The organism is Streptomyces sp. NPDC005485, from assembly GCF_040606085.1.
Taxonomy (GTDB): Bacteria; Actinomycetota; Actinomycetes; order Streptomycetales; family Streptomycetaceae; genus Streptomyces.
This window is the reverse complement of the sequence record NZ_JBEXDZ010000060.1, coordinates 1-50,343: the sequence shown is the minus strand read 5'-3', so window position 1 is coordinate 50,343 and position 50,343 is coordinate 1. Positions and strand designations below refer to the sequence as shown.

General features: G+C 70.9%; 47 protein-coding genes and 1 riboswitch. Of the genes, 24 read left to right on the top strand and 23 right to left on the bottom strand.

Annotated features, from left to right (window positions below):
* Positions 1-50: 50 nt before the first annotated feature.
* The 3 genes from ABZS97_RS21365 to ABZS97_RS21355 all read right to left on the bottom strand — a co-directional run bounded on the left by ABZS97_RS21365 (position 51) and on the right by ABZS97_RS21355 (position 3,275).
* Positions 51-857, bottom strand: coding sequence for a pectate lyase (locus ABZS97_RS21365; RefSeq protein ID WP_356139862.1), 807 nt, complete (start codon positions 855-857; stop codon positions 51-53).
* A gap of 31 nt (positions 858-888) precedes the next feature.
* Complete coding sequence (locus tag ABZS97_RS21360) at positions 889-1,881, bottom strand: pectate lyase (RefSeq protein WP_356139861.1); 993 nt, start codon at positions 1,879-1,881, stop codon at positions 889-891.
* 347 nt (positions 1,882-2,228) lie between these two features.
* The gene (locus tag ABZS97_RS21355; protein ID WP_356139860.1) at positions 2,229-3,275 is read right to left on the bottom strand and encodes a LacI family DNA-binding transcriptional regulator; all 1,047 of its coding nucleotides are present in this window, start codon (positions 3,273-3,275) and stop codon (positions 2,229-2,231) included.
* A 110-nt stretch (positions 3,276-3,385) separates the two neighbouring features.
* On the opposite strand from ABZS97_RS21355, the gene ABZS97_RS21350 reads away from it, so the two are divergent.
* From ABZS97_RS21350 to ABZS97_RS21340, 3 genes are all read left to right on the top strand, one after another.
* Entirely contained in the window at positions 3,386-4,564 is a 1,179-nt protein-coding gene (locus ABZS97_RS21350; RefSeq protein WP_356139859.1) for a phytanoyl-CoA dioxygenase family protein, read from the top strand.
* 14 nt (positions 4,565-4,578) lie between these two features.
* Entirely contained in the window at positions 4,579-5,349 is a 771-nt protein-coding gene (locus ABZS97_RS21345) for an SDR family oxidoreductase (protein WP_356139858.1), read from the top strand.
* A 74-nt stretch (positions 5,350-5,423) separates the two neighbouring features.
* Entirely contained in the window at positions 5,424-6,428 is a 1,005-nt protein-coding gene (locus tag ABZS97_RS21340; RefSeq protein WP_356139857.1) for a Gfo/Idh/MocA family oxidoreductase, read from the top strand.
* Positions 6,429-6,506: 78 nt separating this feature from the next.
* Here the strand turns inward: ABZS97_RS21340 and ABZS97_RS21335 are convergent, their stop codons facing one another.
* Both ABZS97_RS21335 and ABZS97_RS21330 read right to left on the bottom strand, forming a co-directional pair.
* Entirely contained in the window at positions 6,507-6,908 is a 402-nt protein-coding gene (locus ABZS97_RS21335; RefSeq protein ID WP_356139856.1) for a PPOX class F420-dependent oxidoreductase, read from the bottom strand.
* 68 nt (positions 6,909-6,976) lie between these two features.
* On the bottom strand, positions 6,977-7,618 hold the full coding sequence (locus ABZS97_RS21330) for an HAD family acid phosphatase (RefSeq protein WP_356139855.1): 642 nt from the start codon (positions 7,616-7,618) through the stop codon (positions 6,977-6,979).
* 285 nt (positions 7,619-7,903) lie between these two features.
* Between ABZS97_RS21330 and ABZS97_RS21325 the strand changes: the two genes are divergently transcribed.
* Positions 7,904-9,265, top strand: a complete 1,362-nt coding sequence (locus ABZS97_RS21325) for an NAD(P)/FAD-dependent oxidoreductase (protein WP_356139854.1) — start codon at positions 7,904-7,906, stop codon at positions 9,263-9,265.
* Between the two features lie 2 nt (positions 9,266-9,267).
* On the opposite strand, the gene ABZS97_RS21320 is transcribed toward ABZS97_RS21325, so the two are convergent.
* A complete protein-coding gene (locus ABZS97_RS21320) occupies positions 9,268-10,026 on the bottom strand; it encodes a type 1 glutamine amidotransferase domain-containing protein (protein ID WP_356139853.1) in 759 nt (252 codons plus the stop codon).
* Positions 10,027-10,294: 268 nt separating this feature from the next.
* Between ABZS97_RS21320 and ABZS97_RS21315 the strand changes: the two genes are divergently transcribed.
* On the top strand, positions 10,295-11,125 hold the full coding sequence (locus ABZS97_RS21315; protein WP_356139852.1) for an SAM-dependent methyltransferase: 831 nt from the start codon (positions 10,295-10,297) through the stop codon (positions 11,123-11,125).
* 130 nt (positions 11,126-11,255) lie between these two features.
* Positions 11,256-12,635 (top strand): S1 family peptidase, encoded by a 1,380-nt coding sequence (locus ABZS97_RS21310; protein ID WP_356139851.1) that lies wholly within the window; start codon positions 11,256-11,258, stop codon positions 12,633-12,635.
* Positions 12,636-12,751: 116 nt separating this feature from the next.
* On the opposite strand, the gene ABZS97_RS21305 is transcribed toward ABZS97_RS21310, so the two are convergent.
* The gene (locus ABZS97_RS21305) at positions 12,752-12,937 is read right to left on the bottom strand and encodes a hypothetical protein (RefSeq protein ID WP_356139850.1); all 186 of its coding nucleotides are present in this window, start codon (positions 12,935-12,937) and stop codon (positions 12,752-12,754) included.
* A gap of 103 nt (positions 12,938-13,040) precedes the next feature.
* Positions 13,041-14,201 carry an ROK family transcriptional regulator gene (locus ABZS97_RS21300; RefSeq protein ID WP_356139849.1) on the bottom strand — a complete coding sequence of 387 codons (1,161 nt, stop codon included), beginning with the start codon at positions 14,199-14,201 and terminating at the stop codon, positions 13,041-13,043.
* A gap of 183 nt (positions 14,202-14,384) precedes the next feature.
* Between ABZS97_RS21300 and ABZS97_RS21295 the strand changes: the two genes are divergently transcribed.
* The 4 genes from ABZS97_RS21295 to ABZS97_RS21280 are packed head-to-tail and all read left to right on the top strand — an operon-like array spanning position 14,385 to position 18,868.
* The gene (locus tag ABZS97_RS21295) at positions 14,385-15,350 is read left to right on the top strand and encodes a sugar ABC transporter permease (protein WP_356139848.1); all 966 of its coding nucleotides are present in this window, start codon (positions 14,385-14,387) and stop codon (positions 15,348-15,350) included.
* 15 nt (positions 15,351-15,365) lie between these two features.
* Positions 15,366-16,292, top strand: coding sequence for a carbohydrate ABC transporter permease (locus ABZS97_RS21290; RefSeq protein ID WP_356139847.1), 927 nt, complete (start codon positions 15,366-15,368; stop codon positions 16,290-16,292).
* Between the two features lie 9 nt (positions 16,293-16,301).
* Positions 16,302-17,651, top strand: a complete 1,350-nt coding sequence (locus ABZS97_RS21285) for a sugar ABC transporter substrate-binding protein (protein ID WP_356139846.1) — start codon at positions 16,302-16,304, stop codon at positions 17,649-17,651.
* A gap of 14 nt (positions 17,652-17,665) precedes the next feature.
* Positions 17,666-18,868, top strand: a complete 1,203-nt coding sequence (locus ABZS97_RS21280; protein ID WP_356139845.1) for a Gfo/Idh/MocA family oxidoreductase — start codon at positions 17,666-17,668, stop codon at positions 18,866-18,868.
* 42 nt (positions 18,869-18,910) lie between these two features.
* Here the strand turns inward: ABZS97_RS21280 and ABZS97_RS21275 are convergent, their stop codons facing one another.
* Positions 18,911-19,573 (bottom strand): response regulator transcription factor, encoded by a 663-nt coding sequence (locus tag ABZS97_RS21275; RefSeq protein ID WP_356139844.1) that lies wholly within the window; start codon positions 19,571-19,573, stop codon positions 18,911-18,913.
* Positions 19,574-19,586: 13 nt separating this feature from the next.
* Complete coding sequence (locus ABZS97_RS21270; RefSeq protein WP_356139865.1) at positions 19,587-20,825, bottom strand: sensor histidine kinase; 1,239 nt, start codon at positions 20,823-20,825, stop codon at positions 19,587-19,589.
* Positions 20,826-21,139: 314 nt separating this feature from the next.
* Between ABZS97_RS21270 and ABZS97_RS21265 the strand changes: the two genes are divergently transcribed.
* Positions 21,140-21,943 carry a class I SAM-dependent methyltransferase gene (locus tag ABZS97_RS21265; protein WP_356139843.1) on the top strand — a complete coding sequence of 268 codons (804 nt, stop codon included), beginning with the start codon at positions 21,140-21,142 and terminating at the stop codon, positions 21,941-21,943.
* Positions 21,944-21,946: 3 nt separating this feature from the next.
* Here ABZS97_RS21265 and ABZS97_RS21260 read toward each other — a convergent pair whose 3' ends face one another.
* From ABZS97_RS21260 to ABZS97_RS21250, 3 genes are all read right to left on the bottom strand, one after another.
* Positions 21,947-22,642 (bottom strand): L,D-transpeptidase, encoded by a 696-nt coding sequence (locus ABZS97_RS21260; RefSeq protein WP_356139842.1) that lies wholly within the window; start codon positions 22,640-22,642, stop codon positions 21,947-21,949.
* Positions 22,643-22,863: 221 nt separating this feature from the next.
* Positions 22,864-23,103, bottom strand: coding sequence for a DUF5302 domain-containing protein (locus tag ABZS97_RS21255; RefSeq protein ID WP_356139841.1), 240 nt, complete (start codon positions 23,101-23,103; stop codon positions 22,864-22,866).
* A gap of 126 nt (positions 23,104-23,229) precedes the next feature.
* Entirely contained in the window at positions 23,230-24,600 is a 1,371-nt protein-coding gene (locus tag ABZS97_RS21250; protein ID WP_356139840.1) for a PLP-dependent aminotransferase family protein, read from the bottom strand.
* A 61-nt stretch (positions 24,601-24,661) separates the two neighbouring features.
* Here ABZS97_RS21250 and ABZS97_RS21245 point away from each other — a divergent pair, with 61 nt between their 5' ends.
* A complete protein-coding gene (locus tag ABZS97_RS21245) occupies positions 24,662-26,059 on the top strand; it encodes a pyridoxal-dependent decarboxylase (RefSeq protein WP_356139839.1) in 1,398 nt (465 codons plus the stop codon).
* 23 nt (positions 26,060-26,082) lie between these two features.
* Here the strand turns inward: ABZS97_RS21245 and ABZS97_RS21240 are convergent, their stop codons facing one another.
* A complete protein-coding gene (locus tag ABZS97_RS21240; protein ID WP_356139838.1) occupies positions 26,083-27,339 on the bottom strand; it encodes an MFS transporter in 1,257 nt (418 codons plus the stop codon).
* Between the two features lie 86 nt (positions 27,340-27,425).
* Complete coding sequence (locus tag ABZS97_RS21235) at positions 27,426-28,226, bottom strand: SDR family NAD(P)-dependent oxidoreductase (RefSeq protein WP_356139864.1); 801 nt, start codon at positions 28,224-28,226, stop codon at positions 27,426-27,428.
* Positions 28,227-28,285: 59 nt separating this feature from the next.
* Here ABZS97_RS21235 and ABZS97_RS21230 point away from each other — a divergent pair, with 59 nt between their 5' ends.
* Positions 28,286-28,846 (top strand): hypothetical protein, encoded by a 561-nt coding sequence (locus ABZS97_RS21230; protein ID WP_356139837.1) that lies wholly within the window; start codon positions 28,286-28,288, stop codon positions 28,844-28,846.
* Here ABZS97_RS21230 and ABZS97_RS21225 read toward each other — a convergent pair.
* Positions 28,837-29,751 (bottom strand): SDR family oxidoreductase, encoded by a 915-nt coding sequence (locus ABZS97_RS21225; protein ID WP_356139836.1) that lies wholly within the window; start codon positions 29,749-29,751, stop codon positions 28,837-28,839. The genes ABZS97_RS21230 and ABZS97_RS21225 overlap by 10 nt on opposite strands.
* A 200-nt stretch (positions 29,752-29,951) precedes the next feature.
* Here ABZS97_RS21225 and ABZS97_RS21220 point away from each other — a divergent pair, with 200 nt between their 5' ends.
* Together ABZS97_RS21220 and ABZS97_RS21215 are read left to right on the top strand one after the other, a co-directional pair.
* A complete protein-coding gene (locus ABZS97_RS21220) occupies positions 29,952-30,359 on the top strand; it encodes a YciI family protein (RefSeq protein WP_356139835.1) in 408 nt (135 codons plus the stop codon).
* 8 nt (positions 30,360-30,367) lie between these two features.
* The gene (locus tag ABZS97_RS21215) at positions 30,368-31,528 is read left to right on the top strand and encodes a DUF6596 domain-containing protein (RefSeq protein WP_356139863.1); all 1,161 of its coding nucleotides are present in this window, start codon (positions 30,368-30,370) and stop codon (positions 31,526-31,528) included.
* Between the two features lie 28 nt (positions 31,529-31,556).
* Here the strand turns inward: ABZS97_RS21215 and ABZS97_RS21210 are convergent, their stop codons facing one another.
* From ABZS97_RS21210 to ABZS97_RS21200, 3 genes are all read right to left on the bottom strand, one after another.
* Positions 31,557-32,186 (bottom strand): MBL fold metallo-hydrolase, encoded by a 630-nt coding sequence (locus ABZS97_RS21210; protein WP_356139834.1) that lies wholly within the window; start codon positions 32,184-32,186, stop codon positions 31,557-31,559.
* Positions 32,186-33,271 carry an S-(hydroxymethyl)mycothiol dehydrogenase gene (locus tag ABZS97_RS21205; RefSeq protein WP_356139833.1) on the bottom strand — a complete coding sequence of 362 codons (1,086 nt, stop codon included), beginning with the start codon at positions 33,269-33,271 and terminating at the stop codon, positions 32,186-32,188. The genes ABZS97_RS21210 and ABZS97_RS21205 overlap by 1 nt, the downstream gene beginning before the upstream one ends.
* 246 nt (positions 33,272-33,517) lie before the next feature.
* Positions 33,518-34,111: a transketolase gene (locus ABZS97_RS21200; RefSeq protein ID WP_356139832.1), complete on the bottom strand. Its 594-nt coding sequence runs from the start codon at positions 34,109-34,111 to the stop codon at positions 33,518-33,520.
* A gap of 254 nt (positions 34,112-34,365) precedes the next feature.
* Between ABZS97_RS21200 and ABZS97_RS21195 the strand changes: the two genes are divergently transcribed.
* The 4 genes from ABZS97_RS21195 to ABZS97_RS21180 all read left to right on the top strand — a co-directional run bounded on the left by ABZS97_RS21195 (position 34,366) and on the right by ABZS97_RS21180 (position 39,816).
* Positions 34,366-35,148, top strand: a complete 783-nt coding sequence (locus ABZS97_RS21195; RefSeq protein ID WP_356139831.1) for an isopentenyl transferase family protein — start codon at positions 34,366-34,368, stop codon at positions 35,146-35,148.
* The gene (locus ABZS97_RS21190) at positions 35,145-36,494 is read left to right on the top strand and encodes an FAD-binding protein (RefSeq protein ID WP_356139830.1); all 1,350 of its coding nucleotides are present in this window, start codon (positions 35,145-35,147) and stop codon (positions 36,492-36,494) included. The genes ABZS97_RS21195 and ABZS97_RS21190 overlap by 4 nt, the downstream gene beginning before the upstream one ends.
* A complete protein-coding gene (locus ABZS97_RS21185; protein WP_356139829.1) occupies positions 36,485-37,993 on the top strand; it encodes a TIGR00730 family Rossman fold protein in 1,509 nt (502 codons plus the stop codon). Before ABZS97_RS21190 ends, ABZS97_RS21185 begins: the two co-directional genes overlap by 10 nt.
* Positions 37,994-38,061: 68 nt before the next feature.
* The gene (locus ABZS97_RS21180; RefSeq protein WP_356139828.1) at positions 38,062-39,816 is read left to right on the top strand and encodes an ABC transporter ATP-binding protein; all 1,755 of its coding nucleotides are present in this window, start codon (positions 38,062-38,064) and stop codon (positions 39,814-39,816) included.
* A 158-nt stretch (positions 39,817-39,974) separates the two neighbouring features.
* On the opposite strand, the gene ABZS97_RS21175 is transcribed toward ABZS97_RS21180, so the two are convergent.
* Complete coding sequence (locus ABZS97_RS21175) at positions 39,975-40,268, bottom strand: hypothetical protein (protein WP_356139827.1); 294 nt, start codon at positions 40,266-40,268, stop codon at positions 39,975-39,977.
* Between the two features lie 171 nt (positions 40,269-40,439).
* Here ABZS97_RS21175 and ABZS97_RS21170 point away from each other — a divergent pair, with 171 nt between their 5' ends.
* Positions 40,440-40,805: a nuclear transport factor 2 family protein gene (locus ABZS97_RS21170; protein WP_356139826.1), complete on the top strand. Its 366-nt coding sequence runs from the start codon at positions 40,440-40,442 to the stop codon at positions 40,803-40,805.
* Between the two features lie 276 nt (positions 40,806-41,081).
* On the opposite strand, the gene ABZS97_RS21165 is transcribed toward ABZS97_RS21170, so the two are convergent.
* Entirely contained in the window at positions 41,082-41,678 is a 597-nt protein-coding gene (locus tag ABZS97_RS21165) for a hypothetical protein (RefSeq protein ID WP_356139825.1), read from the bottom strand.
* A 57-nt stretch (positions 41,679-41,735) separates the two neighbouring features.
* Positions 41,736-43,121: a hypothetical protein gene (locus tag ABZS97_RS21160; RefSeq protein ID WP_356139824.1), complete on the bottom strand. Its 1,386-nt coding sequence runs from the start codon at positions 43,119-43,121 to the stop codon at positions 41,736-41,738.
* A gap of 97 nt (positions 43,122-43,218) precedes the next feature.
* A riboswitch (ZMP/ZTP riboswitch) is annotated at positions 43,219-43,305 on the top strand.
* A 23-nt stretch (positions 43,306-43,328) separates the two neighbouring features.
* On the opposite strand from ABZS97_RS21160, the gene ABZS97_RS21155 reads away from it, so the two are divergent.
* From ABZS97_RS21155 to ABZS97_RS21145, 3 genes are all read left to right on the top strand, one after another.
* Positions 43,329-44,177, top strand: coding sequence for a bifunctional 5,10-methylenetetrahydrofolate dehydrogenase/5,10-methenyltetrahydrofolate cyclohydrolase (locus ABZS97_RS21155; RefSeq protein ID WP_356139823.1), 849 nt, complete (start codon positions 43,329-43,331; stop codon positions 44,175-44,177).
* A 206-nt stretch (positions 44,178-44,383) separates the two neighbouring features.
* Positions 44,384-46,786 carry an excinuclease ABC subunit UvrA gene (locus tag ABZS97_RS21150; RefSeq protein ID WP_356139822.1) on the top strand — a complete coding sequence of 801 codons (2,403 nt, stop codon included), beginning with the start codon at positions 44,384-44,386 and terminating at the stop codon, positions 46,784-46,786.
* A 106-nt stretch (positions 46,787-46,892) separates the two neighbouring features.
* The gene (locus ABZS97_RS21145; protein ID WP_356139821.1) at positions 46,893-48,140 is read left to right on the top strand and encodes a glycosyltransferase; all 1,248 of its coding nucleotides are present in this window, start codon (positions 46,893-46,895) and stop codon (positions 48,138-48,140) included.
* A 6-nt stretch (positions 48,141-48,146) separates the two neighbouring features.
* Here the strand turns inward: ABZS97_RS21145 and ABZS97_RS21140 are convergent, their stop codons facing one another.
* Positions 48,147-48,812, bottom strand: a complete 666-nt coding sequence (locus ABZS97_RS21140) for a helix-turn-helix domain-containing protein (RefSeq protein ID WP_356139820.1) — start codon at positions 48,810-48,812, stop codon at positions 48,147-48,149.
* A gap of 211 nt (positions 48,813-49,023) precedes the next feature.
* On the opposite strand from ABZS97_RS21140, the gene ABZS97_RS21135 reads away from it, so the two are divergent.
* The gene (locus ABZS97_RS21135; RefSeq protein ID WP_356139819.1) at positions 49,024-50,283 is read left to right on the top strand and encodes a YncE family protein; all 1,260 of its coding nucleotides are present in this window, start codon (positions 49,024-49,026) and stop codon (positions 50,281-50,283) included.
* The last annotated feature ends 60 nt before the right edge of the window (positions 50,284-50,343 follow it).

Sequence of the window (50,343 nt, the reverse complement as noted above, 5' to 3'; positions counted from 1 at the left end):
GCGAACCGGCGTGCAGGGCCGGTTCGCCCAGTCACCAAGGGGAAGGACCGTCAGCCGTAGGTGATGTCGGAGGCCGCGTACTTGCAGTAAGTACCGTCGGCGTCCTTGCCGTTGGTGGTCGGCTCCTTGCCCGTGTTGTTCCCGATGTACTTCTGGCAGGGGATGATCTTCTTGCTGGTGTCCCCGAGGATCCTGATGGATTTCAGGGTCGCGCTGTCGCCGTAGTTGGTGTTGATGCCGACGAGCTTGCTGCCCTTGTAGGTCGCCTCGATGGTGTTGAGATTGATCTTCCGCTTGTACTGCGTCCTGCAGTTGCCGCACGAGCGGACGAAGGTACCGAAGTTCTTCACCGCGAAGTTCGACACGTTGAGCGTTCCGGCCCCGTTGAACTGGAACACCTTGTCGCTGGCTTCCTTCGCGCCGCCGCCGGAGACGGTGTAGACGTTGGACGACGACGAGCCGAGGAACGTCGCCGCGTCCTCGCCGACGTCCTCCCACCAGACGTTCTGCAGCGTGCAGCTGCCCAGACAGTGGATGCCGTCCGCGGCGGGCGCGCCGATGATGACGTTCTTCAGGACCGTGCCGGGGGCCAGTTCCAGGATCGGCCCCTGGTCCTCGTCCTGGCTGTCGCTGCCGAGGTCACCGCTGCCGTAGAGGCGCTTCATCCCGTAGTCCTTGGTGCCGGAGACCGGGATGGTGGAGGAGACCGCCTGACTGCCGTTGGGGGTGGGCCAGGTCGCGGCGCTCGCCGGAGTCAGAGCGCCTTCTGTCATGATCATGACAGTCGAGAGCCCGAGTGCGGCCAGGGCTCCGGTGAGCGCGCGCCTTCGCGGGCGCGGACGTACTGGTGAAGTCATGTCCCGATGCCTTCTTCCAGAGGGGGGGTGGTCAGAGCTTTCCGGCGCCCGCGCCGGACGTCACCGAGGCGACGACGGACGAGGCGGGCTCGGCGGTGTAGCTGTAGGGCGGGCTGGTGAACGTGCCCACCCGGGAGATCTCGGTGGCGGCTCCACCGAGGTCGTTGCCGCGGAGATTGGCGTAGCCGTCCACATCGCTGTCGCGGTTCGTGGTGACGGCGACCGTCGTGGAGCGGAACACGTTGTTCTCGACGAGCATCTGAGCGCCCATGCGCGGGTGCACCGCGGTCTCGGCCCCGACGACGTAGTTGTCGTAGAAGTGCCCCGTGCCGAACCGCAGGCTGGGGATGCGGGAGTTGACGTTGTTGAACCAGTTGTGGTGGTACGTCACCCGCAGATGCCCGGTGTCCTCGCTCGCGTTGTTGTCGCTGTGGCCGACGAGCGAGCCCTTGAAGTGGTCCTTGAAGGTGTTCCAGGACACCGTGACGTAGTCGGAGCCGTGATTGATGTCGAGCAGACCGTCGTAGTAGTCCTTGTCGTGGTTGCGGTCGGCCGAGAAGGCGTTGTGGTCGATCCACACCTTCGTCGACGCCTGGACGGTGATGCCGTCGGCCGGCGCGACCGGCTTGCTGATGTTCAGGTTGCGGACGACGACGTTGGTGACCTTCTTTAGACGCAGCCCGCCGCCGGTGAACCCGGACGACGAACCGACGCCCAAAACTGTGGTGTTGGAGCCGATGTCGACCTGACCGCTCAGCGAGATCAGGCCGTTGACCTTGACGACCTTCGCCGTGTTGCCGGTGACCGCGGTCTTGAACGCGGCCAGCGTGCTGACCGTGACGGAGGACGCGCCGCCCCCGCCGGTGGTCCCGGCGCCGAAGCCGATCGGCGCGGTCTCGGCGGCTCCCGCGCTCTGCGGGAGGACGAGGGCCGTGCCGACAGCCAGGGCCCCGGCCGCGGCTGTCGCCAGGAACAGCCGGCGGGAGCGCTTCCGTGGGGGGAGGTGTGGGGGGAGAGTACGCATGCGGGTGTGTCCCTTCGGGGGGAATCCGTGGGTCATATTCGCGAACGACGTACGCCATGTTGAACTTCGCGCAACATGCAGCGACACCCAAGAACGGGGTGCGACGAGACTGGGGTGTGCACTCCCCAGGTGGTGCGGCTCCGAGATCTCATATCTCGTACATGCGATGACGTACATGAGTCACGCTGCTGAACGGGAACGTAAGGGGCAAGCGCTTTCTAGTCAACGCTTCGCGCAGAACACATCCGGCCAACTCCCGTACCGGACGGCTCCGATGGCCCCGCCACCTGCGCCGCCGACGCCACAGCGCCGCATCCGGCAAACGGCAAACGGCAAGGGGATCTCCGTCAGCCGGTGAAAGGCATCGCCGTCGCCCCGGGCGGCATGTTGTACGGAGTGACCACCTGGATCGCCGAGGGGAGGAAGGGCCCTTCGTCGGGCAGCGCGTGGTGGGCCCGCATGATCGTCTGACAGGCCCGGCGCATGTCCTGCCGCAGGTCGTGGTGGAGCACGGCGGACAGCCGCCCCTCCCCCAGCAGCCGGAGGTTGTCATGGTCCAGGTCGTGCGCGACGAAGACGTGGAGGTCGCGGCCGAGCGCGTCGAAGGCCTCGACGGTCGCCGCGTTGCCACCGCCGATGGAGTAGACCGCGTTGATCTCCGGGTCCTGTTCGAGGGCGGCCAGGACGAGTTCGCGCTGGGTGGCGTCCAGGCCGTCGCTGCCGGTGACCTCGACCAGGCGCCGCGCGGGCGCCGCCTCGCGCAGGGCGCCGCGAAAGCCCATCTCCCGCTCCTCCTCACCGCGGAAGAAGCCGCGGCTGACCGTGGTGAGCACGCTGCCGGGACGGTCGCCGAGCCACTGCCGCACCAGGTAGGCCGCGGTGGCGCCGGCCGCCCGGTTGTCGATGCCCACGTAGGCGAGCCGCGCGCTGCCCGGCAGATCGGTGACCAGGGTGACGACCGGGATACCCATGGCAACCAGCCGCCCGACCGCCGCGGTGACCTCGGGCAGGTCGGGCGCCTTGAGGATCACTCCCTGGGTGCCGCGCCTGGCGATCTTTTCCAGGGCCCTGATGAGCTCCGCGACGGGTCCGGTCTGCCGGAAGTGGAAGCGTGAGCGCACGACGGCGGGGTGCAGGGACGGCAGTTCCGCCTCCAGGGCGTCGCGCACCGCTGCGGAGAACCGGTCCGGTGTCTGCATCACGATGTCGACCATGAACGTACGGCCCCCGATGCGCACCTGAGTGCGCTGACGGTCGAGATCGTCGATGGCCTGGCGCACCTCGCGGACGGTGCTCTCCCTTACGCCGCCCCGCCCGTTGAGGACCCGGTCGACGGTGGCCTGGCTCAGGCCGGCCTGACGGGCGATCTCCCTGATCGGATACGGGTGTGCCATGGCTGCGTCCTGGACTTCGTTGAGGGGTTTTTGATGGACTTGCGTGCATTGAATGAGGGGCTCGAGGTCATGAGACTGGCACATGACCGAGTCTTTCGAAAGGATTCCTGATGTCTGCGAACGCCCCGGGAGCGCGGACCTGGCTGACTGACGCGGACTGCCGTCTCGACGACTTCCGCGCGCTGGTCGAGCAGCGCACCGAGCCGCACGCCTATCCCGCCGCCCAGGCGGTCGAGCAGAACGTCCTGCTCTACGACAGTGACCGGATCCGCGAGTCCGTCGTCACCGCGTCCGGCCGCCGGGCGGTCCAGGACGAGTTCGTGCGCGCTCTGCTGGACGGGCCGGGCATCGTGGTCCTCAAACGGGCGTTCGCGCAACCCGCGGTCGTGGACCGGGCCACCGAGGTCTTCGAGGCGCTGATCGAGGAGGAGCGGGCGACGGGCGGGGCCCGCGGCGACCACTTCGCCAAGCCGGGGGACAACGACCGGGTGTGGGGAGCTCTCGACAAACTGGCCGTCCGCGCGCCCGACGTGTTCGCCGACTACTACGCGAACGACATGACGGCGCTGCCGGCCGAGGCCTGGCTCGGACCCGGCTACCAGGTGACCTCGCAGGTCAACGTCGTCAACCCGGCAGGAGCGGCGCAGCGCCCGCACCGCGACTACCACCTCGGCTTCCTCTCCCAGGAACAGGCGGCGGCATATCCGGCCCATGTGCACCGGCTCTCCCCCGTCCTGACGCTCCAGGGCGCGGTGGCGCACTGCGACATGCCCGTCGAGTCCGGCCCGACGCTGTACCTGCCGCACTCGCAGAAGTACGAGCCCGGCTATCTCGCCTGGCGGCGCCCCGAGTTCATCGAGTACTTCGCGGACCGTCACGTGCAGCTCCCGCTGGACAAGGGCGACGCCGTCTTCTTCAACCCGGCGCTCTTCCACGCGGCCGGTCACAACCGCTCGGCTGGCATCCGACGCATGGCGAACCTCCTGCAGATCTCCTCCGCCTTCGGCCGGGCGATGGAGAGTGCCGACCGGGAGGCGACGGCGAACGCGCTCTTCCCGGTCCTGCTGCGCCGCAAGGACGAGGGCGCCGACGAGGGGTGGCTGCGCCGGGTGATCGCGGCCTGCGCCGAGGGCTATCCCTTCCCGACCGACCTGGATCTCGACCCGCCGGTCGGCGGACTCGCGCCGCCGTCCCAGGCGGACACCGTATTGCAGGCCGTCGCCGAGGGCTGGACCCCGCAGCGGCTGCGTCAGGAACTCAGAGCCGGCGCCGCGCGCCGCACGAACTGAAGGAGCCAACACCCATGGGACTCCAGGGACTTCTGCGGGACAAGGTCGTGCTCGTGAACGGCGGCAGTCAGGGCGTCGGCGCGGGCATCGTGCGGGCGGCCGTACGTGAGGGCGCGACCGTCGCCTTCACGGGGCGCCGCGCCGAGGTCGCCGAGCCGCTGACGGCGCGGACCGGCGCTCTCTTCGTGCGGGCCGATCTTTCCGATCCCACGCAGGCCCAGGGCGCCGTCGAGCAGGTCGTGGCCGCTCATGGGCGGGTCGACTGCCTGGTCAACGCGGCGGGTCTGACCTCGCGCGGTTCGCTCCTCGACACCACGCCGGAGCTGTTCGACGCGCACATCGCGATCAATCTGCGGGCGCCCTTCTTCGCGATGCAGGCGGCGGTCCGCCATCTGGTGGACCGCGGAGCGCCGGGCACGATCGTCAACGTCATCACGTCCTCCGAGCACGGCGGGCAGCCCTTCCTCGCGCCGTACGTCGCCGCCAAGGCCGGACTCGCGGGCCTCACCCGCAACGCCGCGCACGCCCACCGCTGGGACCGGATCCGCATCAACGGCCTGAACATCGGCTGGACCGAGACGGAGGGCGAGGACGCCATCCAGCGCGCGTTCCACGGCGCGGGCGACGACTGGCGGGAGAAGGCGGCGAAGACCCTGCCGATGGGGAAGCTCGGGCAGGTCGACGAGATCGCCGACTTCGTCGTACTCCTGCTCTCCGACCGCAGCGGCGTGGTGACCGGCTCGGTCATCGACTGGGACCAGAACGTCGTCGGCGGACTCGACTGACCCGCGCCAGCGGGCGTACAAGATCCACTCCCCCACACACCCTCCCTCCCCTGGGCTCGAAGGAGCAACTTCTCATGCGTATCGGCATCCTGGGACTCGGCCGGATCGGCGCCTTCCACGCCTCGACCCTCGCCGGGCTCGACGCGGTGGACTCGCTGGTGGTCACGGATCCGGTGGCGGCGGCCGCCGCTTCGGCGGCCGAGCGGTTCGGGGCGAAGGCGGTCGACTCCCCCGAGGCGCTGTTCGCCTCCGGGGTGGACGGCATCGTGATCGCCGCGGCCACCGACGCGCACCCGTCACTGATCCTCGCCGCCGTGCGGGCGGGGGTGCCCGTCTTCTGCGAGAAGCCGGTGGCGCGGACCGTCGAGGAGAGCCTCGATGTGCTGCGCGCTGTCGCGGACAGCGGGGTCGAGGTGCAGATCGGCTACAACCGTCGCTTCGACGCCGGATGTGTGGCCGCGCGCAAGGCGGTGGTGAGCGGTGAGCTCGGTCCGCTGCACACCGTCCGCTCGACGACCCTGGACCCGGCGCCGCCGCCGGCCGCCTACATCGCCGTGTCGGGCGGCATCTTCCGGGACTGCAGCGTGCACGACTTCGACATCGTGCGCTGGGTCACCGGCCGGGAGGTCACCGAGGTGTACGCGGCGGGCGGCAACCGCGGCGCCGAGTTCATCGCGGCCGCGGGCGACGTCGACACGGCGTCGGCGGTGCTGACGCTCGACGACGGTACGCTCGCCGTCATCTCCAACACCCGCCACAACGCGCGCGGTTACGACGTACGCCTGGAACTGCACGGTATGAAGGACAGCATCGCCGTGGGCCTGGAGGACCGGCTGCCGCTGCGCTCCGTGGAGCCGGGCGTCACCTTCCCCGCCGGCACGCCCCACACCTTCTTCATGGACCGCTTCGCCGACGCCTACCGCGCCGAGCTCACCGCGTTCACCGAGGTGGTCGCCGGCCGCTCCGCCTCGCCGTGCACGGTGGCCGACGCCGTCGAGGCGAGCTGGATCGCGGAGGCCTGCACCCTGTCGCTGGCGGAACACCGTCCGGTCCGGCTGGAGGACGTCCGCAAGGGGTGAAACCCACCGTCGCCTCGACAGCCGAGCGCCCCAACGCCCTGTTCGTTCACAGGCGTTGGGGCGTTCGCGTGTGCGTTCTCAGTCGGCCTGCGAGATGTCGGCCGACGAGATGCGGATGCCCACCGTGCCGCTCTCCCCTCGCCGCAGACGGCTGCCGAGAAGGGTGAGGCGGCCGAGGAGACCGTACTTGCGGGCGAGGAGCCGGCGGTACTCGGCGGTCTCGGCCGGGCCGAGGATCTCGGCCCGGGCCGGCACCGGGTCACCGGTGGGGTTGCCGCGCAGGTCGCAGGGGCCCACGAGGACGTCGGACCGGTTGCGGATCCGCTTCACCTTCCAGGAGTCCGCGGCGGACCAGACACCCAGAGCCGCGCCGTCCCGGACCACCCACACCGGCGTGGCGACGCCCGTGCCGTTCTTGCGGTAGCTGGTGATCAGCAGGTACTTGCCCGACCCGAGCGTGTCCAGCGAGGTCTCGTTCATGGCCGGAGTCTAAGCGCCCGGGCTCGTAGGCCCGGGCGCTCGGTCAGGTACAGCGGGGAGCAGCGGGGTCAGGACAACTGGCCGTCGTAGTCGGGCAGCTTGAAGGTGCGCTCGGCGTGGCCGCCGACCAGGTCGGACCCGTTGTTGCCGATGTTGGCGATGATCGTGTAGCCGAGGGACTCGATCTTCGCCCGCTCGCCGGTCTTGTAGGCGCTGACCTCGTCGAACAGGTCGGGCAGGTCACGGGCGTACAGGCCGGAGACGGGGTAGCCGACGGTCTTCAGGTTCCACTTCGTCTCGGCGGCGATGATGCCCGGCCGTGCGGTGACGAAGAAGATGGCGACGCCCCGGGAGGCCGCGTACTTGGCGAGCGCGAGGGACGGCTTGAGGGCCGGGGTGGGGAGTTGGTACCAGGGGTGGAAGTCGGTCTCCAGCGTGGTGTTGTCGATGTCGAAGACGAGGGCGAGCTTCTGTCCGGACGCCTGCGCGGTGCGCTGCGCGACGTAGGGCGTGGCCTGGTCGATGACGGCCTGGACGTCGCCCTGCCAGGTGGCGTAGTCGACGTCGGCGCTCTGCGTCGCCGTCGCGCTCGCCGCGATCTCGGCCGGGGCCGCCACGGCGGCCCCCGCTGCGCTGACCGTTCCTCCGATCCCCAGCGCCACGACCGCCGAGACCGCGCCGATACGGCGCCCCACACCACGTCCTGTCATTACCGTCCCCTTCTCAGGCCTGCTCAGGTCTTCGCAGGTCTTCGCAACGTCTTCGCACGGCGAAGCGGCGAGGTGTTTTTCGAACGCCCCCCGCGCACGTCATGTTCACGCCCAAGGATGTACGGAAGGCGGCGCAAAAGTTACCCCTCGGTAGTGACTTTCTGCCGCTGATCGTCGGCCGCGACGAGATCGCGACGCGGGGTGGCATGCGTGGGCGTCCCGTGTGAGCCTTGGCACGCGGAAGGCGGGCCGCGGTACCGGCACAAAAGAGGAGAGGCGGCTGCAATGGGTGCACCGAACATCGTGATCGTGGGCGGCGGATTCGCCGGGGTCGAGACCGCGCGGGGGCTGGAGCGCTCGCTCTCCCCCGGCGAGGCCCGGGTCACCCTGGTCAGTCCGACGGGTTATCAGCTCTATCTGCCGCTGCTTCCGCATGTCGCCTCCGGCGTGGTCACCCCGCAGTCCGTGGCGCCCTCGTTGCGCCGGATCCTGCGCCGCACGGAGTTGCTGCCGGGTGGCGTGGTGGGCGTGGATCCACAGTCCAAGATCTGTGTCGTACGCAAGATCACCGGCGACCTCGTCGACCTGCCCTACGACCACCTGGTGCTCACCCCGGGCAGTGTGACCCGCACCTTCGACATCCCCGGTCTGCAGGACGAGGCACGGGGGATGAAGACACTGGCGCAGGCGGTGTATCTGCGCGACCACGTGATCGCGCAGCTCGACCTGGCCGCGGCCACCTCGGACGAGGAGGAGCGGGCGGCGCGACTGCAGTTCGTGGTGGTCGGCGGCGGCTACGCGGGCGCCGAGACCGTGGCCTGTCTGCAGCGCCTCACCACCGCGGCGGCCAAGCGCTACCACCCCCGGATCGATCCGTCCCTCGTCAAGTGGCACCTGGTCGACGTCGCCCCCAAGCTGTTGCCGGAGCTCGGCGACAAGCTGGGCGCGACCGCGCTGCAGATGCTCAGCAAGCGCGGGGTGGAGATCTCCCTCGGCACGTCCGTCGCCTCCGTCACCGAGGACAAGGTCACCCTCACCGACGGCCGCGTGCTGCCCTCGCGGACGCTGGTGTGGACGGCCGGTGTCGCGGCGAGCCCGCTCGTCGACTCGCTGGGCGCCGAGACCGTGCGCGGCCGCATCGTCGCCGAGCCCGACTTCAAAGTGCCGGGCCTGGACGGGGTGTTCGCGTTGGGCGACGCGGCCGCCGTGCCCGACCTCGTCAAGGGCGACGGCTCGTACTGCGTGCCGACCGCCCAGCATGCCGCCCGGCAGGGACGGCACGCGGCGAAGAACCTGACGGCGCTGCTGCGCGGGCAGTCCACGACGCCGTACAAGCACAAGGACCTCGGCCTGGTCGTCGACCTCGGCGGCCACGACGCGGTGTCCAAGCCGCTCGGCATCGGTCTCAAGGGCCTGCCCGCGCAGGTCGTGGCCCGCGGATACCACCTGTACGCGCTGCGCACCGGGGCGGCCCGGTTCCGTACCGGTGCCAACTGGTTCCTCAACGCGGTCGCCGGCAACGACTTCGTGCGCACCGGCTTCCTCGCCGACCGGCAGGGAACCCTGCGGGACTTCGAGAACACCGATGCGTATCTGTCGCCGAAGGAGGTCGCGGCCCGCACCCGCGCCGAAGACGGGGCGAGCTGACCTCAGCCCGCGGCGGGGCTCCCCAGCAGGGCGAGATAGCGGCGGGCGAAGAGGTAGGCGTCCCCGGGCCAGCGTGCCGAGAGGTAGTGGCCGTCCTCGACGACGAAGGCGTGCGTGTCGTCGGAGGCGGTCCCGCGCCGGGTCAGGGTGCGCGGGCCCCGGTCGAACTGGGCGTCCGGGGCGCCGAGGACTGACCTGACCTCGTCCTCGACGTAGGCGGGGTAGGTGCGGTAGTAGCGGCCCAGACGCCAGGCCGTGGTCAGGTAGGCCGTGCGTTCCATGTACTTGGGCAGGCAGGTGGTGCGCCGGTCGGCCAGCACGCTGCGGCCCGTCGCCTGGTCATGGGAGCGGGCGAGGACGAGGACGCCGTGGCAGATGGCGCCGACGGGCCGCCCAAGTGCCCAGAAGCGGGCGACCTGTTGCTGCAGGGCCGCCGAGCCGAGGTACTGGCGCATGCCCGGTGCGTGGCCGCCCGGCAGCAGCAGTCCGTCGAACTCCTCGACCTTCACGTCCGCCCAGGAGACGGTGGCGGCGAACTCCGGTGAGGCCGTGAGCTCCTGGTAGAACCGCCGGGGTTCCTCCTCGGCGCCGAGTTGCCCGAAGAGCACGCCCGTCAGCAGGCGCGGATCCGCCGCCGGCCTGCTGCCCGCCCGCTCGGTGGCGAGGACGACCTCGTGGCCCGCGTCGGTGAGAAGCCGCCAGGGCACGGCCACTTCGGTGACGTCGAAATCGCGGTCGGGGACCGGCATCAGCACTCGCATGGGCACATGATGGCAGGCGGGCCGGCACGGGGTGCCGTTCGTGGCCACAGGCAAGGGCGGGCCGTGACGGCCGGCCCGGATGAGCCGGGCGTCCCGGCCGCAAGAACTCCGGCTGGGCGAGGCGTCCTTCGTCCGGAGCGACGACCGCGGCGGGATCCTCCGCGACAGGGCAATCACTCCCCCAGGGGCGCAAGCAGCAACTCGGCCGTCTAGATTGCCGGTTGACACCGTATTTCAGGACCTCATCGCAACTCCAGGAGCTGAGCCCGTGACCGAGAACCCGGCAGCCGCGGAACACCCCTCCGAGTCGGTACGCAGCCGCATCGTCACCACGCAGCCGCACACGGCCCGGATATGGAACTACTGGCTCGGCGGCAAGGACAACTACGAGGTCGACCGGGCGGCCGGGGACCAGATCCGCCAACTGCACCCGGGCATCGGCGACTACGCGCAGGCGGACCGGATGTTCCTGGGCCGGGCCGTGCAGCACCTGGTCGCCGACCGCGGCATCCGCCAGTTCCTCGACATCGGCACCGGTCTGCCGACCGCGGACAACACGCACGAGGTGGCCCAGCGGCTCGCCCCGGACGCGCGGATCGTGTACGTCGACAACGATCCGCTGGTGCTGGCGCACGCCCGCGCCCTGCTCACCAGCACTCCCGAGGGCAGCACGGACTACCTCGACGAGGACCTCCGCAATGTGGACGCCATCCTCGAACACGCCTCCAAGACCCTGGACTTCAGCCAGCCGATCGGCCTGGTCCTCCTGGGCGTCGTCATCTTCATCGGCGACGACGAGGAGGCGTACTCCATCGTGCGGCGCCTGCTGGACGCCCTGCCGTCGGGCAGCCACCTGGTCCTCTCCCACACGATCACCAGTCCCGAGATGCCCGACGTGGATGCCGCCGTCGCCTTCTGGAACGAGCACGGCACCCCCAAGCTGACCCAGCGCACCCCCGAGGCGGTCACCCGCTTCTTCGACGGGCTCGAACTCCTCGACCCGGGCGTCCTCTCCTGCTCCCGTTGGCGCCCCGGGAACACCGGTGGGGCGGAGCCGGACGAGGTCGCCATGTTCGGCGGGGTGGGCCGCAAGCTCTGACGGTGGACGCCGTCGATGTGCGGCGTTTCCCAGTGAACGCAGTGGCGTCACCGCACGTAAGGGAGAAGGGTGCTCAAGACCGGGGCCCCTGCGGTGGTGACGCCGTGCAGTTCGGCTTCGGGAGCCATGAATGAGGCACGCACGACGACGGATCGTCCGACGGGGGGCGCGATTCGCGGCCGTCGGCGGACTGCTCTGCGGAGGGCTGATGGTGACGCACGCGATGGCGAGCGAACCCTCCGACACGTCGCGTGCCACGGCGAGTTCCGCCCAGGCCGCCGGCTCCACGGGGAGCGGCCTGGTCACGCGTCTGGGCGCCAACCGCACCGCGGGAAGCTGGATCGCCACCGACGGCCGGCCCGTGGTCGCGGTGACCGACGCGGGTGCCGCGGCCGAGGTGAAGAAGGCGGGGGCCCGCGCCAAGGTCGTGGACCACAGCATGGAGGACCTCAAGTCGGCGACGCGGACACTGAGTTCGGCGCCGCGGGTGGCGGGCACCGCGTGGGCCGTGGACTACACCCACAACGAGGTGGTCGTGCAGGCCGACAGCACGGTCTCCGCCTCCGACTGGTCGAAGCTGACACAGGTGGCCGACGGCATCGGGGGGTCGGTGCGCATGGAGCGCACCCAGGGCACGTTCACCACCCGGCTCAACGGCGCTCAGCCGATGTTCTCGACCGGGGGGCGGTGCTCGGCGGGCTTCAATGTGACCAACGGCCAGAACGCGTTCATCCTGACGGCCGGGCACTGCGGTCCCGCGGGGTCCATCTGGTTCGCCGACAACCAGGGTTCCCAGCAGTTGGGCCGGACCATCACGCAGGCCTTTCCCGGCAACGACTTCTCCCTGATCCAGTACGACAGCGGGCAGGCCGGCGCCGGGAGCAACGTCGTGGCCATCGGTGGTGGTCAGGGCGTGCGGATCATCGGCGCCGCCGATCCGACGGTCGGCCAGCGGGTCTTCCGCAGCGGCAGCACCAGCGGGATGCACGACGGCAAGGTGACCGCACTCAACGCGACGGTGAACTATCCCGAGGGGACCGTCACCGGGCTCATCGAGACCACCGTGTGCGCGGAACCCGGGGACAGTGGGGGCCCGTTGTTCTCCGAGGGGGTCGCGCTCGGCGTGACGTCGGGCGGCAACGGGGACTGCAGGACGGGCGGTACGACGTTCTTCCAGCCGGTGACCAAGGCCATGAGCACGCTCGGCGTCCAACTGGCCGGGCTGCCGCAGGCCTCCGCGAACTCCGGCAACGCCGCGGCCTCTCCGGCGCCGTCGGCCGCACAGGGTTCGGCCATCGCCCCGAGTTCGGTCGCGCCCGGATCGGTCGAGGCGGTCGGCAGTTCGGGGACGGCGCAGACACTGGTCTCGCAGCTGACGGACCCGAAGAACATCGGTCCGGGCCTGCTGGTCATCGCGGGAAGCCTGGTCGCCCTGGTGGCCACGCGGTACATCCGCACGGAGCAGGAACGCAACCGCTATCGCCGCGCCTTTTCACAGAGTTGGGGGTGAGGGGCGGACGATCGGGGGATCTCCGCGGGGCCGGGTTCGGTGGTCGCGAAGCCGGGACGGCCGGTTGGCGGAGATCCGGGGCCGAGGGGGCGGCCGGAGCGGGGCTCCGCCCCGCGTCACGCCGCCTTGGTGGGGCGAGGAGAGGCCGCCGCCCATTCGGTGACGAGCTGCTGGTACTCCCGCCGCTCATCGATGTTCAGCGTCCCGCCCGCGCGGAACCACAGGGCCCGGATCTCCTCGTTGACCTCGGCTGCGGAACGCTCCGAAGTGGATTCAGGAGTGATGGACATGGTGTGAAGCATACGGGGATCGACGTGAAGGCGCTGTGAGTAATCGTACGTCTCGGGACATTACGGACCGTGAAGCTGATCACTCCCGATCATCACCGCGCGGCGGGAGCCGAGTTCAGTCCTCGGCGGATCCCAGTACGAGTACCTGGATCGCCAACACGGCCGCTCCGCGCGCCCAGTCGTGGAAATCGGACACCTTGGTCTCCAGGGCGACCGGGGCGGCCAGCGGGTGCCGGTGCGCCCGGACGGTCTCCTGCACCGTCCGGCCGGCCACGTCCATGAGTCCGACGCCCTCTCCGGCGAGCAGGATCTTCTGCGGCATGGCGAAGTTGGCGATCTGCGCGACCAGCGTGCCCAGCGCGCGTGCCGCCTCGTCGACGACGCGCAACGGCATGGGTTCCCCGGCGGCGGCGAGGGCGAGGATCTCCTCGTAGGTCCGGTCGATGCCGGTGGCCGCATGGACCTGGTAGCGGATGTTGGGGATGGTCAACAGCGAGACGGCGCTGCCGCGTTCGCCATCGGGCGTGAGCGGTCCGTGGGGGCTGAGGATCCAGTGCCGGCCGAAGCCGCGGTCCTCCTCGGCGCAGGGCACCCGTGTGCCGCCCAGCACGAGTCCGTAGCCGATGCCCGCACCGATGGTGAGGACGACGAAGCGGTCGAGGCCGCGGCCTGCGCCGAACCAGCTCTCCGCCTCCACGAGCGCGGCGACATCGTTCTCGACGACCACGGGCAGCCCGGTGCGCTGCTCCACGAGGTCCGCCAGGGGGACGTCGCGCCACCCCAGGAAGGGGGATTCCCCGACGACGGCCCGGTCCTGGACGAGTCCGCCCACTCCGATGCCGATCCCGGCGAGCCGGGGGTGCGCGGCGGCGAGTTCGGCGGTCATCTCTCCCAGCAGGTCGACCACTTCGGCCGGGTCGTGCGTGGTGAGCGGGCGGTCGCACCGGGCGACGATCTCGCTTCTGAGGGTGGTGACGACGCCGTAGACCATGTCGTCGGTGATCTTGAAGCCGATGAAGGAGCGTGACTCGGCGACGACGTCCAGCGGCTGCGAGGGGCGGCCCTGCCGGGTTTCGGCCAGGGCGCCGCCTTCGGGGACCTCGACCAGCAGGCCGGACTCGATCAGCGGCTTGGTCAGCCGGGTGAGGCTGCCCGCCGAGAGATTCAGTCGTCGCGCGAGTTCGGTACGCGACAGCGGGCCGTGGACGAGCACCTCGATCGCCACCGAGCGCTCCCCGGGACTCAGCGGCAGCCAGGACGCGGCACGTGTGGTCATGAGGGTCAGACTGCCACGATTTCTTTCGTCATGGAACTAAGAAGTACCGAGGAAAGCAAGGAAGGCCATCCCAGGTGGCGACAGCACCCTCAGAAAAGAAGTGCGCATGACTCTTGACGCCAGGATTCTTTCGCCGCAAAAGTAAGTGACCCGAGGACGAGCCGCCGCCGAGGGAGTCTCCCCATGACCGTCGCCTCCAACAGTCCCCCGTCACATCTGCCGCTGCACGACGCCGCGGGGGCCCGGCCCAAGCCGAGGACACGCAGCGTCCGAGCGGGCTCCGAGCACGGCGACGGGGCGCTCGCCGCGCTCTTCATCGCCCCGGCCATGCTGGGCTTCCTGGTGTTCCTGCTCTGGCCGACGCTGCGCGGCATCTACCTCAGCTTCACCCGCTTCAACCTGCTCACCCCCGCGCAGTGGGTGGGCCTCGACAACTACGTGCGGATGGTGCACGACCCCATCTTCTGGGACTCGCTCACCGTCACCGTCGAGTACGTCCTCATCAACATCGGCGTGCAGACGGTCTCCGCGCTCGCCATCGCCGTGCTGCTCCAGCGGCTCACGCAATCGGCGGTGCTCCGCGGCATCGTGCTCACGCCGTACCTGATGTCGAACGTCGTCGCCGGCATCGTATGGCTCTGGATCCTCGACACCCAGCTCGGCATCGGCAACGAGATCATCGGTGCGCTGGGCTTCGACCGCATCCCGTTCCTCGCCGACGACACGTGGGCGATCCCGACGATCGCCCTGATCAACGTGTGGCGGCACGTCGGTTACACCGCACTGCTGCTGTTCGCCGGTCTGCAGGCCATTCCGAACGAGATGTACGAGGCGGCGAAGGTCGACGGGGCGAGCGAGTGGCGGATGTTCCGTCGGATCACCATGCCGTTGCTGCGGCCGGTGCTCGCGGTCGTGCTGATCATGACGGTGATCGGTTCGTTCCAGGTGTTCGACACGGTCGCGGTCACCACCCAGGGCGGTCCGGCCAACGCGACCAACGTCCTGCAGTACTACATCTACGGCTCGGCCTTCGGCCGCTTCCAGTTCGGCTACGCGTCCGCGATGTCCGTGGCCCTCCTCGTCGTGCTCAGCGCGATCACCTTCGTCCAGTACCGGCTCACCCGGGCCGGGCAGACCGACCTCGGCTGACCGGAAGGAGTCGACATGACTGCCGTGACCGCAACGACGCCGCCGACACACATACGGCCGCTCAGGCGCCGCCCCTCCCTCGGCCGGATCGCGGCCTGGGTCGCGATGGGCGCGATCGTCCTGATCACCCTGCTGCCGTTCTACTGGATCCTGCGCACCGCGCTGTCCTCCAACGCCGGCCTCAACGCCGATCCCACCGATCCGCTGCCCGTGGACCTCACCGGCTCCGGTTTCGCCCGCGCGCTCGGCCTGCAGTCCACCAAGGAGGCGATCGCCGAGGGCGGCGCCGGCGGCGGGCTGGTGTTCTGGCGCTACCTGCTCAACTCGATGATCGTCTCGACACTGATCACCGTCTGTCAGATCTTCTTCTCCTCGATGGCCGCGTACGCCTTCGCCCGGCTCCGCTGGCGCGGCCGCGACAAGGTCTTCGGGCTCTTCCTCGCGGGGCTGATGGTGCCGGCCATCTTCACCCTGCTGCCGAACTTCGTGCTGATCAAACAACTCGGCCTGGTGGACACGCTGTTGGGAATCTCCCTGCCGACGATGTTCATGACCCCCTTCGCGGTGTTCTTCCTGCGGCAGTTCTTCATGAACGTGCCCCGCGAGGTCGAGGAGGCCGCACTTCTCGACGGAGCCGGAAAGATCAGGATCTTCTTCCGGGTGCTGCTGCCGATGGCGTCCACTCCGGTCCTCACGCTGGCCGTGCTGACGTACATCACCTCGTGGAACGACTACTTCTGGCCGCTGATGGTGTCCTACAGCGACAGCTCGCGCGTGCTCACCGTGGCGCTGGCCGTCTTCCGGGCACAGGTTCCGCAGTCCGGCGTCGACTGGTCGGGCCTGATGGCGGCGACACTCATCGCCGCCCTGCCGATGCTGGTGCTCTTCGGGGTCTTCGCGCGCCGCATCGTCGGCTCCATCAGCTTCACGGGCATCAAGTAAGGGGACGGAATGCGAAATCGTACGCGTACGGTCGTGGCGTTGACCGGAGCGCTGGCGCTGTCCCTGGTGAGCGGGTGCGCGAAGGGCGGCTCCGCCGGATCGTCCGCCGACACGGTGACGTACTGGCTGTGGGACGCCAACCAGCTTCCCGCCTATGAGGCCTGCGCCAAGGGCTTCGAGCGGCAGAACCCCGGACTGCACGTCAACATCACGCAGTTGGGCTGGGACGACTACTGGACCAAGCTGACGGCGAGCTTCATCGCGGGCACCCAGCCGGACGTGTTCACCGACCACATCCAGAAGTTCGGGCAGTTCGCCGATCTGAAGGTGCTGGAACCGCTCGACGACCTGGGCATCGACGACTCCGCCTACCAGCCGGGCCTCGCCGCCAACTGGATGGGCCAGGACGGCCACCGCTACGGCGCCCCGAAGGACTGGGACACCGTCGCCCTCTTCTACAACAAGAAGATGACGCAGACGGCCGGGCTGTCGGCCGGGGACCTCAACGACCTCTCCTGGAATCCCCAGGACGGAGGCAGCTTCGAGAAGGCGATCGCCCACCTCACCGTGGACCGCAACGGCAAGCGCGGCGACGAACCCGGCTTCGACAGGCACCACGTCAAGGTGTACGGCCTGGCCACCAACGGCGGCGGCGACGGCGACGGACAGACCCAGTGGAGCACCTTCACCGCCTCCGCGGGCTGGACCTACACCGACAAGCAGCGCTGGGGCACCACCTACCGGTATGACGACAGGACCTTCCAGGCCACCGTCAAGTGGTACTTCGGCCTCGCGAAGAAGGGATACATGGCGCCCTTCACCGACTACAACTCCCAGTCCAACCAGGCCAATACACAGGTGGCCGCGGGCAAGGCGGCAACTGCGTTCGACGGCGCCTGGATGATCTCCACATACGCGGGCTTCAAGGGCATCCGCACGGGCACCGCCGTCACACCCCTCGGCCCGACCGGCAAGCGGGCGACCATGATGAACGGCCTCGCCGACTCCGTCACCCGGCACGCGCGCAACAAGCAGGGCGCCAAGAAGTGGGTGCGCTACCTGGCGTCCGACGCGTGCCAGAAGACCGTGGGCAGCTACGGCATCGTCTTCCCCGCCACCCCGGACGGCACCGAGGCCGCGGTGGCCGCCTACAAGAAGAAGGGCATCGACGTCACGGCGTTCACCGAGCCGGTCGCCGACAAGAAGGACTTCACCACCTTCTCCTACCCGATCACCAACTACGCGGCGGACGTGTACGCGTTGATGCACCCCGCCATGCAGGACATCTTCGCCAACGGCGCGTCCGTGAGCGGTCTCGACAAGACCAACAGCCAGATCAACCTGATCCTCGACCAGTGAAGGGCACGCCTTCCATGACGTTCTCCCTCGGCATCGTCGGCGCCGGCCAGTTCTCGGGCCAGTTCGCCAAACTGTTCCTCGCTCACCCGGGAGTCGGCGAGGTCCATGTCACCGACCTCCTCCCGGACCGGGCCGAGCAACTCGCCGCCGCCGAAGGCCTGTCCGGGACCTTCCCCACGTACGAGGCGATGCTGGAGTCGCCGGCGGTCGACGCGGTCGCGATCTTCACGCAGCGCTGGACGCACGGTCCGCTGGTGCTCCAGGGTCTCAACGCCGGCAAACACGTCTACTCGGCCGTGCCCATGGCGATCAGCACGGACGAGATCGCGGCGATCATCGACGCCGTCAGGGCGACCGGGCTGACGTACATGATGGGCGAGACCAGCCAGTACAACCCGGCGACGGTGCACGCCCGCAACCAGATCGCCGACGGCGCCTTCGGGCGGCTCTTCTACGCCGAGGGCGACTACGTCCACGACATGGACCTCGGGTTCTACGAGGCGTACCAGTACAGCGGCGGCGAGGACTGGAAGGCGACCGCCAGCTATCCCCCGCTGCTGTACCCGACGCACTCGGTGGGCGGGGTGCTCGGCGCCTGGCAGACGCATGCGACGAGCGTGTCGGCGATCGGTGTGGTCGACGAGCGCGGCGACGGCGTCTTCGACAAGGGCGTCAGTCAGTTCGGCAACGACTTCTCCAACGCGACCGCACTGTTCGAGGTGGCGGGTGGCGGAGCGTTCCGTACCAACGAGTTCCGGCGGGTCGGCTATCCCTCGCAGATCCGGGAGTCGCGTTTCCGGTTCTTCGGAACGGACGCCAGCATGGAGCAGCTCGCCACGGTGGCGCTGTGGCAGGACAAGAAGGGCGTGCAGGACATCAGTGAACTGCTGGAGCCCAAGGCCACCCTGGCTCCTGACGATCCGTCACTTCAGCACATCGCGCCCGCGCTCCGGGCCGCCTTCACCTCGGGATCGGCTCCGGTGCACGACCGGGCCCGGCTTCCCCGGGAGTTCGACCACCTGCACAACGGCCACGAGGGCAGCCACCACTTCCTGGTGGACGACTTCGTGACCGCGGTCAACACCCGCACCCTGCCGTCCGTGAACGCCTGGGTCGCCGCCCGCTACACCCTGCCGGGCATCGTCGCGCACGAGTCCGCGCGGCAGGGCGGGGCGAGGCTGGAGATCCCGGACTTCGGGGACGCGCCTCGGGCGTAGCGCTCCGAGGTCCTCGGCGACGCCTGCTGCGGTGACCGGTCGTCACGGCAGCAGGCGTCGCTCCTTGGCGACCGACACCGCCGCCGCTCGCGTCTCGACGCCCAACTTGCCGTAGATCCGGCCCAGATGGGTCTTGACCGTGGCCTCACTGATGAACAGGGCCCGGGCGATGTCCCGGTTGCCCAGGCCGAGGGCCAGCTGCCCGAGGATGTCGCGCTCACGGTCGGAGAGGGCGGGCCGGGGACTGCGCAAGTGGGCCAGTACGCGGTCGGCGACCGGCGCGGACAGGGCGGTGCGGCCGGACGCGGCGTTGCGGATCGCGGCGAACAGCTCCTCGGGGCGCTCGGCCTTGAGCAGGTACCCGGTGGCGCCCGCCTCGATGGCGCGGGTGATGTCGGCGTCGGTGTCGAACATGGTGAGCACCAGCACCCGCGTTCCCGGCACGGCGAAATCCCCCTCCCCGGGTGACGTCAGGTGCCGGGTGGCCGTCACACCGTCCATGCCGTCGCCGAGTTGAAGATCCATGAGTACGACGTCGGGCCGCAGCCGGGCGGCCATCGCGAGCGCCTCCTCACCGCTGCCCGCCTCCGCGACCACCTCGATGCCGTCGGTGCTCGACAGCAGCGCGCGCAGCCCCGCGCGTACGACGGCATGGTCGTCGCACAGCAGCAGACGGATCGGCGCGGGGCTTTCGGGGCAGGTCATGGGCCGGTCTTCCTCACGGGGTCGGGGTGAGCGGAACGGCCACCGAGACGACGGTGCCCTCACCCGGTGTGCACTCCACGGTGAGCGTGCCGCCCACCTGGTGTGCCCGGATGCGCATGGCGGGCAGGCCGTGGCCGCGCGCACGGTCGTGGGCCGTGGCGGGGCCCGGGGTGCCGCCTGGGGTGAAGCCCCGGCCGTTGTCGGCGACGTCCAAGGAGATCTGGTCGTGCAGCCAGGTCAGGGTCAGTGCGGCCCGGGTCGCCGCGGCGTGTTCGCGCACATTGGCCAACGCGCCCTGGGCGATGCGCAGCAGCGCTCCCTCGACGCGCTCCGGCAGGGGGCTCGGGGCGCCGTCGAGCCGGAACGCGACCGTCAGTCCGGCGCCGCTCTCGCGGTCGGCCAGTGCGCTCAGCGCCTCGGCCAGGGTGTGCCCGGCGAGGTCGGCGGGGGCCAGGTCGTGGACGAACCGGCGGGCCTCGGCGAGGCTGCGCGAGGTGATCTCGGCCGCGTCCCGGACATGCCCGCGGGCCGTGTCCGGGTCCGCCCGCCAGACGCGTTCGGCGGCCTGCAGCAGCATCCGCTGGCTGGACAGGCCCTGCGCGAGGGTGTCGTGGATCTCCGTGGAGAGCCGCTGCCGTTCCGCGAGGATGCCGGCCCGCCGCTCGGTGGCGGCCAGGTCGCGGCGGGTGCGGACCAGGTCGTCGATCAGGGCGCGCTGCCGGGCGGCCTGACGTTGCAGATGGACCAGCACGGCGGTCGCGACGGCGGCGATGGCGGGCGGCGCGACCACCATGTTGGGGTTGAGCGTCCCGTCCGACACCCGTATCTCGGAGGCGACGACCAGCGCGGTGAGGACGCCCACCACCGGCACCGCGATCCGCGCCGGGAGCGCGTGCAGCCCGGCGAAGAGCAGGGGCATCGCGCACCAGGTGGCGCTCGGCGCCAGCGCGAGGAGCACGATCCAGACCGCCGACACCGCGCCCAGCCAGGCAAGGTGCCGGGCGGTGGGGCGCGCTCCGGGGCGCGGCGCCGGCGCCAGCCACTGGCCGAGGACGTAGAGCAGCCAGAAGACGGCGAACAGCACGAGGACCCATGCCGTACGGGTGTCGGTGGCGTCGCGGGTCAGGAAGCGGGCCAGCGACGAGCCGAGCAGCAGGAAGAACGCGGCGTGCATGACCAGGGTCAGCCAGTGCCGGTCGGGATCGGCAGGGTGGGCCGGGTGGCCGTCGCCTTCGCCAGGGGCGACACCCATCGCCGTCGCCGTCCGGGCGTCCGGCGCCGGGGCCGTCCGTTCACCGTGGAGCGCGGACCGCCCCCTCATGTCCTCACCCGTCCGTTTCTCGCGGTCCGTTGCGCCATGCCTGGCGTGCCTACCGCCTCCGGCGCGCCACCGCAACCTCCGATCGGCTGACAGCGCCGTCCACCGGTCCGCGTCCGTATCGCAGCCGGTCGGCAGCGCTCGTCGGCCGCCCGCGCGACCAGGCTGGGAACACCTCCTGCGCGTCGCGGCGGCACGACCGCCGCGACGGCACGAGGTGTTTCGCACAGGACACGAGAGGACTCCGCGTGCCGGCCAAGAACGTCACCGTCAACCGAGCCGCCCTCGGGCATCGCATCGCCTACGCGCTGCGCCACCCGCGCAGGGTGCCGCGCCACATGTCCCGGGCCGCCCGGGACGCATGGTTGCGCTGCCGCCGCCCGGACCACATCGCGTACTACCGCGCGGTGATGCGCTCCGACACCCGCGCCGACCCCGACGCGGCGGTCGGCAGCAGCAGCCGCGAGCGGTGGCTGGCGCTGGGGGCGATGCAGTTCGACTACCTGGTCGGCCATGGGCTGCGCCCCGAGCACCGGCTGCTGGAGATCGGGTGCGGCAATCTGCGCGCCGGCTGGCGGTTCATCCGGCATCTGGAGGCGGGGCACTACTACGGGATCGACATCTCCCCCGACATTCTCTTCGCCGCCCAGGACACCGTCGTGGAGATGGAGTTGCAGAAGCGGCTGCCCACGCTGACGCCGGTCCGCGACCTCACCCTGCGCTTTCTGCCCGACGCCCACTTCGACGTCGTCCACGCGCACAGCGTCTTCTCGCACTCCCCGCTCCCGGTCATCGAGGAGTGCCTGGCCGAGGTCGGCCGGATACTCGCACCCGGCGGCTGGTTCGATTTCACCTTCGACCGCACGGAGGGCGAGGAGCACCAGGTGCTGCGGGAGGACTTCTACTACCGCACCGGGACACTCCTCGCGCTCGCCGGCAAGTACGGCCTGGCCGCGCGCTTCATGGACGACTGGGAGGAACTGCCGCACGGCCAGTCCAAGATCCGCGTCACTCACGGTCCCGCCCACGAGAGCGGCAGCGAACGGCCCTGATGATCAGGTGCCGGGCTTGCGGCCGTACACGAACACGTCGTCGCCGGTCTTCAACAGCGACCAGTACTTCTTGGCGTCGGTCTTGGTCATGTTGGTGCAGCCGTGCGAGCCCGGCGGGTTCCACATGCTGACGCCGACCGAGTGGAAGGCCTGGCCACCGTCGAAGAACTGGCTGTAGGGCATGGGCACGTTGTAGAGGCTCGACACGTGGTCGATGTCGCGCCAGTAGATCTTCTTGAGGCCGGTGCGGGTCTCGTAGCCGTTACGGCCGGTGCGGACCGGCACCGGCCCGTAGACGAGCCTGCTGCCGTCCTGGATCCAGCTGAGCTGGAGCGTCAGGTTGACGCAGGCGATGCGGCCCTTGTTGACCGGGCACGTGCCGGCCCTGTTGGGGTTGGTCCCCACGGCCTTCTGCTTGTTCATGAGGTCCATCACGCCCCAGGTGACGGAACCCGCGTAGCCGATGTTCGGGGTGATGCCGTGCTTGGTCTGGAAGGCCTGGGTCGCCCTGCAGTCGGCGGTGGACTGCCTGCCGTCGACCGGTCGGCCGAGGAACTTCTCCACCTGCTTCTGGTACGGACCGGCCTGCGTCGTACAGCTCGCGGCCTGCGCGGGCGCGGCGCCCAGTGCGAGAGTGAGCGGTGCGATCAGTCCGGTGATCCCGAGTGCGACGGCACCCCGTCTGCGTATGTCCCCCATGGCCGGGCCTCTTCCTCTACGTGTCCGCGCTTCTTGCGGATTCCGCCAGCTAGACCGGCGTCGGGGGCCACGGGTTGTAGGGCTGCGGAGGCTGCGACGAAACGGTGACATTCGCGGGACCCCGGCGCCCGGCAGGACTCGGCGCGACCTCGCCGGTTGCCCGGCGGCCGGACCGAGTCCTGCCGAGTACTGCCGAGTCCCGACCGGAGGCCGGTGCGGACTCAGCCGCCGCTCTTGCGTCGGAACGAGCGCTGGCTCGAAGCCGGGCCATGCGTGCCGCGGATCTTCGACGAACCGGTGTTCGCGACCTGGGCGGCGTCCGCCTGCATGCCGCGCTTGCGCGCCAGTGCCTCCCGGAACTTGCGCTTCAGGTCGTACTCACCGTTTTCGTCGGGCGCCAGAGCAGGCTTCTCGGCGTCGGCGGACTCCGAACCTTCTTGCGATGCAGACTCTTCGGCCATGGTGACCTCCTGGGTTCGGGCAGTGGGAACCACAGCTTGTCATGCCGCGCCCCGCGCCGGACGCCACCGTCCGGCCCCGCCGGTGACCACCGGCAGCCCAGGCCCCTGGCCTCGAGCCCCCACCCCCTAGCGCAACAACCCCACCGCCCGCGTCAGCACCTCCGGCGTCGCTGTGAACGGCAGCCGCAGGTAGTGCGCCAGGGTCGTCCGGTCCGCGGCGAACGTCGGCCCGGGCGACACCGCCAGTCCTCGCCGCGCGGCGCGCGCCGCGAGCTCCGTGGCCGTCGTGGAACCGCCGAGGTGCAGCCAGAGGGAGAGCCCTCCGTCGGGGAGGTCGTACGTCCACCCGGTGTCGGCGAGGAGTGCCGCGAGGTGGTCACGCTGGGCGCGCAGGCGGTCGCGGCGGTCGGCGACGATCTCCTCCAGGCCGTCGCCGAGGAGTTCGGCGGCGATCAGCTGTTCCAGGGGCGGTGGGGACAACTGGGCCTGCAGCGGGTTGCGCCGGATTTCGCGTACGAGGTCGGAGCCGGCCCGGATCCAGCCGATGCGCAGCCCGCTCCACAGCACCTTGCCCGCCGAGCCGATCCGGACCACCCCGGGCCCGGACAGATGCGGCACGGGCCGGGCCGGTGTCCGTAGATCCAGCTCGCGCAGGGTCTCGTCGACGACGACGGTGAGGGGGTGCCCTTCGGCGAGCGCGGCGACCTCGGCGCGGGTCGCGTCGGGCATGAGCGCGCCGGTGGGGTTGTGGAAGTCGGGCGTGAGGCAGACGAGTTGGGGTGCCCGGCGGCGGACGGTCTCGGCCAGACGCCCGGTGTCCCAGCCGTGGGCAGCTGTCACGGGCACAGGTAGCAACCGGGCCCGGCGGCGCCGCAGGATGTCCAGGAATCCCGGGAAGGTGGGGCTCTCCACGGCGACAGGCGCCCGCCGGTCGGTGTGCAGATGATCGAGGAGGAGGGTCAGCGCGGCGCGGGCGCCGGAGGTGACGAGGATCTGTTCGGGGCGGGTGCCCAGGCCCTCGCGCGTGTACCGCTCGGCGAGCAGTTCACGCAGGCGCGGCAGCCCCGCGTCCGCCACCCCCGAGTCGACGAGCAGGGCGGCGCTGCGCTCGACGGCCCGGCCCTGGGCGGCGAGGTACGCCCGGTGGGGCGCGGCCGTCACGGCGAGCGTCAGGTCGAGGTCCGCGTCGCTCGCGCCGCCCCGGTCCAGTGACCACGGCGTGGTGCGCCGGGTGAGCCGCTCGGGCAGGCGGACGACGCTGCCGCTGCCGTGCCGGGTGTGCAGCCAGCCGTCGTCGCGCAGCAGGGCGAGGGCGGAGACGACGGTGCCGCGGCTGAGGTCGAGGGTGCGGGCGAGTTCGCGCTCGGACGGCAGCCGGGTGCCCGCGGGGATGCGGCCGTCGACGACCGCCTCGCGAACGGCGGCGGACAGCGCTCCGGCCAGCGGCTCCTGTGCGGTGCGCCAGCCGCCGAGCGTGGCGGCGAATCCTCTGTGCATTGGTCCAGTTTCTCTCGACTGGACCAGGAATTCGGACCGGCGCCCGCCTACGCTGCCGTCCATGCACCCCAAGCTCGCCGACGACCTCTCCCGGCTCCCCGAAGTTCTCCGGTCCGCCCGCGACTTCGCCGCTTGGGAGGTGAGCGGGCTCGACGACCGGCCGGTGGCCCGTCCCGGCAAGGCGCCCGACCCCGAACCTCTGCCGAGTGAGGGCGTCGGTGCGGAGGGTGCCCTCGCCCGGTTCGCCGAGCGCTGGGCCCCTGGCTTCTCCGGCTCCGCGGGGCCCCGCTATCTCGGCTTCGTCACGGGTGGTGCCACCCCCGCCTCGCTCACCGGGGACTGGCTGGCCGGCGCGTTCGACCAGAACGCCTCGGGCAGCGGCGGCTCGTCCGCGGCCGCCCTGCAACGGGAGACGCTGGGCTGGCTGCGCGAGCTGTTCGGACTGAGCGCGGCGCACAGCGGGGCGTTCGTGACGGGCGCGACGGTCTCCAACATCGTGGGGCTCGCCATCGCCCGGGAGTGGGTGGGCGAGCGTCGGGGGGTCTCGGTGTCGCGGGAGGGGGTCGCCGCGCTGGGTCCGTTCGACGTGCTGTCGGGCAGCCCGCACTCCAGCGTCACCAAGGCGTTGTCCGTGCTGGGGATCGGCCGCGACCGGCTGCGCGCGGTGCCGGTGCTCGCCGGCAACCGCGAGGCGGTCGACGTGGAGCAGCTGGCCGCCGCCCTGGAGGCCCTCGGCGGCGCCCCGGCCGTCGTCGTGGCGAACGCCGGGACAGTGAACACGGTGGACTTCGACGACCTGCGGGCCATCGCCGCGCTGAAGGAGCGCTACGACTTCTGGCTCCACGTGGACGCCGCGTTCGGTGCCTTCGCCGCGCTGTCCCCGGAGCACGCGCACCTGGTCGAGGGTCTCGACGCGGCGGACTCCGTCTGTGTCGATCTGCACAAGTGGCTCAACGTCCCCTACGACGCGGCCGTGCAGTTCACCCGCCGTCAGGACCTCCAGGTCAGGGTCTTCCACAACGCCTCGCCCTACCTCGGGCTCCCCACCGGTGACCCGGACTTCCTCCACCTGACGCCGGAGAACTCGCAGCGGCTGCGGGCCCTGCCGGCCTGGTTCTCGCTGGCGGCGTACGGCAGTGCGGGGCATCGCGAGATCGTCGAGCGGAACGTCGCGCTCGCCCGGCGTCTCGGTGAACGGATCGCGGGGACAGGGCAGTTGCGGCTTCTGGCGCCGGTCCGGCTCAACGTCGTGTGCTTCACGCTGGCCGGCGAGCCGACGCAGGAGCGGGTGCACGCCGTCGCCCGCGCGGTCGCCGACTCGGGCGAGGCCTTCGTGACGCCGACGGTCTACGACGGGACGCACGGGCTGCGGGCGGCGTTCAGCAACTGGCGTACCTCCGAGGCCGATACGGACCGCGTGTTCGAGGCCCTGTCGACGGCCGCCGCCGCGCTGTCCTGATAGCGGCGCCCACGACAGCGCGGCTACGGAGCGCTGACGGCCGGCTCCCGTCTCTGCTGCGGAAGTTCGCTGCGCGTGCGGACGGGCGACAGGAAGACCGGCAGGAAGGCGGTGGCGAGGAAGGCGGCGCCGACCCACAACGTGGCGCGCACACCGACCAGTTCGCCGAGCAGTCCCGACACTGCGGCGCCCACGGCGAGTGCGCCCGTCAGCAGGAATCGGAAGGTGGCGTTCATACGGCCGAGGAGGGAGTCGGCGGTCATCCGCTGACGCAGACTCACGCCGAGCACGTTGTCCATGCCCACCTTGAACATGGCGAGCACCCATCCGCCGCCCGCGATCCACAGACCGGCGCCGCGGTCGACCAGCGGCACCAGCAGACCGGCCGGCGCGAGGCAGAGTCCCGCCAGGCCCAGCGCGCGGCCGTACCCGAAGCGCTCGGCGACGGGGCGTGCGCTTCGGGCCCCCAGCAGCAGACCGGCCCCGCCCGCCGCCCAATACAGGCCCAACGCCCCTGCGCCGAGGCCGGGTTGGCGGTAAAAGAGCACCGGAAGCATGGTGTTGATGATCTGCGAACCGAGATTGGAGAGGGCCGCGGTGAGGGCAAGGGCGCGGAGTTCCCCGTTGCCGAGGACATGACGCAGACCCTCGGCGATCCGGGTCCGCAGTCTCGCCCGCGGCCGCCGGTCCGCCGGGAGTCCGGCGCCGCGGATCGCGGTGAGCCGCAGCGCCGAGGCGAGGTAGGCGACCGCGGTGCCGAGTACGGCCACGGGTGCCGTCAGCAGTTGGACGAGCCCGCCTCCCGCGCCGCGCCCGGCCACATTGCTCGCGGCCATCAGACTCATCATGGCGGCGTTCGCGTCCACCAGCGCCTCACGGTCGACCAGTTGGGGCAGCGCGCTCTGCGAGGCGACGTCGAAGAAGACGGTGGCGCAGCCGTTGAGCAGGACCACCGCGTACAGGTGGCCGAGGGTGAGCGCGTCCAGCCACCAGGCGAGCGGGACGGAGGCGAACAGCAGCGCGCGGGCCAGGTCCGCGCCGATCAGCACCCGGCGCTGCCGCATCCGGTCGACCCAGGCCCCGGCGGGCAGCCCGATGAGCAGGAAGGCGAGCGTACTCAGCGTGGCCAGTGCGCCGACCTGGCCGGGACTCGCGTCGAGCGCGGCGACGGCGATGAGGGGGACGGCGACGTAGCCGATGTTCGTGCCGAGGTGGCTGAGGGCGCTGCCGGTGAACAGGGTGCGGAAGTCGGCGAAGCGCCAAGGGGAGTGCGGCTGCATGATCCGTTCATTCGGTGGGCGACCTGGCCTCCGAACGGTGCCCGACGCCCTCTCCGTAGCACAAGTGAAAAGATCTTCAGGGGTCTTTAAGCATCGCTACCGTATTGTCGGGCCGCGTACCGGAACCCGGTGTTGACCGCGAGCAGTCCGCCGTCCACGCACAGCGTCGTCCCCGTGATCCATGCCGCGTCCCGGGAGGCGAGGAAGGCGACGGCCGCCGCGATGTCGTCGGGTTCGCCGACCCTGCCCAGGGGATACGACTGCCGCAGCACGTCCAGTTGGGCTTCCCGGCCCTGCCACGCCGTGGTACGGACCGTGCCGGGCGCCACCAGGTTGACGCGGACGCCGCGCGGGGCCGCGTGTCCCGCGAGCGTACGCGTCAGTGACCCGAGCCCCGCCTTGGCAGCGCTGTAGGCGTGATTGCCGAAGTCCTGCAGTCCGTTGACGGAGCCGATGCTCACGATGGCGCCGCGCCCCGAGGCCGCCAGGTGCGGCAGCGCGGCGCGGCAGCAGCGGTACGCCCCGGTGAGCGTGAGATCGAGATCGCGCGCCCAGGTCTCGTCCGGCTCGTCCTCGAAGAGCGGGGCGTCGGGGGTGCAGTGGTAGGCGTTGTTGACCAGGACGTCGAGGGAGCCGAAGGCCTCGACGGCGTGCGCGACGGCGGCCTCGACCGATGCCCGCTCCCCCACGTCGCACAGGAACGCCTCGGCCCGCGCGCCCTGTTCACGGATCGACGCCGCTGTCCGCTCCGCCTCGGTCAGGTCCACGTCGGTGACGAGCACCTGGGCGCCCTCCCCGGCCAGCCGTCGGGCTGTCGCCGCGCCGATGCCGCGGGCCGCGCCGGTGATCACCACCCCGTACCCCTCGAAGCGCCTCGTCCCAGTCACGTCAGTCATGGCAGGGAAGGTACTGCCATGATCGTCGCGGGAACAGATACCGTGCGGCCATGTCCGCGTTCATGCAGCAACTCCCGGCGCTGTTCGGCATGATCGTCGGCGCCCTCGGCTCGTATCTGGTCGTCGTACGCGGTGATCAGGTCAGGTTCCGGCGCGAGCAGGCGGCCCGCTGGGAGGAACGGCGGCTCGCGGTGTACTCGGACTACGCGAGGTATCTCAAGAAGTCCATCACGCTGGCCTACCGTGTGGCGGCCCACCTCGGCAACGACCCCCACCCGCACCCCCTGTCCCCCGAGGAGGCGGCCCCGCTCCTGGCCGAGGCCGCCGTGGGCCGGGATCCTTCGGGCGAGGCGCTGCTCCTGCTGGGAACCGAGGAGGTGGTGCAGAAGGCGCGCGAGTGGGTCCTCGTGGTCATCGAGATGGAGCGGTTCCTCGGCGACCGCATCCAGGACCCGCAGGCATGGCAGGTCCTGATCGAACGGCAGCGGGCCGGGCGCGAGTCGTACTACGCCGCGATCCGCCGCGACCTCTCCCTGCCGCCCGGCCACGGGGGCCACTGGGCCGTCACGCCACCCCGGGTGCCCGGCGGTGTCCGATCCCCTCAGCGGTAGCCGGTCGCGTCCGCGGGCTTGTCCGCGTCCTGGACCTCGACGAGGTAGCGCCAGGCGTCGGGGCGGCTGCCGTCGCGGTCCGTGAAGCCGTACGTCCCGGCGAGCTGCCCGCTGGAGAGCGAGGCACCGTTCCAGCGTGCCACCTCCGGATCACCGGCGAGCGCGGCGACCGCACGGCCCACGTAGGACGGGGTTTCGGAGATACAGAAATGCGGGACCCGCTGCAGGGCGTCGCGCCAGTTCTCCTCCGTCACGCCGAATTGGTCGAGCATGATCTCCGAGCGGAGCCAGCCGGGCGTGAGCGCGACCGCGGTGGCACCACGGGGGCCCAGTTCGTGGCCCAGGGCGAACGCCATGCGCAGGACGGACGCCTTGGCCAGGTCGTAGAAGAACGAGACCCGGTAGGTGTCCCGGTTGTACTCGGCGGTTCCGTCGGTCATTTCGACGACGAGTCCGCCCGGCTCGCGCAGCAGCAGGGGCAGTGCGTGGTGGCTGGTGATCGCGTGCGTCTCGACCGCGAGGCGCAGCAGCCGCAGCCCCTTGTCGAGGTCGTGCTCCCAGAGGGGGGTGTCCCACTCGAAGAGGAGTTCGCCGCCCCAGATGTCGTTGACCAGGACGTCGAGCCGCCCCTGCTCGGCGGCGATGCGGTCCACGAGTGCCCGGACCTCGGCGGGCACCAGGTGATCCGTGGGCACGGCGATCCCCTGCCCGCCGGCCGCGGTGACCAGCTCCGCCGTGTCCTCGACGGTCTCGGGCCGGTCGTACTCCGAGCGCCGCGCCCGCGTGCTGCGGCCCGTCGCGTAGACGGTGGCGCCGGCCGCGCCGAGTTCCACCGCGATCCCTCGCCCCGCTCCCCGGGTCGCCCCGGCGACGAGTGCGACCTTGCCCTCCAACGGTCCCGGCATGTCCGGCCTCCCTTGTCCTTGACCGTGTACGAGCGTCTCGTGGAATTCGGACATCTTGTGTCGCCTTTCCGGGCTCTTCGTGGATCAGCCCGGATCGGCCCAGAAAAAACTTCGGCAGCGATGTCGAGAACCCGCGCCCCGCTCCGTCCCCGTGGTGAACGCGACCACAATGGGCCGCACCAGTACCGAGGAGACACACCATGGCCAAGTACCTGCTCCTGAAGCACTACCGCGGCGCTCCGGCCCCGGCCAACGACGTACCCATGGACCAGTGGACGCCGGAGGAGATCTCGGCCCACCTGCAGTACATGAACGACTTCGCGGCCCGGCTGGAGAAGACCGGCGAGTTCGTCGACAGCCAGGCGCTCGCCCCCGAGGGCACGTTCGTGCGGTACGACGGTGAGGGGCGCCCGCCGGTCACCGACGGCCCGTTCGCCGAGACCAAGGACGTCATCGCGGGCTGGATGGTGATCGACGTGGACAGTTACGAGCGCGCCCTCGAGCTGGCCGGGGAACTGTCGGCCGCCCCCGGGGCCGACGGGAAGCCGATCCACGAGTGGCTGGAACTGCGCCCGTTCTACGGCGTGTCACCCACCATCACGGAGTGACCACGTCGATGAACGAGACCCTGCTGAGGAGTCTCACGCCGAGCGTGCTCGGGATCCTCGTCCGCCGCGGAGCAGACTTCGCGGCGGCCGAGGACGCCGTGCAGGACGCGCTGGTCGAGGCGGTCCGCGGCTGGCCGGCCGACCCGCCGCGGGACGCGAAGGGCTGGCTGGTCACCGTGGCCTGGCGGAAGTTCCTCGACGCGACCCGGGCGGACACCGCCCGCCGCAGGCGGGAGGACCGCCTCGACGAGGAGCCGGCGGCCGGGCCCGCGCCCGCGGTGGACGACACGCTCCAGCTCTACTTCCTGTGCACCCACCCGTCGCTGACGCCGTCGTCCGCGGTCGCGCTCACGCTGCGCGCCGTCGGCGGGCTGACCACCCGCCAGATCGCCCAGGCCTACCTGGTGCCCGAGGCGACCATGGCGCAGCGCATCAGCCGGGCCAAGCGCACCGTCTCCGGCGTGCGGTTCGACCAGCCCGGCGATGTCGCGACCGTGCTGCGCGTCCTCTACCTGGTCTTCAACGAGGGGTACTCCGGCGACGTCGACCTCGCCGCCGAGGCCATCCGGCTCACCCGGCAGCTCGCGGCCGCGATCGACGCTCGCCACATTCTCTCCGGCGAGGTGGCGGGGCTGCTCGCCCTCATGCTGCTCCACCACGCCCGGCGCGCCACCCGCACCGCGCCCGACGGCAGCCTGGTCCCGCTCGCCGAGCAGGAGCGCGGCCGCTGGGACACCGGGGCGATCGCGGAGGGTGTCGAGATCCTTCAGACGGCCCTCGCCCGCGACCGGCTGGGCGAGTTCCAGGCCCAGGCCGCCATCGCGGCGCTCCACGCCGACGCGCTCACCGCCGAGGAGACCGACTGGGTACAGATCGTCGAGTGGTACGACGAGCTCGCGCGCCTGACCGACAGTCCGGTCGTCCGGCTCAACCGCGCGGTGGCCGTCGGCGAGGCCGACGGACCTCGCGCGGGGCTGGCGGCGCTCGCGGAGGTGGACGACGCGCTGCCCCGCCACGCCGCGGTGGCGGCGTACCTCCACGAGCGTGACGGCGACCTGGTGACGGCGGCGCGGCTGTACGCCGAGGCGGCCCGCATGGCACCCAACCTCGCCGAGCGCGACCATCTGACGCGCCAGGCCGCCCGGCTCAACACCCGCCGGGGTCGCTGACGGGTCGCGCGCGGGTGTCCCGCAGCCGTCAGTGCCCTCGGGCGATCCACTCCTCCAGGTGCGGGGCCTCGGCTCCCATGGTGGTCGTCTCGCCGTGGCCGGTGCGTACCACCGTGTCCGCCGGGAGGGCGAGCAGGCGCTCACGGATCGAGTCGATGATCGTGGGGAAGTGGGAGTAGGAACGGCCGGTCGCACCCGGACCGCCGTGGAAGAGGGTGTCGCCGGTGAAGACCGTGCCCAGGCCCGGGTCGTACAGGCAGACCGCGCCCGGCGCATGGCCCGGGGTGTGCAGGACCGTCAGGTCGGCGCCGGCCGCCTCGATCACCTGGCCGTCGGCGAGCCAGGCGTCGGGGAGCCGGTCGGGGTGGGTCTGCTTCCACAGGGGCAGGTCGTCGGGGTGCAGCCAGATCGTGGCGCCGGTGCGCTCGGCGAGGGCGGGTGCGGCGTCGATGTGGTCGTTGTGGGCGTGCGTGCACACGATGGCGGTGAGCCGCCGCCCGCCCACCGCCTCGACGATGGCGTCGGCGTCGTGCGCGGCGTCGATGACGATCGCCTCGTGGTCGTCGCCGACGATCCAGACGTTGTTGTCGACGTCCCAGGTGCCGCCGTCGAGGGAGAAGGTGCCCGAGGTGACGAGGTGCTCGATGCGTGTCGTCATCACAGCACCACCACCGAGCGCAGCACGTCGCCGTGGTGCATCCGCTCGAAGGCGGGCTCCACCTCGTCCAGGGCGATCGTCTCGGTCACGAACGCGTCCAGGTCCAGCCGCCCCTGGAGGTGCAGGTCGATCAGCATCGGGAAGTCGCGCGAGGGCAGGCAGTCGCCGTACCAGGACGACTTGAGGGCTCCGCCGCGTCCGAAGACGTCCAGCAGGGGCAGCTCCAGCTTCATCTCCGGGGTGGGTACGCCGACGAGGACGACCGTGCCCGCCAGGTCGCGGGCGTAGAAGGCCTGCTGGTACGTCTCCGGGCGGCCGACCGCCTCGATGACGACGTCGGCGCCGAAGCCGCCGGTCAGCTCACGGATCGCCTCGACGGGGTCGGCGGCGCGCGAGTTGACGGTGTGTGTCGCGCCGATCTTCTGCGCGGTGGTCAGTTTGCGGTCGTCGATGTCCACGGCGATGATCTTCGCCGCACCGGCCAGCCGGGACCCGGCGATGGCCGCGTTGCCGACACCGCCGCAGCCGATGACCGCGACCGTGTCGCCCCGGCCGACGTTGCCCGTGTTGATCGCGGCGCCGATGCCGGCCATCACACCGCAGCCCAGCAGGCCCGCCACCGCCGGGGAGACGGCCGGGTCGACCTTGGTGCACTGTCCGGCGGCGACGAGGGTCTTCTCGGCGAAGGCGCCGATGCCCAGGGCCGGGGACAGCTCGGTGCCGTCGGTCAGCGTCATCCGCTGCTTGGCGTTGTGCGTGTTGAAGCAGTACCAGGGCCGTCCGCGCAGACACGCCCGGCAGTTCCCGCACACCGCGCGCCAGTTGAGGATCACGAAGTCGCCGGGCGCGACGTCGGTGACGCCGGCGCCGACCGACTCCACGATGCCGGACGCCTCGTGGCCGAGCAGGAACGGGAAGTCGTCGCTGATCCCGCCCTGCTTGTAGTGCAGGTCGGTATGGCACACGCCGCACGCCTGGATCTTGACCACGGCCTCGCCGGGCCCCGGATCCGGCACGATGATCGTCTCGATGCGCACCGGCTCGTTCTTGCCCGGTGCGATCACGCCGCGTACTTCCTGCGCCATGGTGACGAACCCTTCCGTCGGTCCCTGCGAACGCCGACCCGTGTCGGCGCGGCTCTCTTCACATGATCCAAGCGCACCCCGTCCATGCGGTGCACATTTTCCGCCCCGCGGAAGCCGAAGAAGTACCCCACGGGGTAATTTCAGAGAGGGGGTATCGCACTCCACCCTTCGTGACCTTTCGAAGGTCAAGGATGGCATCCGCGCCGAGGCCCCCTCGCATCGACGCCGGGGGCCGTGGAGCACGGTTCACCTGACGAAGTCCCGTAGCGCCCGGGCGATGTGCTCGCCGTCCAGTCCGTCCTCGTCCCCCAGGGCGAGCAGCCGATGCGGTACGTGGACCAGTGTCTCGGCCACCTGATGGGCGCACGTGCCGCGCGGGTACGGCTCCGCGAGCACGACGTCCGCATGGTCGGCGGCGAGGACGGCCGTACGCAGGCCCACCGCGTCGAAGGGCCGCACGGTGGTGGCGTAGAGGACCGCGAGGTCCAGTCCGGCCGTGGCGCGCAGTACCGGATCAAGGGTGGCGCCCACCGCGAGCACGACGCCCGCGCGCCCCTCCCTGACCATCTCGAAGCCGTCGGCGGCTGCGCGCGGCTCGGCGTTGGAGTGCCGGGACACGTGAATGTAGGCCTGCCCGGTGCCGGCGGCGGCCTTCCGCACCGCCGCGCGCACCTCATCCGGGTGGCCCGGAACGTGCACACTCCAGCCCGCGCGGGCCGCGAACCGGCCGACCTCCTGCGCGGACTCGTATCCGATGAGCAGCGAGCCGCCGGACAGGGAGTCGTTGCGGGCCAGGTCCGGCAGGGTCTGGGTGAGAGCGGTCAACATTTCCGACTGCACAGGAGACTCCTAGGAATTGTTTACGCGCATTCAACGCGTCAAGAAATAGGTAAGAACCAGGCGAGACCTTCTCACTTCACCTTGGATTCCCAAGTATCTACCCCAGAAATCCATTAACTTTAACCTTTAACAAGCCGAGGGAAAGGTGGAAATCTCTTTGCCCTGTCCGGGGATACCGGTGGTGTTTCCGGCCCGCCCGGATGAGTAGGTTGACGGCGACCGAATGGCATGTGCACAGACCGGGAGGGACTCCCATGACCAGCAGTCGACCGCATACCGCGGCGTATCCCTTCGTCCATCTGATCGCCGGACCGACCGGCTCGGGAAAGAGCGCGGCGGCCACCGAACTCGCCCGGGTCACCGGCGCCCCGATCGTCGTCGCCGACCGGCTGCAGTGCTTCACGGACCTCACCACCACCAGCGCCCGCGCGGGGGCACAGGCACCGGGCGCACGGCGCTACTGGCTGGACGAACGGACCGTCCCCGACGGCGACTTATCCGCGGACAAGGCGGCGGACGCGCTCATCGCCCTGGTGGCGCGACTGGGTGCACGCCATCGGTTCGTGATCGTCGAGGGCGGCTCGATCTCCCTGCTGCGCACCCTGACCAGCCGCGTCCCCAAACCCTCCTGGCACCTGTCCGTACGCCTCCTCCCCCTCCCCTCCCGCGTCGACTACCTCGCCGCGCTCACCCGCCGCGCCCACGAAATGATCGCTCCGCCCTCCCCCGGCAGAAGCCTCCTGGAGGAATTGGCGACCTTGTGGCGTGAGCCGGACCTACGGCTTTTCACCGCTTCCGTCAACGGCTTCGAGGCCGTCCTCGAATGCTGCGCCAAGTACGCGCTCGATGTGGAGACGATCCATGAACAACCACTCTCCCCTCCTGTCGTGGAACGAATGGCCGCTCTGATCGCCGAACGGCACGCCGAGCACGGATTCCTTCAGTACCGCGTCTTCGCCGAAATGTTCAAGGACCACATTTCCGGGACCGGATCCGGATTCGACGTCGACATCGACGTGCTGGGAGACGCGGCATGACCCACACCTCGCAGTTCCCCGCCGCCCTGAGCACCCGGGCCGAGGAGCTGACCCGGGCGGCGGCCGACTTCGGGCATGTCGTCAGCACCCGTCCGTGGGGCGTCCTCACCCCGCGCACGGTCCGCGACGTGCAGGACGTCATCGCGTTCGCCGGCCCGCGCGGGCGGCCGGTGTCCGCCCGCGGCGGCGGGTACTCCCTGTACGGCCAGGGACAGGCCGACGGCGGTTTCGTCCTCGACATGGGCGCGCTGAACAGGGTGGACTGCGCGCCCGGCGAGCGGACACTGGTGGCCGAGGCGGGCGCCCTGTGGCGGGACGTCGTGCGGGCCGCACTCACCGAGGGCCTCACGCCGCCGGTGCTCACCGACCACCTCGGCAGCAGCGTCGGCGGAGTGCTGAGCACCGGAGGCATCGGCACGTCGAGCCACCACCACGGCCTCGTCTCCGACGCGGTGGCGTCGCTGGACGTCGTCACCGGCACCGGAGAGCTGGTGACGTGCTCTCCCGATCTGCACCCGGGTCTCTTCGACGCCGTGCTGGCGGGCCTCGGCCAATGTGCCCTGATCGTGCGGGCCACTCTCCGGCTGACGCCGGCCCCCGAGCGTGTACGCCGCTACCGCCTCTACCACCAGAGCCCGGAGAGCTTCTTCGCCGACCAGCACCGACTGGTCCGCGACCGGCGCTTCAGCCACTTGGACGGACAGGTGCGGCCCGCCCTTCACCACACCTGGCACTACATGATCGAGGCGGTCGTTCCGCACCGAACAGGTCATCTGCCGCTCGACGACGACCTGTTGATCGGCGACCTCGGACACGTGAGCGACACCGTGGAGATCGAGGACGTGTCCTACGGGGCCCATCTCCACCGGCTGGACCGCGCCGAGCGGATCCTGCGCGTCACCGGCGAATGGCAGCGCCCGCACCCCTGGCTCACCCTGCTGCTCCCCGCGCGGACCGCCCCCGCCTTCGTGGCGGAGGTACTGGCGGACAGCGCCCAGAACGACCTGCGCACCAACGGGGTCGTCCAGCTCCACCCCCTTCTCGGCGGCCGTCTGCACACCCCGCTGCTGCGCCGCCCGCCGGGCGAACTCCTCCATGTGTTCTCCCTGATGCGTACGGCGCCGCCCGCGAACCCGTCGGCCGTACGGCGCTCGGTGGCCGCCAACCGCGCGGCGTACGAGCGGGCGAGGGAACTCGGCGGGGTCGTCCACCCGGTGAGCGCGCTGCCGATGACCTGCGAGGACTGGCGCAGGCACTTCGGGGACACCTGGGACGTGCTGGCGCGGGCGAAGGACCGCCACGATCCTTACCGCATCCTGACCAGGGGGCCCGGTCTGTGGCCGTGACCACGGTGACCGTGTTCTGCGGCTCCTCCCCCGGCCACCGGCCCGGCCATCTGCGAAGCGCCACCGAACTCGGCCGCGCCCTCGCCGAGTCGGGGCTGCGACTCGTCTACGGCGGCGCCCGGACCGGCCTGATGGGCGCGGTCGCGGACGCCGCCCTGGCCGCCGGAGGATCCGTCACCGGAGTCATCCCGCGCCGCATGCTGCCGTACGAGATCGCCCATGACGGCCTCACCGATCTCCAGGTCGTCGCGGGCATCCACGAGCGCAAGGCACGCATGGCCGAGTCGGCCGACGCGTTCGTCGCGCTACCGGGCGGACTGGGTACGGCGGAGGAGCTGCTGGAGGCGCTGGCCTGGGCCCAGTTGCGCATCCACCGCAAGCCGTGCCTCCTGCTGGACCCGCACGGCTTCTACCGACCGCTGCTGGCGTTCCTGGAACACGCCCGCGACGAGGGCTTCCTGCAGCCGGGGGACCTGGAGCACGTCATCGTGTGCGATTCGGCGCAGGAAGTGGTCGAGCGGCTCACCCGGCAAAGGCCGCAACCGGCGGCTGCGGCAGTGATGTTGACTCCTCCCGAGGGCCTGACCGCGTTTCTGTTCTCCGGTGCCGGCTCGCAGCAGCCGGGCATGGGCCGTGAACTGTACGAGGCCTTCCCGGTGTTCGCCGACGCCCTCGACGAGGTCTGCCGAGAACTCGACCCCTACCTCGGCCTGCCGCTGCGGGACGTGATGTTCAACGAGGCCGATACCCGCACGGCCGCTCTGCTGGACCGGACCTCGTTCACGAATCCGGCGCTCTTCGCCCTGCAGACCGCGCAGTTGCGGCTGCTGGAGAGCTGGGGGCTCAAGCCCGATGTGCTGTTCGGCTACTCGGCCGGCCGGATGGCCGCCGCCCATGCCGCGGGCGTCTTCTCCCTCGCGGGCGCCTGCCGCGCCGTCGGCACACTGTCGCGTCTCATGGGCGCCCTGCCCAAGGGCGGTGCCATGGCCGCGCTGGAGGCATCCCCGGACGAACTGGACCTGGACTGCGGCGTGGTGCTCGCGGCCGTCAACGGCCCCCGGTCCGTGGTCGTGTCCGGGGACCGGGACGACGTGACGGCCCTGACCGAAAAGTGGGCGGCCCGGGGCCGGCGGACCACGATGCTGCGCGCGGACGTGGCAGCCCACTCCCCGCACCTCGACACCCTGCTGGACGGCTTCCGGGACGCCCTGCGCACCGTGGAACTGCACGTCCCGCGCACCCCGCTCGTCTCGGACATCACCGCGGAGCCTGTCGAGAACGAGGCCGTCTCACCGGAGTTCTGGGTCCGGGAGATCCGCGAGCCGGTCCGGTTCGCGGACGCGGTCCACCGCCTGCACCAGGACGGCGTCACCACGTACCTGGAACTGGGCCCGGGCGAGGTACTGGTCCGTATGCTCGACGGCTGTCTGCCCGCAGGCGGCGAAGCCCCGCTCACGCTCGCACTGACCCGGGACTGGCGGGCCTTGAAAGGGGGGTGAGCGGTGCTCCTCGGGCGCCGTCGCGGACGTAGCCTGAACGCTTCACCCCGATTCACCCGAGGAGCGCCGTGAGCATCGCCGAGACGGAACCCGTCCCTCCCCCGTGGCGCCTGCTCCTCGGGTATGTGCGGCCGCACCGGTGGGCGTTGCTCTCGGGCGCGCTGCTGGCGCTCGGCACCGGTGCCACCGGGCTCCTGCTGCCGCTGGTGGCCCGGGGGCTCATCGACGACCTGTCGCACGAGCGGCCCATCGCCCGTGCGCTGGTCGGCATGGCGGCGCTGGTGGTCACCAACGCGGCGGTCGGCGCGATGGGTTCGTACGTGCTGCGGCGCACCGCCGAGTCGGTGGTGCTCGGTGCGCGCCGCGCCCTGTCGTCGTACCTGCTGCGGCTGCGCATCCCGGCCGTCGACCGCAGTGAGCCGGGCGACCTGATGGCCCGCATCACCTCGGACACGACACTGCTGCGCGAGGTCACCACCGACTCGCTGGTGGGGCTGGGCACCGGCGGCCTCACGCTCGTGGCGACGGTGGTGATGATGGGCCTCGTCGACGCGGTGCTGCTCGGTGTGACGCTGGCCGTGATCCTGTGTGCGGGCACCGTGCTCGGCGTCATCGTGCCGCGCATCAACCGGGCCAGCCGGCAGGCGCAGGACGCGGTCGGCGTGATGGGCGCCTCGCTGGAGCGCATCCTCGGCGCGCTGCGCACCGTCAAGGCGTCCGGCGCCGAGCACCGCGAGGAGCAGACCCTCCATGCGGCCGCGCAGGAGTCGTGGCGCCAGAGCGTGCGCGCCGCCAAGTGGTCGGCGGCCGCGGGCAACACGGCCGGGCTGGCGATGCAGATCGCGTTCATCACCGTGCTCGCGGTGGGCGGCGCGCGGGTCGCGACCGGCGCCATCGACGTGGGCACGCTGGTCGCCTTTCTGCTCTACGTCTTCTATCTGATGTCGCCGATCCAGCAGGTCGTGGGCGCTGTCACGCAGTACCAGACCGGATCCGCGGCGCTCGCCCGTATCCAGGAAGCACTGCGGCTGCCCGCCGAACCCGCGGCCCTGCCCGCGCCGTTGCCCTCCTCCGGCGCCGAGCCCGCCGTCCTCGCCTTCGACGACGTCCGCTTCCGGTACGCCGATGACCTGCCGTACGTCCACCACGGCGTGACCTTCGCAGTCCCGGCCCGGGGCATGACCGCGTTCGTCGGGCCCTCTGGTGCGGGCAAGACGACCGTCTTCTCCCTCATCGAGCGGTTCTACGACCCGGAGGCGGGGACGATCACCCTCGACGGCCAGCGCCTGGAGGCGTGGGACCTGCCCCAACTCCGGTCCGCCATCGGCTATGTGGAGCAGGACGCCCCCGTTCTGTCGGGTTCCCTGCGCGACAACCTGCTGCTGGGCAACCCCGAGGCGGACGAGGCCGATGTCACGCGCGTCCTGAAGACGACACGGCTGGACGGTCTGGTGGCCCGGCTGCCGCGGGGGCTCGACACACTCGTCGGGCATCGCGGCACCCGGCTGTCCGGCGGCGAGCGCCAACGCGTCGCCATCGCCCGCGCCCTGCTGCGCCGGCCCCGCCTGCTGCTCCTCGACGAGGCGACCTCGCAGCTCGACGCCGTCAACGAGGCCGCGCTGCGCGACACGGTCGCCGACGTCGCCCGTACCACCACGGTCCTGGTGGTCGCGCACCGGCTGTCCACGGTCACGATGGCCGACCGCATCGTCGTGATGGACGCGGGCCGTGTCCGCGCGGTGGGCACCCACCGGGAACTCGTCGCCGCGGACCCGCTCTACGCCGAGCTGGCGGCCACCCAGTTCCTCGCCACCGCGGGCTGACGGCCCGCGTCGCCACGTTCGCCCTGTGACGCTTCCTTCACCTGACTACCGCGAGGCTCCGGTCCTACAAGCGTCGAAAGCCGAGGGCCCCCGCCGTGGCGGGGGCCCTCGGAACGCGCCGACCCCGGTGACCGCGGGGCCGTTCAGGAATCGGCCGACTACTCCAAGCCGTCGAGCAGCCCGGTGACCGGGGCGGCCAGGTCGGTGACCTGGTGCAGCTGGTCGAGGTCGTTGAGACGGTTGAGGCCCTTCAGCTGGTTGGCGACCCGCGGGATTTCGGCCTGGTGCTCCACGGGAATGTCACTCACGGCGAGCTCGTCGAGCTGGGCGATCGGGTTGAGCTTGCCGGCGTCCGGGGCCTCGGAGACGGCCGCGTTCGCCATCGGCGCGGCGAAACCCGCGAAGCCGACGGCGAGACCAACGGCAGCGACCATACGTCGTGTTGAGATCATGCCTTCAGCAACGGCGCGAGAGGGCGCGCGGACACGGGCGTTCCCCGGCCCTCACCCGAGAGGCTCATCGGTCTCCTGCGCTTGCCGTGCGGCCTGCGGCGGAGGAGTCTCGGAGAAGAGGCCCTCCACGGCCCGCTCCTCACTGGGCCGCGGCCTTTCAAGGAGGTCACCATGGGCACCGCGGCAGGCTCCGCCTTCGACGTAGAGGCTCTGCGTCGGGGCATCGAAGGACAGAGCGCGGACACACTGCTGTCGCTCTACGCCGACGACGCTGAGATACGCGTCGTGGACCGCAACACCCAGCCCAGCCACCCGAAGGTCATGCACGGTCGCACCGAGATCGGCGAGATGCTGGGCGACGTCTACAGCCGGGACATGACCCACAAGATGGAGAACTGTGTCATCCAGGGCGACCACGTCGCCTTCACGGAGTCCTGCGAGTACCCGGACGGCGTGAAGGTGCTGTCCGAGTCGATGATGTCGCTGCGCGACGGCAAAATCGTCCAGCAGACGATGCTGCAGGCATGGGACGAGTAGGAAGGAACTGGCCGAAGGTCCAGCTCAACTCCCGTGTGACCTGGACCTTCTCGGCCCGCGCGGTGCTGGGGCGGTCGCGTCCGCACCGGTCCCGATGGCCACGATCGCTCTTGGCGGCAGGACGCGGGGTGTCCGCCGCGCTTCTCCGGTCGGCGCTGCGCGCAGCGCGCTCGCACCCTCGGCCGGCGCGATCGCATGCCGTTCGCCCGCGTCGTATCCGGTGCCGGTGAGCTGTACCTGTACACGGCGGCGGACGCCCGACCCGTGCCTGCGGTGTCATCCGCCCTGCCGGCGGAAGCCCGAAGCCGAGCGGGACGGCTTGCCTGACCCCGCCTCCTGCGGTCCGGCCCAGCCGGTGGCGGCCAGGACCTCCCGGGCGATGTCCCCCACGGGCCGTCCGTCCGTCACCACCCGCACCGTTCCTGACGGTGCCCGCTGCTCCAGCAGCCGCGCCTTGCGGAGGCTGCCCTCCCACTCGCGCTCCAGTTCCGAGCCGAGCTCCCGCCCCGTCAACCGCTCACGCGCCGTCGCGTCGGAGGCGGTGAGCAGAACGCGCACGACGCCCACTTCGGCGCCCATGGCGCGCTCGAACATGCCCGTGGCCTCGGGCAGCACGCTCACGGTGTTCGTGTAGATCAGGCGTCGGTACCCGCGCCGGGCGAAGTTCGCCCACACCGCAGTCAGATTGCTCTCGGTGATCTCCGCACGGTGCGGATCCCCTTCCGGGGCGGGGTGCACCTGGCCCATGAAGTCGCCCTCGATGATCGCGTGCGGGACCGCCACGGCGCGCAGCAGCGCCGAAACCTCCCGCCCCACCGTCGTCTTGCCGACGCCGGCCCGTCCGCCGATGAGCAGAACTTCCGCGCGATCCATGAGAGCAGCGTGCCAACAAGCCCCCACCTCACGCGATCCGATTTCGGCCCTGACCGTTCAGGCCACGCCCAGTTCGTCCAGCAGCCGCCGCATGACGGCCACCGGCAACGCCGGATTGCGGGCCGCGCCGTCGACGGCTGCCGGGTCGGCCAGTAGTTCCTCGATGCGGTCGGGCGGGAGGCGCGGGTCGGCGGCGGCGGTGCGCCTGACCCAGCCGCTCTCGTCGTGGCTGAGGCGGATGATCAACTCCGGTGCGGCGTCCGGGTCGAGGGGGACCAGCACACGGAGGCCGGGGTCGGCGTCGTCGGCGTACCGGGCCAGGCCCTTCCTCGGGAACTGCGGTCTCTCCAGCAGGATGGAGCGGGTGTAGCCCGTCCATCCCAGGGCCGTCCGCAGCAGGGCGTCCGGTGGGGCGTCGGGCTGGTACTCGCAGGTCAGGAGCCGGACCGCGGGGTCCTCGTCGTGGGCGAGCGGAGCGACGAGGTCGGCCGGAAGACAGGGGTTGGCCGCGGCGGTCCGGCGCAGCCAGGGGTGCGCGGAGGTCGCGCAATGGCGCAGCGCATCGAGGTCGTCGCGGAGGTCCCAGACCCAGCCGACGGGCCTGAGGCGGTCCTTCGGCAGCACCTCGTAGTCGATCGCGGCCCGCTGCTCCTCGTTGAGTTCCGGCCGCGCCGAGACCGCCAGGCGGACGTCGTGCTCGGGGTCCGAGGCGAGGCGCGCGATCAGATCGGGCGGCAGTGACGGGTTCCACGCGATCGCGGCCCGCTGCCTCGGCTCCTCGCTCGCCACGTGGCGTTCGGCCGTCGCGCGGGTGAGCAGGCCCCGCCGCAGGACGTCCTCGCGCTCCCAGGACCCCAGGGTGTCGAGCAGTTGGTCGGTGCGTGCCGCGTCGTCGGCGCAGGCCTTCCGCGCGGCGGCCCGGCGTACCGCTTCGTCCGGGTCCGCCAGGAGCACTTCGCGTGCGCCGGGGGCCAGTTGGTCCCAGGCGCGACAGGCCGCGGCGCGGACCTTGGGGTCGGAGTGTCCGGCGTACCGGGCCAGCAGCCGCGGGGGGAGACTGTGCGACTGTGCCGTCCATTCGCGTACGCCGTCGTCGGGGTCCGCGAGCAGACGCTCGTACGTCGCGTCGGGCAGTGGAGCGACCTCGAACCGGAAGGGTTCCGGTCCGCAGCCCACGCAGATGCGGACCTTGGGCTCGGGGTCGTCGGCCAGTCTGGCGCGGTCGGCCGGGGCCGCGGTCCAGCTCTCCGCGAACGCGCCGCGCACACGCAGGTCCGGGTGCCCGACGATGGCGTCTACCAGGTCCTGCGAGAGCCCTTCACGCAGGCACATCCAGCTCCAGGCCGCCCGGGCGTCCGGCGACAGCAGGCGCAGCAGCACGTCGTCGGGCGCGGCCCGGTTCCATGCGAGCCCTTTGAGTATGTCGTTGCGATCGTCGGTCACTGACGGCCCTCTCCCCTGTCGCCCCGGCGGATCATCGTACGGGCCGGAGGAGCCCCCGCACCCTTCACACAGCCCGCGTCCGCGACGGCTAGGCTGGTGCGCAGGCCGTGACTGGCGCTGAGGTGGACGACCACCGGGGAGCGGCCCGACCAACGGGTCCTTGCCGCGCGCCTGGGCGATTGTGTCGACAACGCTCAGGAGCAGCTCATGTCACAGGCCCGGCTCATGGACGGCACCGGTCTCGCGCGCCGCATCGTCAAGGAGACCGCCGAGCGGGCGGCCGCTCTCACGGAGCGCACGGGGGCGGCGCCCTGTCTGGCCACGGTGCTGGTCGGCGAGGACCCCGCCTCGGTCACGTACGTCCGTATGAAGCAGAACCGGTGCCGCAAGGCCGGCATCGAGTCGCGGCACGTCGCCCTGCGTGCCGCCACGACGACCGCCGAACTCGTGGACACGCTCCGGGCGCTGTCCGAGGACCCCACCGTGCACGGCATCCTGCTGCAGCACCCCGTCGGGCCGCACGTCGACGAGCGGGCCGCGTTCGAGGCCATCGCGCCGGAGAAGGACGTCGACGGGGTGACGCTGAGCTCGTACGCGGCGATGAGCTTCGGGCTGCCGGGCTTCGTGTCCTGCACGCCGGGCGGCATCATGCGGCTGCTGGAGGAGTACGACGTCGACCCGGCGGGCCGGCGGGCCGTGGTGGTGGGCCGCAGCGCGATCCTCGGCAAGCCGGTCGGCATGCTGCTGCTCGGCCGCGACGCGACGGTCACCTACTGCCACTCGCGGACGGCGGACCTGTCCGCGGCGGTGCGGGAGGCGGACATCGTGGTGGCCGCGGTGGGCAGGCCCCGGCTGATCCGCGGTGCGGACATCAAGCCGGGCGCCGTGGTGATCGACGCGGGCTACAACGCCGGGAACGTCGGCGACGTCGACTTCGAGACCGCCGTCACGCGAGCCGCGCTGATCACTCCGGTGCCGGGCGGCGTCGGCCCGATGACGATCGCGGTCCTGCTGGAGCAGACCGTCACGAGCGCCGAGCGGCACCTCGGCGGGTGATCGACGCGTCCGGGGCCGTCGTGGCCGGCGGGCACAGGTGACGGACCGATCAGGATTCGAGAAGCGCGCAACCCCGGGCCGCGGCTAGCGTGACCGTCGTGGGCACGGGCGTTCCGGGCCGACGTACCGCTCGAAGCCGGTTGGATCGAGCCAGGCGACGCCGGCGGGGGCCGCGAGGGCAGTCCCGCCCGACGGAGGGAGACACTATGAGCAGGGCCACGAGGACGGACACCCGGTCGCCTGGGCCGCATGTTGCCGACAGCCATGACCTGATCCGCGTGCACGGTGCGCGCGAGAACAACCTCAAGGACGTCAGCGTCGAGATCCCCAAGCGCCGTCTCACCGTGTTCACGGGCGTGTCCGGCTCGGGCAAGAGCTCTCTGGTGTTCAGCACGATCGCCGCCGAGTCGCAGCGGATGATCAACGAGACGTACAGCGCGTTCGTCCAGGGCTTCATGCCCACACTGGCGCGGCCCGAGGTCGACGTGCTCGACGGGCTGACGACCGCGATCATCGTCGACCAGCAGCGGATGGGCGCCGACCCCCGCTCCACGGTCGGCACCGCCACCGACGCCAACGCGATGCTGCGCATCCTCTTCAGCCGGCTCGGCAAGCCGCACATCGGCCCGCCCTCCTCGTACGCCTTCAACGTCGCCTCGGTCAGCGGCAGCGGTGCGATCACGGTCGAACGCGGTGACGGGAAGACCATGGCCGAGAAGCGGACCTACAGCCGCACCGGCGGCATGTGCCCGCGCTGCGAGGGCCGGGGCTCGGTCACCGACTTCGACCTGTCCGCGCTGTACGACGACACCAAGTCGCTCAACGAGGGCGCGCTCACCGTCCCCGGCTACAGCGTCGACGGCTGGTACGGCCGTATCTTCCGCGGCTGCGGCTTCTTCGACCCGGACAAGCCGATCCGCAAGTTCACCAAGCGGGAGCTGCAGAACCTGCTCCACAAGGAGCCGACCAAGATCAAGGTCGACAACGTCAACCTGACGTACGAAGGGCTGATCCCGAAGATCCAGAAGTCGATGCTGTCCAAGGACGTCGACGCGCTGCAGCCGCACGTCCGGGCCTTCGTGGAGCGGGCGGTGACGTTCGCCGTCTGTCCCGAGTGCGCGGGCACCCGGCTCAGCGAGGCCGCCCGGGCGTCGAAGATCGGGAAGATCAGCATCGCCGATGCCTGCGCGATGCAGATCAGCGACCTCGCCGTGTGGGTGCGGGCCCTGGACGACCCGTCCGTCGGGCCGCTGCTCGCGTCGCTGACGCAGACTCTCGACTCGTTCGTCGACATCGGGCTCGGCTACCTCAGCCTCGACCGCCCGGCGGGCACGCTCTCGGGCGGCGAGGCACAGCGCACCAAGATGATCCGCCACCTCGGTTCCTCGCTCACCGACGTCACCTACGTCTTCGACGAGCCGACGATCGGCCTGCACCCGCACGACATCCAGCGCATGAACGACCTGCTCCTGCGGCTGCGCGACAAGGGCAACACCGTGCTGGTCGTGGAGCACAAGCCGGAGACGATCGCGATCGCCGACCACGTCGTCGACCTCGGACCAGGTGCCGGTACGGCGGGCGGCGCCGTCTGCTTCGAGGGCACCGTCGAGGGGCTGCGGACCGGCGGCACCGTCACGGGCCGCCATTTCGACGACCGGGCCTCCCTCAGGAAGTCGGTGCGCAAGCCCACGGGCACGCTGGAGATCCGCGGCGCGACGGCGAACAACCTGCGTGACGTCGACGTGGACATCCCGCTCGGGGTGCTCGCCGTCGTCACCGGCGTCGCCGGTTCCGGCAAGAGCTCGCTCGTGCACGGGTCGATCCCGGCGGGCGAGGGTGTGGTGTCGATCGACCAGACGGCGATCAAGGGCTCGCGACGCAGCAACCCGGCGACGTACACCGGTCTGCTGGAGCCGATCCGCAAGGCGTTCGCGAAGGCCAACGGCGTGAAGCCGGCACTGTTCAGCGCCAACTCCGAGGGCGCCTGTCCCACCTGCAACGGCGCCGGCGTCGTGTACACCGACCTGGGGATGATGGCGGGCGTCGCCACCACCTGCGAGGAGTGCGAGGGCAAGCGGTTCGAGGCCTCGGTGCTCGACTACCACCTCGGCGGCCGCAACATCAGCGAGGTGCTCGCGATGTCGGTGACGGAGGCCGAGGAGTTCTTCGGCGCCGGAGAGGCCCGCATCCCGGCCGCGCACAAGATCCTCGAACGGCTCGCCGACGTCGGGCTCGGCTACCTCAGCCTCGGCCAGCCGCTCACCACGCTCTCCGGCGGCGAACGGCAGCGTCTGAAGCTGGCCACCCGCCTGGGCGAGAAGAGCGGCGACCGGTCGGTCTACGTCCTCGACGAGCCGACCACCGGCCTGCACCTCGCGGATGTCGAACAGCTGCTGGGCCTGCTCGACCGGCTCGTCGACTCCGGCAAGTCGGTCATCGTCGTCGAACACCACCAGGCGGTCATGGCGCACGCCGACTGGATCATCGACCTCGGTCCCGGCGCCGGCCACGACGGCGGCACGATCGTCTTCCAGGGCACGCCTGCCGACCTCGTCGCCGCCCGCTCCACCCTCACCGGCGAGCATCTCGCGGCCTACGTGGGCGCCTGACCGAGTCCCCGACGGACGCGGGGAGACGAGCTCCCGCGTCCGTTTCGGTCGCCGCGCACAGGTCCGCTGCGTGTCCCCGAGCGGTGTCCGCCGCCATACTGGCCTCGTGCGAGTAGCGATCATCACGGCGGGGTCGCGGGGCGACGTGGCGCCGTACACGGGACTGGGACACGGGCTGGTGCGTGCCGGGCACGAGGTCACCCTGGTGACGCACGGGTGCTTCGAGCCGCTGGTGGCCGGCTCCGGCGTACGGTTTCACGCACTGCCCGTGGATCCGCGGGCCGAGCTGGAGTCCGGGCGGGGCCGGGGGCTGCATCGCAGCACGACCGGCGCCGGGAAGCTGATCCGTGTCGTCGGGATGGCCAGGGCGCTGGTCGGGCAGCTGGCCGACGACCTGATCGAGGCCGCGCGGGTCAGCGACGTACTCCTGCTGGCTGCCTCCGTGGCACCTCTCGGGTATGCCGTCGCCGAGGGACTGTCGCTGCCGAGCATGGGTGTTCACCTCCAACCCCTCGCTCCCACACGGGAGTTCGCGCCGCCGTTGACCGCAGTCCGCTCCTGGGGGCCGACGGTCAACCGGGCCGCCGGGTACGGCGTGAACCTGGCCGTGGATCAGGTCTTCGCCGCGACCGTGCGCACGCTGCGGACCCGACTGGGCCTGTCGGGGACCGGTCCCGGCGCCGCGCAGCGTCGGCGCGAGCGGCAAGGGGCGCCCGTGTTCCACGGTTTCAGCCCGCTGGTGGTGCCCCGGCCCGCTGACTGGCGCCCCGGCCTTGACGTGTCCGGGTACTGGTGGCCCTACGACGGCCAGGAGCCCCAACTCCCGCCCGCGCTGCGGGACTTCCTGGACGCCGGGCCTCCCCCGGTCTTCGTGGGCCTGGGCAGCGCCACCGTGCCCGATGCCGAGCGGCTCAGCGCCGAGGTCGTACGCGCCCTGAGGGCGGCCGGGTTGCGCGGTGTCGTCCAGCGGGGCTGGGGCGGGCTGCGGGCGTACGGCGAGGACATGTGCACCGTGGAGGAGGTCCCGCATGCGCTGCTCTTCCCGCGGATGGCCGCCGTGGTCCACCACGCGGGAGCGGGCACGACGGCCGCCGGGCTGCGCGCGGGTGTGCCCGCGGTGCCGGTACCCGTGCAGTTCGACGAGGGGTTCTGGGCGGCGCGGCTCGTCCGCCTCGGCGTGGCACCCCGGGCCCTTCCGCTGCGCAGGCTCACCACCGACACGCTCACGGAGGCGCTGGTGCGCGCCACGACGGACCCGTCGTACGAGCGGCGCGCCAGATCTCTGGCCGCCGGCATCCGCGCCGAGGACGGCGTGGGGCCGGTCCTCGACGCGGTGAACCGGCTCGCCCGCTGAGCACCGTCAGGAGAGGTCGTCCGGGTGCCAGTCCGCGGGACGCAGGATGCCCAGGAGCTGGCGCACGAGTTCCTCGACGACATGGTCGAGGGTGGCGTCCACCCAGCCCGCGCTCCAGTCGTGCAGCAGGCCGTTGACGCTGCCGATGAAGGCGGTCGCGGCGATCCGGTAGTCGCGCGGAGCGGCCTCGCCGTGCTCGACGGCATCGGCCGCCGCGGCACAGATGAAGTCCACCCAGCGGGCCCGGCGGGCGAGCCGCTGCTCCTCCAGCCGCGGACTCACGCCGATGATTTCGACGAACGTGATGCGGATCCGGCGCGGATCGCCCGTCACATTGGCGGCGTACGCGCGAAAGATCGCGGCGGCGCGCCCGGCGAGGGGCAGGTCCTGAGCCTCGGCGAGGGCGGTCAGGGCCGCCTCCTCGGCCCATGCGTTGACCTGGAGGTGCAGGGCGGCGAGGACGTCTTCGAGGGTGCGGAACTCCTCGTAGAACTGACGGGTCGACAGCCCGGCCGCCTCGCTGAGCGCCGCGACGGTCGTGGACCGGAACCCGGGGCTGTCGCCGAAGAGTTGGAGCGCGGCGTCCAGGAAGCGGCTCCGCCGCTCGGCCTGCCGCTCCGCTGCCGTCCTGCCGCCGTACCGGCCGGTCGGCTGTCTGAGCCTGCCCGCCACGCACTGCCTCCCTCGCCGAGTTCGACGGCCCGTTCGACCGTCGGCCAATTTTGTCGTGTCCAGGGTCTTGTGGAGAGGGGCCCCTCTTCCTTACTTTCCAGTAAGTCCACTCTGAATGTGGGCGTGTTCAGAATCTTCCTCCTGTCATGCACCCGCCACCGGCGCCCCCACCACCCCTTCCCCGGCGCGCCGCAGACGACAAGGACCCACCATGTCTGTCCTCAGACCCCGGCATCTCTGCATCCTCGCCGCCGCCGTCGCCCTGACGTTCACCGGCCCGGCGACCGCCGCCCAGGCGGCCACCGCGCAGGTCTCCGCAGCCGACCTGCGCGAGGTGATGTTCGTGGGCAACAACTGGGACGGCACCGCCGATGTCGTCAAGTCCAGCGGCGACTTCGCCAAGGTCGGCCGGGTCAACGTCGTGCCGGACAAGGACGCGCGGATGGCGGAGATCAACGCCGACCCGATCAAGTGGATCTACTTCATGGCCATTCGCAACGGTGTCGGCGAGGGCCACGACCAGCTCGTCGACGACATGTACTCCACGCCCGACGGCAAGTCCATGGTCGTCTCCCGCCCGAGCTTCGCCGACGTCGTCTCGATCGACCTCGCCACCGGGAAGATCAACTGGCGCTTCCCCGTGTCGGGTTACCGCGCCGACCACATGGCCGTGTCCCCCGACGGCACCCGCGTCGCCGTCTCGGCCTCGACCGCCAACACCGTGCACGTCCTCGACATCAACACCGGCAAGCAGCTCGGCTCGTTCGGCACCGGCGACAAGCCGCACGAGAACATCTTCAGCCGCGACGGCAAGTACATCTGGAACATGGCGATCGGCGACGTCAACACCTCGCTCGACGCACCATGGCAGGACTTCACGAAGGGCGACCGGAAAATCACCGTCGTCGACACGACCACCTTCAAGCAGGTCAAGGTGATCGACATGCGGCAGCGGCTCGACGCGATCGGTCTCAAGGACTACTCCGACGCGGTCCGCCCCGCCGTCTTCAGCCCCGACGAGTCCAAGTTGTACTTCCAGGTGTCGTTCTTCAACGGGTTCCTGGAGTACGACGTCGCCTCCGACAAGATCACCCGGGTCAAGACGCTGCCGAAGAACCCGGCCACCAGCGAGGACCGCACCACCTGGGTCAACGACTCGCGCCACCACGGCCTTTCGATGAACCCCTCCGGCACCAAACTGTGCGTCGCCGGCACGATGGACGACTACGCGACCGTCGTCGACCGCGCCACCCTCCAGGAAGGCCCGCTGGTACCCGCCTCCAAGCCCTACTGGGCCACGGTCAGCGGCGACGGCAAGTCCTGCGTCATCTCCGAGAGCGGCGCCGACCAGGTCACCGCCATCGACTTCGCCACCGGGACCAAGACGGTCTCCGTGGCGGTCGGCGACCACCCGCAGCGCGTACGGCTGGCCCATGTGGCGGCGAACTGGACGTCTCCGTCCGCGGGTTGACCCCGCAGGGCGGACGCACCAAAGCGCCCCCACGGTGATCGCAAGGCCCTCAAAGGTTTG

Excerpts from the sequence above, each read along its gene's own strand:
- ABZS97_RS21305 (WP_356139850.1), bottom strand. The coding sequence starts at position 12,937 with ATGCTTCACACCATGTCCATCACTCCTGAATCCACTTCGGAGCGTTCC.
- ABZS97_RS21325 (WP_356139854.1), top strand. The coding sequence starts at position 7,904 with ATGGGTGCACCGAACATCGTGATCGTGGGCGGCGGATTCGCCGGGGTC.
- ABZS97_RS21295 (WP_356139848.1), top strand. The coding sequence starts at position 14,385 with ATGACCGTCGCCTCCAACAGTCCCCCGTCACATCTGCCGCTGCACGAC.
- ABZS97_RS21320 (WP_356139853.1), bottom strand. The coding sequence starts at position 10,026 with ATGCGAGTGCTGATGCCGGTCCCCGACCGCGATTTCGACGTCACCGAA.
- ABZS97_RS21310 (WP_356139851.1), top strand. The coding sequence starts at position 11,256 with ATGAGGCACGCACGACGACGGATCGTCCGACGGGGGGCGCGATTCGCG.
- ABZS97_RS21330 (WP_356139855.1), bottom strand. The coding sequence starts at position 7,618 with ATGACAGGACGTGGTGTGGGGCGCCGTATCGGCGCGGTCTCGGCGGTC.
- ABZS97_RS21195 (WP_356139831.1), top strand. The coding sequence starts at position 34,366 with ATGACCAGCAGTCGACCGCATACCGCGGCGTATCCCTTCGTCCATCTG.
- ABZS97_RS21360 (WP_356139861.1), bottom strand. The coding sequence starts at position 1,881 with ATGCGTACTCTCCCCCCACACCTCCCCCCACGGAAGCGCTCCCGCCGG.
- ABZS97_RS21355 (WP_356139860.1), bottom strand. The coding sequence starts at position 3,275 with ATGGCACACCCGTATCCGATCAGGGAGATCGCCCGTCAGGCCGGCCTG.
- ABZS97_RS21190 (WP_356139830.1), top strand. The coding sequence starts at position 35,145 with ATGACCCACACCTCGCAGTTCCCCGCCGCCCTGAGCACCCGGGCCGAG.
- ABZS97_RS21290 (WP_356139847.1), top strand. The coding sequence starts at position 15,366 with ATGACTGCCGTGACCGCAACGACGCCGCCGACACACATACGGCCGCTC.
- ABZS97_RS21220 (WP_356139835.1), top strand. The coding sequence starts at position 29,952 with ATGGCCAAGTACCTGCTCCTGAAGCACTACCGCGGCGCTCCGGCCCCG.
- ABZS97_RS21365 (WP_356139862.1), bottom strand. The coding sequence starts at position 857 with ATGACTTCACCAGTACGTCCGCGCCCGCGAAGGCGCGCGCTCACCGGA.
- ABZS97_RS21155 (WP_356139823.1), top strand. The coding sequence starts at position 43,329 with ATGTCACAGGCCCGGCTCATGGACGGCACCGGTCTCGCGCGCCGCATC.
- ABZS97_RS21285 (WP_356139846.1), top strand. The coding sequence starts at position 16,302 with ATGCGAAATCGTACGCGTACGGTCGTGGCGTTGACCGGAGCGCTGGCG.
- ABZS97_RS21215 (WP_356139863.1), top strand. The coding sequence starts at position 30,368 with ATGAACGAGACCCTGCTGAGGAGTCTCACGCCGAGCGTGCTCGGGATC.
- ABZS97_RS21345 (WP_356139858.1), top strand. The coding sequence starts at position 4,579 with ATGGGACTCCAGGGACTTCTGCGGGACAAGGTCGTGCTCGTGAACGGC.
- ABZS97_RS21275 (WP_356139844.1), bottom strand. The coding sequence starts at position 19,573 with ATGACCTGCCCCGAAAGCCCCGCGCCGATCCGTCTGCTGCTGTGCGAC.
- ABZS97_RS21170 (WP_356139826.1), top strand. The coding sequence starts at position 40,440 with ATGGGCACCGCGGCAGGCTCCGCCTTCGACGTAGAGGCTCTGCGTCGG.
- ABZS97_RS21240 (WP_356139838.1), bottom strand. The coding sequence starts at position 27,339 with ATGCAGCCGCACTCCCCTTGGCGCTTCGCCGACTTCCGCACCCTGTTC.
- ABZS97_RS21260 (WP_356139842.1), bottom strand. The coding sequence starts at position 22,642 with ATGGGGGACATACGCAGACGGGGTGCCGTCGCACTCGGGATCACCGGA.
- ABZS97_RS21150 (WP_356139822.1), top strand. The coding sequence starts at position 44,384 with ATGAGCAGGGCCACGAGGACGGACACCCGGTCGCCTGGGCCGCATGTT.
- ABZS97_RS21225 (WP_356139836.1), bottom strand. The coding sequence starts at position 29,751 with ATGCCGGGACCGTTGGAGGGCAAGGTCGCACTCGTCGCCGGGGCGACC.
- ABZS97_RS21255 (WP_356139841.1), bottom strand. The coding sequence starts at position 23,103 with ATGGCCGAAGAGTCTGCATCGCAAGAAGGTTCGGAGTCCGCCGACGCC.
- ABZS97_RS21210 (WP_356139834.1), bottom strand. The coding sequence starts at position 32,186 with ATGACGACACGCATCGAGCACCTCGTCACCTCGGGCACCTTCTCCCTC.
- ABZS97_RS21335 (WP_356139856.1), bottom strand. The coding sequence starts at position 6,908 with ATGAACGAGACCTCGCTGGACACGCTCGGGTCGGGCAAGTACCTGCTG.
- ABZS97_RS21205 (WP_356139833.1), bottom strand. The coding sequence starts at position 33,271 with ATGGCGCAGGAAGTACGCGGCGTGATCGCACCGGGCAAGAACGAGCCG.
- ABZS97_RS21245 (WP_356139839.1), top strand. The coding sequence starts at position 24,662 with ATGCACCCCAAGCTCGCCGACGACCTCTCCCGGCTCCCCGAAGTTCTC.
- ABZS97_RS21350 (WP_356139859.1), top strand. The coding sequence starts at position 3,386 with ATGTCTGCGAACGCCCCGGGAGCGCGGACCTGGCTGACTGACGCGGAC.
- ABZS97_RS21340 (WP_356139857.1), top strand. The coding sequence starts at position 5,424 with ATGCGTATCGGCATCCTGGGACTCGGCCGGATCGGCGCCTTCCACGCC.
- ABZS97_RS21165 (WP_356139825.1), bottom strand. The coding sequence starts at position 41,678 with ATGGATCGCGCGGAAGTTCTGCTCATCGGCGGACGGGCCGGCGTCGGC.
- ABZS97_RS21280 (WP_356139845.1), top strand. The coding sequence starts at position 17,666 with ATGACGTTCTCCCTCGGCATCGTCGGCGCCGGCCAGTTCTCGGGCCAG.
- ABZS97_RS21270 (WP_356139865.1), bottom strand. The coding sequence starts at position 20,825 with ATGGGTGTCGCCCCTGGCGAAGGCGACGGCCACCCGGCCCACCCTGCC.
- ABZS97_RS21250 (WP_356139840.1), bottom strand. The coding sequence starts at position 24,600 with ATGCACAGAGGATTCGCCGCCACGCTCGGCGGCTGGCGCACCGCACAG.
- ABZS97_RS21175 (WP_356139827.1), bottom strand. The coding sequence starts at position 40,268 with ATGATCTCAACACGACGTATGGTCGCTGCCGTTGGTCTCGCCGTCGGC.
- ABZS97_RS21230 (WP_356139837.1), top strand. The coding sequence starts at position 28,286 with ATGTCCGCGTTCATGCAGCAACTCCCGGCGCTGTTCGGCATGATCGTC.
- ABZS97_RS21135 (WP_356139819.1), top strand. The coding sequence starts at position 49,024 with ATGTCTGTCCTCAGACCCCGGCATCTCTGCATCCTCGCCGCCGCCGTC.
- ABZS97_RS21300 (WP_356139849.1), bottom strand. The coding sequence starts at position 14,201 with ATGACCACACGTGCCGCGTCCTGGCTGCCGCTGAGTCCCGGGGAGCGC.